The sequence below is a fragment of the Pasteurella skyensis genome (assembly GCF_013377295.1).
GTDB lineage: Bacteria > Pseudomonadota > Gammaproteobacteria > Enterobacterales > Pasteurellaceae > Phocoenobacter > Phocoenobacter skyensis.
This window is the reverse complement of the sequence record NZ_CP016180.1, coordinates 2018504-2076174: the sequence shown is the minus strand read 5'-3', so window position 1 is coordinate 2076174 and position 57671 is coordinate 2018504. Positions and strand designations below refer to the sequence as shown.

Below are 57671 nucleotides of genomic sequence, written 5' to 3'. Positions count from 1 at the left end.
TTGACAGCATCGCTGTTAAACGTAAAGGTGATGTACGTCAAGCGAAGATCTACTACTTACGTGAGCGTAGTGGTCGTTCTGCTCGTATTAAAGAGCGTTTGGGTAAAAAATAATTTTTGCTTAATGCGAAATATAAAAAGGCTTGGGATTCCAAGCCTTTTTTGTTTTTTAGATCTCAATCCTCTCATATAAGCGGTCACATTATTTTAATTTTTTGCAAATTAAATAACTTACTAACTTATAAACAATTTTTGCTATAAAATTTATCAATCACATCATTTTTGTATAAAGATCATTAAATTATATTGAAATAATAATGATTTTGATTAAGAATACCGATTCTTTTTACTTTGTTATGGAAAACAAAAAATGCAGGGAAAATATTGGGTAAACAGTTACCTTATTGCTATTTTGGGTATTGGGCAGGTTGCATTGGCAGAACCTGCGGATGTTAGCACTTTAGGGGTTATTGTTGTAGAGGATCATCATAGTAAGTCCATTACAACAGAGATCAAAACTCGTCAAAATCTTAATGATGAGTTGGTTCATTCCAACAGAGATTTAGTCCGTTATTCTCTTGATTTAGGTTTGGCGGATAGTGGCCGTAATCAAAAAGGATTTTCAATGCGTGGGGTAGAAGCCAACCGTGTAGGTATTACCTTTGATGGTGTTGATATTCCTAGCTTTGAAGAAAACTCTCTTTATGCGCTTTATAGTAATTATAATAGCTCTCGCCTCTCTATTGATCCAGAGGTTGCGAGTAATATTGAGATTGTAAAAGGGGCAGATAGTTTTAACGGTGGCAGTGGTTCATTAGGTGGAAGTGTGAATTATCGCTCGCTGGAAGTGAATGATCTTGTTACCAAAGGAAAAACCGTTGGAGGGCTTGTTCGTACAGGCTATGCAAGTAAAAATGAAGAAACCTTTGCAACCTTAGGTTTAGGTTATATTGGTGAACATTTTGATGCAATGGGTGTACTTTCATATCGTCAAGGTCACGAACTGAAAAGTGCAGGAAAAGGAGATAAGCGTGTTTTTGGTGCATCTCGAGAGGTACCAAATCCTGCGGAGCATAATAACAATAATTATTTGTTTAAATTGAACTATCATCTTAATCCGTATCATCACATTGGTATTGCAATCACTCGTCAAAATAAAAATGTGCTAACTGAGGAAAAATCAGATTCTTACTCTTATTTACTTATAAAATATAGTATTGGTGCTAAGAAAAACGCAAGGGATTTAAATCAATTTGATACTCGTAATCTTTACTATGAATGGACACCTGACTCTGATTATTTATCCTCTGTCAAACTTGATTATAGCCATCATCGCAGTAACCTCATTGCAATTACATCAGAGTACAGTTACCTTTCTCCTACTTATCCAGACAGTAAGTCACTTGGGTGGGATCCAAACCCTTGGCAAATTAAAAACCGTTATTTCAATGGTGATTTGAAGCAATTATCGTTAAACCTTGATTCACAACCATTGACAACACATTGGGGTGAACATCAATTATCCTTTAAAACTGCCACAAGTAAGCGTTACTTTGAAGTATTAAACAATGATATGAATTGTTTTCCAAAAAATGGTGTTCGTAATTGCACACCATTATTAAGTACTATTCAATCGCCCACAAATACCAAAAAAATAACTGCTTCATTACAAGATATAGTAAGATGGAATGAGACGTTTTCGAGTAAATTTGGCGTACGTTATGATCAAACCACGATCTCTGTTAAAGCGCCAAATGCGCCTTGTGGTGGATTGTGTTTAAATCCAATCCCTGATGATCGAGTCTTTAAAAATTGGGGGGCTGTGATAGGGTTAAATGCACAACTAAATGATAACTGGGGACTAGGTTATCAAGTTGGTTCTGGTTTTCGTGTTCCAACTAATTCGGAAATGTATTTTAGCTGGCCCAGTGGCTTAGGCAATTGGGAACCTAATCCTAATTTAAAAGCAGAACATAGTATCAGTCAAACCCTCTCCTTAATGGGCAAAGGGCGTTTAGGTAGTACAAAAACCACTGTCTTTTATAACCATTATAAAGATTTTATTGATGAAGAACTGAGCTTTAAAGATGAAACTTTCGGGCAATTAGCATATCAAAAACCTGCTTATCAATCTGTTAATCATAATAAGGCTCGTATTTATGGGCTTGAATTAACCAAACAGTTAGATTTGGATCAGGTATTGCCTATTTCTGAAGGCTGGAAATTATTAGGGTCTTTAGGTTATACCAGAGGCAAAGTGAATAATGGTGCAAGTTTAATGTCAATTCAGCCACTTAAGGCAGTGATTGGGTTAGACTATGATCAACCAGCAGGTATTTGGGGGATTGCTAGTCGTTTAAGCTATTTAGGTGCTAAAAAAGCCAAAGATGCCCAAGTAAAGAAAGAACATTCACACTGTGTGAAAATGGGGATAGTCAGTGAATATGAGTGGGATAAAGACTGGAAACGCACTCTTGTACAAAAATCTGGTTGTGTTAAAAAAGAGTCTTATACTAAAAACCATACTTATAAGTATTTAAATAAATCTGCAGTAATGTTGGATATATTTGGTTATTATAAGCCAATACAAAACCTAACTTTAAGAGGTGGTATATACAACTTGTTTAATACTAAGTATCAACACTGGGACTCATTACGTGGTATCAATCCATTAGGTTCAAGAAGTAATTCGGTAGACTTTAGTGGTAAAGGATTAGAGCGTTATTATGCACCTGGTAGAAATATGTCGGTATCAGTAGAATATAAGTTTTAATGGTGAACTTATTTTAATAACATCTTAATTTAAGGCTAGAGTATCAAAAGGTTAATTTCATACATTGGAATTAGCCTTTTTTGTTTTCTATGGTTTAATACTCCCATACAAGCGGTAACATTCTGATCAAAATTTACAAATTAGTGTGAAACCTAAAAGATTCATACATATGGATAGATTTTATATCAATCTTACCGCTTAGGCGTTTACATACGCAATACGCTTATCAAGCCAGCGATCAATCAGTTTTTGTGAAGTATCAGGATAGTTTAAAATTAACTGTTTAGCATAGTTTTGTACTAAAGGTATCATTTTTCTATCTCGCATTAAGTTGGCAATTTTAAATTCTGCCATTCCAGTTTGTTTTGTCCCTAATACTTCTCCTGCTCCTCTAATTTCAAGATCTTTTTCTGCAATCACAAAACCGTCTTGACTGTCTCTTAAAATTTGTAAACGTTTTTGAGAAATTTTACCCAAAGGTGGTTTATACATTAAAACACAGTGAGAAGCCGTTGCTCCACGTCCTACCCTACCTCGTAATTGATGCAACTGTGCCAAACCTAAACGCTCTGAGTTTTCAATAATCATTAAACTTGCGTTAGGTACATCAACTCCTACTTCTATTACCGTTGTGGCAACAAGTAAATCTAAATTTGCTTGCTTAAACTCCATCATAATCACTTGTTTTTCTTGAGGTTTCATTCGTCCGTGTACTAAACCAACACGGAGATCAGGTAATGCACGACATAAATCTTCAGCAATAGATTCCGCCGCTTGAGCTTCTAATACTTCTGATTCATCAATTAAGGTGCAAACCCAATAGGCTTGACGCTTTTCATTTTTACAGGCTTGATACACACGTTTTACCACTTCATCTCGACGATCTTCTGAAATAGCAACAGTAGTAATAGGTGTTCGACCAGGGGGAAGTTCATCAATAATTGAGGTGTCCAAATCAGCATATACCGTCATCGCAAGAGTGCGAGGAATAGGAGTAGCGGTCATAATCAATTGGTGTGGATAAACCTCTTGCCCATTGATTTCTTTTGTTCCTTTTTCGCGTAGTGTCAGACGCTGATGTACGCCAAAACGGTGCTGTTCATCAATAATGACTAGGCTAAGATCGGCAAACTCTACTTCATCTTGAAACAGTGCGTGAGTGCCAATAATCATTTGTACTTCGTTATTTTTAATCGCTTCTAGCTGTGCTTTACGAGCCTTTCCCTTTACCTTACCCGCAAGCCAGCCCACTTTAATTCCAAAAGGATTTAGCCAATTCGTAAAGTTCAAACTGTGTTGCTCTGCCAAAATTTCGGTTGGTGCCATCAATGCGACCTGCTTGCCGTTATCAATGGCGAGCAAAGCGGTTAAGACTGCGATTAAGGTTTTACCTGATCCTACATCCCCTTGCACCAATCGCATCATTGGTTGTGGCTTAGCAAGATCTTGTTCAATATCTTGCATTACACGATTTTGGGCATTGGTAGGTGTGAATGGTAAAGCGGCAAGAAAGAGTGCTTTTAAATCAGTTTGATAAATCAATGTTTCAGCTAAATGCTGTTGCATACCGATTCTGCACTGTTGCATCGCCAAATTATGGGCCAGTAATTCTTCAAAAATTAAGCGTTTTTGAGCGGGATGATTCCCTTGCTCCAATATATCTGCTGAAATGTCAGGAGGAGGACGATGTAATAATTTCAATGCCTCTTTTAAGCTATACTTATGAGGATTAAATTCATCAGGTAACAATTCGTTCACTGTAACACGATCTAATAAAACTAAAGCTTGATCTGTTAGTTTTCGCAGTGAATTTTGCTTTAATCCTTCAGTTGTAGAGTACACAGGGGTTAAGCTTTCTGCAAGGGTAAGCGTTTGATTATTATGAATAACTTGATATTCAGGATGATGAATTTCTGCCATAAAACGCCCTCGTTTTACTTCTCCAAAGGCTTTAACCCTTGCTCCAACAGATAAGCTGTTTTTCATTCCTGCATTAAAATTAAAAAATTTTAATGTTATTTTACTTGTACTATCGGAAATCACCACATTCAACATTCTACGTCGTCCAAATTGAATTTCAGACAACTGAACATAGCCTTCGATTGTTACATAACTTTCAGGGCGAGCATCACAAATAGGGGTAATTCGAGTACGATCTTCATAACGAAAGGGTAAGTGAAACAGGAGATCTTGTACGTTGTTTATTCCGATTTTACTTAGCTTTTCTGCAATCACAACTCCTACACCAGAAAGTGCAGTTAAAGGTACGCCATCTAATAATTCATCACTCATTTCAATTCATCTAAATTGGTTTAAAAAAAAGATAACAGATTTTGATAAAAATTTGCAAATTTTTCATCACATCTACCCGCTTGTTTGAAGTAATAACACTTTTATAAATAAAAAAACCGCCAAATAGCGGTTTCTTATTATTTTTTTCAATGTGAGTGGGTTATTTTTATAACTTTGAAAAAAACTTATAGGTTGGAATAACCAATAAACCTGCTAGAACAGCTTTAATGATACCACCTAAAATAAATGGATAAAATCCAAGTTGTAATAGTTTATCTGCTGGTACAAAGAACGACAATTGAGCCAGTCCAAAAGCGAAAGTAACAGCACTTGCAACTAGTGCTACTAAAATACTTTTTGTGAATGAATTTAAAATACCTTTGTCACTAAAATAACCTAATAAATAAGCACTAGGTACAAAACCGATCAGATAACCACCTGATGGACCTAATAAAGAGGTCAGTCCAGTTCCACCATTTGCAAACACAGGAAGCCCCATTACACCTTCTAATAGGTATAATAAAACTGCTGTCGTTCCTGCCTTACGTCCTAATCCTAATCCAACAACACTAATGGCAAGGGTTTGCCCTGTAATCGGTACTGGATACATTGGTACTGATATTTGTGCAAAAAGTGCAATTAAGGCTGAACCAATAAAGCTTTTTATCCAAAATGCAGTGTTTTGATTAACCGCCAACCATCTCTTGGTTTGTGTAAGTTGCGAAATCATAAATTGTCTTTCCTTTTATTTAAAATATTTCAAAATTGAAAATATACATTATTTTACACTAAACGCAATACAATTAAATCATCTTTTAAACAACGATGTGTTTATGCGACGATGAAAGAGATTTGCTCTGATTTAAGCGGTAAGATGTTGAATGATTTTTACACATTTTAATAAAAATATCTATTTCTTAACTCATTATTTCAAAACCGTAATTACGGATATGTTGTTTTAAATACTCTAAGTATTCCAACGCAAGATAAGACAAGTGAGATTGTCGATGTTTCAAGTAACCAATAATCATTGTTTCATTTACCTTTAATGGAATGGAAATAATATTCTCGTCATTTAATTTACGACTTAGTACACCACTGCTAATCGTGTAGCCATCAACACCAACCATTAAATTAAAAATAGTTGCTCTATCGCTGACTTTAATACTTTTTTTATGGAAATGAGTACTTAAAATCTCCTCTGAAAAATAAAAAGAGTTGGTTGTCCCTTGTTCAAAAGAAAGATAAGGATAAGGCTCTAAATCTTCTAAAGTTAACATATCTCTATTCGCAAGGGGATGATGTTTACTGGTAAAAATATGTGGTTGCGCTTCAAATAATGGAGTGAATTTTAGGTGTTTTTCTTTAAATATTTTATGCATTACATCGCGATTAAATGCGTTAATATAAATAATACCTAACTCACTGCGTAATGTACTCACATCATTTAAAATATTAAAGGTGTCTGTTTCTCTTAAGGTAAATTCATATTCTTCCTCAGTATAATTTTTAATTAATTTGGCAAAAGCGTGAACTGCAAAGGCATAGTGTTGCCCTGAAACGGAAAGGTGCTGACGAGAGCGTGTTGATTTTTGATATTTCGTTTCCATCAGTGTTACCTGATCAATGATTTGACGTGCATAGGCTAAAAACTCAACACCCTCATCAGTCAGAGTCACCCCTTTAGCAGAGCGTTGAAAAATGGTGATATTTAATTCTTCTTCGACTCCTTTTAGTGCATTTGAAAGACTTGGTTGGGAAACAAATAACTGTTTTGATGCTTCACTGATAGAACCTAATTCCACTATTTTAATAACATATTTAAGTTGTTTAATTGTTGGCATAAATTCCACTATATAGCTTAAAACTATAACTTAGCATAAAAATAAAGATTTATCTATAAAGTAACTTTAGTGATAGAGTGACCTTAATATAAAAATACAGATGGAGAAAACACAATGTCAAACATACTTACACAACGCTTAGATAAAGGTCCTGTTATTTGTGCAGAAGGCTTTTTATTTGAATTAGAACGTCGTGGTTATTTAACCGCAGGAGAATTTGTACCAGAGGTTGCTTTAGAGTACCCTGAAGCTCTGGAAGCACTACATCGAGATTTTCAACGGGCAGGTTCTGATATTGTTGAAGCATTTACTTACAATGGACACCGTGAAAAAATGCGAGTGATTGGTAAAGAAGATTTGCTGGAACCATTAAACCGTATTGCGTTACAAATTGCCAAAAAGATTGCCCTTGCTAAGCCTGATAATTTAATGGCAGGTAATATTTCCAATACCAATATTTGGCATCCAACAGATAAAATTAAACAAAAAGAAGTGCGTAGTATGTTTGATGAAATGGTCGGTTGGGCTGTTGAAGAGGGGGCTGATCTGATTATAGGTGAAACCTTTTATTATGCAGAAGAAGCCTTTCAAGCGTTAGAAGCAGCAAAAGCCACAGGGTTACCTGTTGTTCTTACTTTAGCACCAATGGCAAGTAATCAAATGAGTGATGGCTGGAGTATTGTTGATGCTTGTAAAGAATTAGAACAACGAGGCTCTGACGTTGTTGGTTTAAATTGTTTTCGAGGTCCTGAAACAATGTTGCCATACCTAAAAGAAATTCGTGAAGCGGTCTCTTGTCACGTAGGTGGATTACCCATTCCTTATCGTACTACCAAAGCTGAACCTACTTTCTTTAACTTATCGGATCATAATAATTGTACTTGTCCTGCACCACACGGACGAACTTTTCCAACAGCATTAGATCCTCTGTTTTGTAATCGTTATGAAATTGGAGAATTTGCAAAAAACGCCTATGAACTAGGAGTGAATTATTTAGGAGTATGCTGTGGCGCATCACCAATGCACATTCGTCAAGTTGCAGAAGCCGTTGGATTAACCACTGAAGCCAGTCGTTTCTCTGAAAATATGGCAAATCACTTTATGTATGGTAACAATGAACGTTTACCTGAAAACATTAAAGCACTAGGTACAAAAGCCTAGACAGAAAGAGCTAATTTTTAGAAAAAATGAAGCGGTACGATTTTGATCAAAATTTGCAAATTTTTAATAGAATCGTACCGCTTGTTTTTAAAAATACGATAAGTCTATAAAATATAACGACTTAAATCTTCATTTTCGATAATGTATGATACAAATAATAATGTGACAAAAACTTATTCTGAATTAATGTTCACCTTAATAGAATAAGAAAGCGGAATGACGTATTAATTTTTCATTTAAATATTATATTTTAACCAAGTTCAGCAATTATTCTTTTAACTGTTATTTCTCCCCAATTTCTTGGGTACTTAATTTGAACTCGTCGACCATTGCCAATTTTTTCTGCTATTTTAGAAAGTTCTTTTGCATGATGATCTGACCATGAACGCTCAATTGCCAATGAATAAACTTCATCCACTTTAAGAGGAACTCCATATTTATATAAAGCTTTAAATAGTTCCTTTGCTTTAGATTCATCAAGTGGATGAGCTAAGCCTGTTGAAACATTCACTACTGAAGAAAGAATATCAAGTGATTTTTCTAAAATTAAGTTCATTTTATAAAACTCCATCAAAGATACAATATTGGATTTTATTACTATTTTACATACTAGCAGATAAATAACGAATTCCTAATTATCAATAGATTCACATTCAATATATACTATAGATTCTTTTCTCTCAACTCTTTGGTATTTTCTTTAACTATAAGTGGACAACTATCCTTTGATATCCTGTCTTGGGCTTCTCGAAGTACCGTATATTTAGAGTTAGGAAAAAATAAAGAGCTATCTCTTATATTTAAATATACACTAAAAAATTAAACCTAACAAGGCGATCATCAGAATAATCATAAGAATATAGCTAAGTATTATAGATGGATATTTCTTATACCATCCTAGCTGAACCATTATAGAACTTAACTCTTGATTATTTATAATTATTTGTGGCTCACCAAATTCATCTAATCTATCTAATTCAGGAAAAAATGAAAGCCTTAATGATTCAGAAGGATCTAGCCTTGTAATAAGTAACTCTAGATTATCTTTATTAGATAAAATCAACCTTTCCATACCGCTTATTAGTCCTAACTATAGGTGAATATTTTAAAGGTGATGTTAGATTAATTCGTATATTTTCTAAAACTTTCTTGGATAAATTTTCTATCCATAGCTGGGAAATATAGATATCACCATTTATCTTTTGACCTATTTCTTCTGGTAAAAGATTTAGTGAAGGCTCTTCAAATTGAATATTTATTGGAGGAGCATCTTTATGCAGTGTATACAACAAACTCAATATAGAAAATGGGTTGAACATTTAAACAAACCTCTATTAAATTTATAACCATTCTATCCTACAACTCATATATTGATATTTGTCATCCTATCCTAGATACAAATAAAATCAATATATAAATATTTATTATTTCACTGTTTATGGAAGCAGTAACATTCTAATCAAAATTTGCAAATTTCTGATCAAATATTACCGCTTAAATTTTATAAAAATTATAAAACATAATGACTTAAATCTTCGTTCTCAACCACATCATCAAGCTCTTTGGCAACGAAATCTTGGTCGATCACTATTTTCTCGCCAGAGCGTTTACTCATATCCATAAGCACTCTAATTACGCTTTTATAATGGATTAAAAATAAAGTTAATAAACACAATTTTAGGTAGCTAAACTTATAATGAATTACCAATAAGAGCAGGAGGATTGCACAACCATACAATTATGAAAATAGCAATTGCTCCTGTTGCTCTTATAGAAAGTTTCTTATATCTTGACTCAACATTTAATAAACCAGGAATGATTGCAGAAATTGCGGAAAGTGAAATAGAAAAAACTCCTCTAAAAATAAAAAATTGAGTCTTAGTTGGCTCTGGGATAACAACAGCCAACAAAATAATTAAAATAGTAAATGATACACCAATAACTAATCCTACTATAGTTTTCCAATGTGGTTTTTTATTCAAATCATTTACTCCTTCATATTCAAATCCAGAAATTGGTAGTGATTTTTCTCTATATAAAGACTCAATTTGTTTCCATTGAGATTTTGGAAGGTACTCTTTTACCATTCTTTGCATATTTGCATATGCTGTTAAATCAGGCTGAGCTAAAGCACCTGAAAATACATCAGAGTGACTTCTTAAAAAATTAATATGTACCTCAAAGGCGTTTAATACACTTAAACAAGTTTCTGCAAATCCTGTAACCCACTTTCCATTTGCATGAGCTCCTAATAATCCACTGTCACCAACAAACTTTTCAATAAAATTAAAATACTTTGCCCCTAATTCTTGGCACTTTAATAAATCCTGAAGAGATGGTTCTTCTCCATGTTGCTCTTTTCTTACTACAATTGGATTTAAGTGATTCATGTAGTCTTGCTTAAGATCTTCTATTTTCTTCTCTGCTTGAATTACTGCTTGTTCATTCGTCATTATTTTCCTGTAGTCTTAGTTGCTAGTTTAAGTAAAGTTGTCAAATCAGAATTATCGACTCCCTCCATTGTCATGCTTTCATATGAACCAACAATATCATAAACGATCTTTGCAATATCGGTCTTTGATACATTTTGATTCAGTTGATTGATTCGTCGAGAAATCTCTAGAAGTTCACTTTCTGTTGGAGACCAGTTAGTAATAAATAATATTTCTTCAAGTTGCTTTTTAAAATGTTCTATACTCATATAAATATCCTATTTTTTAGTTGCTAGTTGCATTAAAGTAATTAAATCTGATGTATCTGCTCCATAGTAAGCATAACGCCCTGAATTAGGACAGTGTTTTTTAACAATTCTTGCCCAATCTGATTCTGAGGGTATAACTCCTTTTTGAACAATTTCTTGTATATCTTGTTTTATTTTTTCCAGTTGCAAAGGGGTTGGCTCGTTTGGAGCTATACCAAATTTAATTTTTAATCTATATATTAATTCCTGATCATTATTCATTTTAAACTCCTTAGTTTATTGAATTGTTAGTATTTGCAAATAACTCTATTCAATACTCTTATTATATCCTAGCTACCATATAAAATTTTATTTATGAGAAAACTAATCTCTTTTGGAAGCTGATACTCAAACCAAATAAAAAAATTTCCTGAGACCAAATAATAAGAGATACACAATAAAATAGATATGATAATTATATTACGCCAAAAATAGGCGTATTTTCTTGTACGCTTAGCAAACCATGACTTCGGTTCATCTTCTGACAGAATGTTGCTCATCACAGCAAAATAAGTTGCAGATAAGCTCAGAATAATCATGGAAAAGAAAAGTAATATAACACCCAAAAAGTGGAACATGAACCACCTAAGATCCAAAAAAGAAAAATGTTCTCTAAGTCCTATAAGCCCATTTTGATTTATTAATCTCGAAATCAAATTAAAGTTTTTCGGTGAAAAATTTGGTGTTATTGCTTTATTAACTATATATAGAGTTGCGATAAAAAATACACCATAAAAAACTAAATTTGCAAACCAATGCCATCCATAAAACTTACCATTAAATAAATTATAAAGAATTTTACCAGACCAAAGAGAGATGATGAATACTGTTATATAGTAAAAAAGATTAAGAATCTCTAATCGATTAAATAAATATATAATTCCTGTTACAAATAAGATAACACCAATAATCAACCTTAACCCTTCATCATTGGAAGACGAATTAATTTGGTTACTTTGAATTTCCACAATGTTAGTCACTGTTACTGATGTTATATGACTGTGAATACTCTGCCTTGTTTTTTCTTGTGTTTTATCCTTAACGAAGTCAACAATTAGCCCTAAAATAAGCCCCAAAAACATTGTAAATAATGCAATGTATATATCAACTTGTTTTAACTTAATTACTTCTAAAAATTCCATCATAAAATCCTAATTTTTCTAACAGTTAAATACAATATAAGCTAAATATATTACTTTAAAAACTTACAGTCAGTGTGAAAACTTTCACTCCTTAAGTGATTAAAAGTAGTAAAACTTCAACCAAAATTTACAAAACTCTGATCAAATCATACCGCTTGTTTCTTATAAAAAATTATAAAATATAACGACTTAAATCTTCGTTCTCAACCACATCATCTAACTCTTTGGCAACGAAATCTTGGTCGATTACAATTTTTTCGCCTGAGCGTTCGCTTGCATTGAAAGAAATGTTATCCATTAAGCGTTCTAGTACAGTATGTAAACGTCTTGCACCGATGTTTTCAGTTTTTTCATTTACGTGGAATGCAGATTTTGCAATTCTACTAATTCCATCTTCTGTAAACTCAATTTCAACGCCTTCTGTTTTCATTAACTCTCTGTATTGTAAGGTTAATGAGGCATTTGGTTCGGTTAAAATACGTTCAAAATCGTGTTCTGTTAGGGATTTTAATTCAACACGAATTGGTAAACGTCCTTGTAATTCAGGTAATAAATCCGATGGGCGAGCCACTTGGAATGCACCTGAACAGATAAATAAAATGTGATCCGTTTTTACAATGCCGTGTTTGGTGTTTACTGAACTACCTTCAATGATTGGCAGTAAATCACGTTGTACCCCTTCACGAGATACATCGCCACCGCTATGCTCTGATTTTTTACAAATCTTATCGATCTCGTCGATAAACACGATACCGTGTTGTTCCACCGCTTCAATCGCTTGCTGTTTTAACTCTTCTGGATTCACTAATTTTGCGGCTTCTTCATCAATTAACACCTTAAACGCATCTTTGATTTTCATTTTGCGTTTTTTCTTTTTGTTTGGGGATACACCTTCAAAAAGGGATTGTAATTGTGAGGTCATCTCTTCCATTCCTGGTGGTGTCATAATTTCTACACTCACTTGGGCGGCGATATCAATTTCAATCTCTTTATCATCTAATTGACCTTCACGTAATTTTTTACGGAAGATTTGACGAGTAGAATTACTGCTATTACTTTCTTCGCTGTTGCCCCATTGATCTTTGGCTGGTGGCAGTAATACATCTAAAATACGCTCTTCCGCTGCTTCTTCGGCACGGAAACGATTTTTTTCGATCGCTTGTTCACGCACTAATTTCATTGAAACATCGGCTAAATCACGAATAATTGCGTCAACTTCCTTACCCACATACCCCACTTCGGTAAATTTTGTTGCTTCCACTTTTACAAACGGGGCATTGGCTAATTTTGCTAAACGACGTGCAATTTCCGTTTTACCCACACCAGTAGGACCTATCATTAATATATTTTTTGGGGTTACTTCTTGGCGTAGCTCTTCTGGTAATTGCATACGACGCCAGCGGTTACGTAGTGCAATCGCTACGGCACGTTTAGCTTCTTTTTGCCCGATAATATGGGCATCTAATTCTGATACAATCTCACGAGGTGTCATTGACATAATTTGTTCCTATTTTTCAATTTCTTCAATAATATGGTTACTGTTGCTGTAAATATCTATTTCACCTGCCACTTTTAATGACTCTGCAACAATCTCTTTGGCACTCAATTTGCTGTTTCGTAATAAGGCTAATGCGGCGGATTTTGCAAAATTACCGCCTGATCCAATCGCTAAAACATCACTTTCTGGCTCAATCACATCACCACTACCTGAAACTAATAAAAATTCGCTTTCATTGGCAACGATCATCATCGCTTCTAAACGGCGTAATGCACGATCGGAACGCCACTCTTTGGCTAATTCAACGGCGGATTTCACTAAATGCCCTTGATGAAGTTCTAATTTTCGTTCAAACAATTCACGTAAAATAAATGCGTCAGCTGTTGAACCTGCAAAACCTGTGATTACTTTATCTTGATACATTTTACGCACTTTTCTTACTGTGCCTTTTTCCACACAGTTACCGAGCGTGGCTTGACCATCGCCCCCCATTGCTACTTTGCCATCACGACGTACACATACAATAGTTGTCATTGTTATTCCTTATTTTTCAAAAAACTGTTTATTAGATTGTGATTAAATTGAAGATTTCAAGGGTAAGAATCAATTTTGTAAATTTTAATGAGAAAGTGACCGCTATTCTATCTCAATTAAGTTTAATTGACCTGAAAATCGTTCGGTAATGGCTTGTTGAATATCATCAAATTCAGTAGGATTAATGCCTAATTCAATCATAACTTTGTCACTGAACTGTTGGTCATAAATTTCAATATCTATGGTGCTAAGCAGGTTTTGTAGTGAGTTAAATTGATCGTATTCGCAGTATAAGCGGTATGATTTTCTTAAAACTTTGCGAATTTTTTCTACTTGCTTTAAGGCTTGTTGCACCCCGTTTCCATAGGCTCGAACTAATCCACCTGTGCCTAATTTAATGCCCCCAAAATAACGTACTACCACAACACTAATTTCACCCATTCCACTGCCTAACAGGTGATTTAGCATTGGTTTTCCAGCTGTGCCTTGAGGCTCTCCATCATCAGTAAAACCATATTGTTGGCTATCATTAGGTGAACCAGCCACCGCCGCCCAACAGTGGTGGCGTGCATCAGGGTATTTTTTTCGTAATTCAGCTAAAAAAGCTTTAGCTTCTTCAATACCTTCTGTATGACGAATATAGGTAATAAAACGACTTTTTTTAATTTCTTCTTCAAAAATAACATCAGCTTTAGGAATATAGAATTCTACCATCTTTAATCTACTCATTTTTTGTGACTAGTATCTAATTTCTTCAAATTAGTAGGGCGTTTTCCCCCTATTTTAATGATATTACTTGCAAAAGAAATATATTTTTAGTATATATTAATAAATGTTATTTTTTTGTGACATGACACAACATTATTTTAAAACAACGTTTACAGAGGGTAAATTTGATGAAAAAATTTCTTAAAATTTCTTTGATTACAGGGCTTGCAATGGGAGCGATGTCTGCTCAAGCAGATGAAAAATTTGTGACTATTGGAACTGGCGGTCAAACAGGTGTTTACTATGTTGTTGGTCAGTCAGTGTGTAAATTAGTTAATCGCACTACTGCTAAAACACATATTAAATGTAATGCTCCATCAACAGGTGGTTCTGTTGCTAACTTAAATTCTATTGCAGGAAAACAGATGCAAATGGGTATTGCTCAATCAGATTGGCAATTCCATGCTTATAATGGTACAAGTTCTTTCAAAGGTAAAAAGAACGATAAGTTACGTGCTGTATTTTCTATCCACCCAGAACCATTTACGGTAATGGCTCGTGATGATTCTGGTGTTAAATCTTTTGATGATTTAAAAGGCAAACGTGTTAATGTGGGTGACCCAGGTAGTGGTACTCGTGCAACAATGAAAGTTGTTTTGGATGCGAAAGGTTGGACTGAAAAAGCATTTAAAGTGGCATCTGAGCTTAAAGCAGCAGAAATGGCTTCTGCAATGTGTGATAATAATTTAGATGCAATTTCTTATAATGTAGGACATCCAAATGGTGCGTTAAAAGAAGCCGCAGCATCTTGTGATGCACATTTAGTACCTGTAACGGGTGAAGCTATTGATAAATTAATTGCAGATAATGCATTTTATGCAAAAGCAACGATTCCAGGCGGGTTATATAAAGGGTCTGACAAACCAGTAAATACCTTTGGTGTATATGCAACTTTAGTGACTTCAACAGATGTTGATGCAGACAGTGTTTATGCTGTAGTTAAAGCGGTGTTTGATAACTTTGATCGCTTTAAACGTTTACATCCTGCGTTTGCAAACTTAAAAGAACAGGATATGATTAAAAATGCACTTTCAGCACCTCTTCACGAAGGGGCAGTACGTTACTACAAAGAGCGTGGCTGGTTAAAATAATTTAATTATTTACTTTATTAAATAATAATTGAGAGATAAAATTCTCATTATCTGAAAATTTCACAAATTTTCTTTTGCCCTCAATCTGTATCTGGATTGAGGGTAGTTCATTTTCCTTATAACTTAATTTTTTTACGAGAAAGCATATTATGTCTGAAAAAAACAGTGTGGATTATGATGATCTCCAAGATATGGTTGCATCAAACGACTCGGGCGGTCGTAATCCTTATGGACTCACTAAAAAACTTATTGTTGTTACTGCAATTTTATGGTCTATTTTCCAACTCTATTATAGTTCTCCTCTTGCTTTTTGGTTGCAAGGTATTGTAAGAAGTGTTGGACTTGATATAAATGTTGTAATTGATGATACGAAAGCACGTTCGATTCATCTTTCTTTTGCTTTGTTTCTTGCTTTTCTTACCTTTCCTGCTTTTTCAATATCACCTAAGCATAAAATACCTATAATAGATTGGTGTTTTGCAATAGTAGGTGCTTTTTTGGCGTCTTATTATCTTTTCTTTTATGAGGAGTTAGTGACACGCTTTGGTGCGCCTAATTTACAAGATATTATTGCAGGTTGTATTGGTATTGTTCTGCTTTTAGAAGCAACTCGCCGAACGCTGGGTTTACCCTTAGTGATTATTGCGAGCGCATTTTTGTTGTATAACTATTTTGGACAATTTTTTCCAACAAGCTGGATTGTTAGCCATCGAACAGGTACATTGTCTCATATTATCAATCAACAATGGGTAACTCCTGAGGGCGTATTTGGTGTTGCTTTAGGGGTTTCAACAAAATATGTTTTCTTATTTGTATTATTTGGAGCGCTACTAGATAAAGCAGGTGCAGGAAACTATTTTATTAAAACGGCTTTTGCTTATTTAGGGCATTTAAGAGGAGGCCCTGCGAAGGCGGCTGTCGTTTCTTCTGGTTTAACAGGATTAATATCAGGCTCTTCTATCGCTAATGTAGTAACAACAGGTACTTTTACTATTCCAATGATGAAACGTGTTGGTTTTTCATCAGAAAAAGCGGGAGCGGTGGAAGTTGCTTCTTCCGTTAATGGTCAAATTATGCCCCCAGTAATGGGTGCGGCGGCATTTTTAATGATTGAATATGTCAATATGCCTTATAGCCAATTGATTACTCACGCTTTTTTACCTGCATTAATTTCGTATATTGCTTTGGTGTATATTGTACATTTAGAAGCTTGTAAACTTGGTTTAGCAGGGCTTCGTAGAACTGATCCTGCAAGACCTGCCTTAGTGTTTATTTTGCGAATTTTAGCGACTTTCTTAACGATTTGCCTCCTTTATTTTATGGTTAAGTTTGGGTTAGGTTGGATAAAAAATATTGCACCAGACTCTGCCTTTATGATAATTATGGTTCTGCTTGCAATGGTTTATCTAGGCTTAATTTATCGAGTTGCGCAGTTCCCAGAATTAGAAATTGATGATCCTAATGCACCTATTGTGAAACTCCCATCGGTCAAGCCAACAATAAATTCAGGGTTACATTTTCTATTACCTGTTGTGGTATTAATTTGGTGTTTAATGATCGAGCGTTTATCCCCTGGATTATCTGCATTTTGGGGAACCGTTGTACTAAGTTGTATTTTGGTCACACAACGCCCTTTACTTAATTTTTTCAGAAAAGATTCATCGACCAATAGTATTGCACTGTTCAAGTTAGGGATTAAAGATCTCATTGATGGATTAGAGACTGGTGCTAGAAATATGATTGGTATCGGTATTGCAACGGCAACTGCGGGTATCATTGTTGGTGTAGTGTCATTAACAGGTTTTGGTGTACAGCTTTCAGGCATAATTGAAGCACTTTCAATGGGTAATGTATTAATAATGCTTATCCTTGTTTCTGTATTTAGCTTAATTTTAGGAATGGGATTACCAACAACGGCAAATTATGTGGTGGTTTCATCATTAATGGCAACAGTTATCGTGGAAGTTGGTCGACAAAATGGTTTAATTGTACCTTTAATTGCGGTGCATTTATTTGTGTTCTATTTTGGTATTATGGCAGATGTTACACCTCCTGTTGGGCTGGCTTCTTTCGCCGCCGCCGCTGTTTCAGGGGGCGATCCAATCAAAACGGGGCTAGTGGCGTTCTTCTATAGTTTAAGAACAGCGATTTTACCTTTCTTGTTTATCTTTAATACGGATTTACTTTTAATCGATGTGGGTTGGGCGAAAGGTATATTGGTCTTTATTATATCCACAACCGCAATTTTACTCTTTACCGCTGCATCAATGGGCTTTTTCTTAGCAAAAAATAAAAAATGGGAAACTTTATTATTAATACTTTCCGCTTTTATATTATTCCGTCCAGCATTCTTTATGGAGAGAATTTCGCCAAGTTCCTATGAAGTGCCAGCAACAGAGTTTGTGCAACATTTAGAAAATGCACCTGTAGGGGATAAAATAACTTTGTATATTGAAGGGGTGAATCCTTATGGTAGTAAAATTAAGTTTTTCTCAGAACTTGAAGTGCCAAATGTAGCGGGACAGAAGCGTTTAAAAGCACTTGGTTTAGAATTATTGCAACAAGATGATAAAACCATAGTGGATTTAGTGGACGTTGGTTCACCTGCGGAAAAAGCAGGGCTAAGTTGGGATCAGGTTATTTTAAATGTAAAATTACCACAAGCTTCACTGTCAAAAGAGCTAATGTTTATTCCTGCATTGTTAATAGCATTTTTTGTAGGTTGGAATCAACGACGTAGAGCGAAGCCTAGAATAAGTAGAGCAACTATAAAGGATTAAATATGTATAAAAAAATCTTAATTGTGATCGATTTAAATAATGAGCAAAAAGCAGCTGAAATGGTAAAAGTTGCACAGGAGCTGACAGGGCATAATCCTAATGCAGTTTATCGAGTTGCGATGGTGATCGAGCCATTTGATGGTAGCTTTGTTGCTTCTTTTTTACCACAAGGGTTTGATAAATCTGTGATTTCGGAAGCAAACAAAATGCTACACGAATTTACAAAAGAACATTTTCCTAAAGGATCAAAAGTACAACATATTGTGGCACACGGCACTGTTCATGAGGAAATTACTCGAATTGCTCACGATAAAAGCATCGATTTAATTATAATGTTGGCAAAGACGAAGAAAACCTCATTGGGGCTAGACTCTAGTACAGTGAAAGTGGCGCGTCATAGTGATAAGCCAATGTTGTTATTGCGGTAATATATTGCTCTTAACTAGCGGTACGATCTTCATTAAAATTTGCAAATTTTGAAGAAGATCGTACCGCTTGTAAAAATATTATCAGTATATTTTGCTTTTAAGGCAATAATTTTATGAAAGTAGTATCATTTTTTTAGATATTTTGGCTGCTTGATTAAAATTTGTGATTTTCTTCACATTATTTAAAGTAAACACTTCTCATTATTAGTATATTAGCGATATAATTGAAGTATATTTAAAAAAATTAGATATATAAATATATTTTCATAAAATAATAAGCGTAGGATTAAATAATGAAAAATAGTCACAACCCTATTTCCATAGATAAACTTGATCGACAAATTTTACGTACTCTCACTTTAGATGCTCGTACGCCTTATGCAGAAATGGCTAAAAAGTTTGATGTGAGTGCTGGAACAATTCATGTTCGAGTTGAAAAAATGCGTCAATCTGGTGTCATTAAAGGCACTCAAATTCGTATTGATGAACAAAAACTGGGTTATGATGTTTGTTGTTTTGTAGGTGTTATTTTAAAAAGTGCTAAAGATTGCAATACGGTTATTCAAAAACTCCATCAGTTTGATGAAGTAATTGAAGCTTATTATACAACGGGGAACTATTCCATTTTCTTGAAAGTGATGACCCATACTATCGAAGAGCTTCATTCATTACTTTCAACTAAGATACAGTCTCTTGATGAAATTCAGTCAACAGAGACGATTGTGTCACTACAAAATCCGATCAAAAGAAATATTAATCCATCTTAAAACCAATTTATAATTATACAAAAAATAAGGAGAAATAAAATGTCTGAAGTTTTCCATTTAGGCTTAACTAGAGCAATGTTAGAAGGTGCGGAGTACGCTATTGTTCCAGGAGATCCTGCACGAAGCGAACGTATTGCAAAACATATGGATAACCCAAAATTTTTACAGTCAACACGTGAATACACTTCTTGGCTTGGTTATATAAATGGCAAGCCTGTTGTGGTTTGTTCAACAGGGATTGGTGGTCCATCTGTTTCAATTTGTGTTGAAGAATTGGCACAGCTTGGTATTCGCAACTTTATCCGAATTGGTACAACTGGCGCAATTCAGCCACATATCAATATTGGTGACGTATTAGTGACAACAGGCGCAGTTCGTCTTGATGGTGCAAGTTTACATTTTGCTCCAATGTGTTACCCAGCTGTAGCTGATTTTGGATTAACTCAAGTGATGTATGACGCTGCGAAAGAGTGTGAATATCCAACTCATATTGGTATTACCGCATCATCAGATACGTTCTATCCAGGTCAAGAGCGTTACGATACTTACACAGGTAAAGTGTGGAAAGATTATCAAGGTCGTCTTGAACAATGGCAAGATCTGAATGTAATGAACTTTGAAATGGAATCAGCGACGCTTTATACAATGTGTAGTGCAATGGGATTAAAAGCGGCAATGGTTTCAGGTGTAATTGTGAACCGTACACAAAAAGAAATTCCAAACGAAGAAGATGCAAAAACAGTGGAAGTTCGCAGTGTAACAGCAACCATTGAAGGGTTGAAAAAACTGTTATAATTTAAAATGTTATAAAAACACCTCAACACTAAATTTAGTATTGAGGTGTTTTTTTATGATAAGATTTGCAATAAATAATTTTACTTAACTCTTTATTGGGAAGAAGAGTTATTGCCCGTAATACGCATTTGCACCGTGTTTACGTAGATAATGTTTATCGAGTAATTCTTGTTGCATTGATTGTATATTTGGACGAATTTGGCTTGTTACGAAATTCATATAGGCTAATTCTTCTAGCACCACTGAATTATGCACTGCATCATTAGCATCTTTACCCCATACAAATGGTCCGTGTGAATGCACGATTACCGCAGGAACTTGATCGGCTTGAATGTTACGTTTTTCAAAAGTTTCAACGATCACTTTTCCTGTTTCTAACTCATATTCCCCCGCAATTTCAGCAGGAGTCATTTTACGAGTACAAGGGATTGTACCGTAAAAATAATCACCGTGTGTTGTACCTAATGCAAGTAAATCCTCACCTGCTTGTGCCCACGCAGTCGCGTGGCGAGAATGAGTATGTACAATTCCACCGATATTAGGGAATTGGCGGTAAAGTTCTAAGTGGGTTGGTGTATCTGAAGAAGGTTTTAATTTTCCTTCTACAACTTCTCCTGTGAAAAGATCGACGACGACCATATCATCAGCGGTCATTTCATCATATTCTACACCTGACGGTTTGATAACCACTAAATTTTTTTCACGATCAATTTCGCTCACATTTCCCCACGTGAAGGTGACTAATTTATGTTTTGGTAATTCAAGGTTTGCTTTTAATACTTTTTCTTTTAATGCTTCTAACATTGGAAGCCCCCTTCTTTCATTTTTTGTTCTATCCAACGGCGAGCTTTGATAATCTCTGCGATTGGCTCTTCGGCCTTTTCTGTCCACATTTCAATTAAAAAAGCACCACGATAATTTAATTTATTGAGAATATTAAAGAATTTTGCAAAATCAACACAGCCGTCACCAAATGGTACATCTCTAAACTGTCCCTTGCAAGTTTCTGTTACTTTGTAAGTATCTTTTAAATGTAATGCTGAAATTTTATTGATACCTAAAGTTAACTCTTCTTCTATATTATCATTCCACGCTGAAAGGTTGCCGATGTCAGGATAAACGGTAAACCAAGGAGAGTTTATGATGTCATCCCATTTTTTCCAACGAGAAATTGAACTCATAAATTTAGTATCCATAATTTCAACAGCAATAGTGACTTGATTACTTGCTGCTAATTCAACAGCCCATTCAAGTCCTTCTTGGAAACGCTGGATTGTGCCTTCATCTTGCTCTTCGTAATAGACATCATAACCTGCTAATTGAATAGTACGAATACCTAAATCAACGGCTAATTGAATCGCTTTTTCCATCATTGTGTAGGCTTCTTTGCGAGTGGCTTCATCTCGGCTACCAAATGGGAAGCGGCGATGTCCAGATAAACACATTGATGGAATAGTTACACCTGTAGTTATAATCGCTTTTACAAGCTCTAAGCGTTGCTCTTTTGTCCAATCTAAACGAGCTAAACGCTCATCAGTTTCATCAATAGAAATTTCTACAAAATCAAAGCCACAAGTTTTAGCAATGGACAATCTATCTTGCCAACTAATATCTTTAGGTAGGGCTTTCTCATAAATTCCTAATTTATGTTTTCTCATTCTTTTATCCTGTCAAATCTTTATGGTTAAGCAAGAATAATTTGTAACCCTTGCGCTGTTAACTCTTTAATAATAGTTGGATCGGCTTCTTTCCCTGTAATTAAAATATCAATATTTTTTAATTCAGCAAAAAGCATTCCCACACGTTTTCCCAGTTTGGTACTATCTAGTAGGACAACTAATTTTTCTACTTTATCCAGCATTTTTTGTTCAGAATTAGCAATCAACATATCATTTTTATATAAGCCTTCTTGTGAAAGCCCTTTACCACTGGTAAAAAGAATATCTGCAGCATAATCATCTGAACTTGTGTTTAAAGACAGTGTAATTGCCTGACTTTTTGTATATTGCCCACCCATAATAACCACATTATTGTGCTCATTATTAATAAGTGTATTTGCTAGCGGTAAGTAATTAGTAATAATTTGCAAATTTTTACCACATAAACTTTCCCCTAACATCAACATTGTTGAACCGCAAGTAAGAATCACGCTCGTATCTTCTTTGCATAATTTATTTGCGGCAATGGCAATACGTTTTTTTTCTGCAAGGTTATTGATGTTTTGTTTGATAGTCAGTGAACCAGTTGAATAATAAGTTGTATTTAGAGATTCTGCGCCATTACGCACTTTTTTCAATTTGCCTTGTTGATCTAACTTTGTAATATCTCGACGAGCAGTAGCAGGAGAAATATCAAGCAGATCAATGATTTCAGACGTGGCTAAATATTTTCGTTCATTAACTAATTTAAGTAGCTGCTGTTGTCTATAATTTTCGTTCATATTTATATCTCTGATGAAAAAATGATGCTAATTATAATGAACAATAAAAGGAGAAACCACCCCAATTAAGGGGTGGTAAAGTATATTAAAGAATGCTTTTAAATGGTACATTTGGTTCTTGTTCAAAACAATCATCAAATCCACGAGGGTGGTGGTACTCAATTAAATCTTTATCACGAGGATACACATATTTACCACCTACTTCCCAAATAAATGGATGGAACTTATATTGTAAACGATCCTTACGCATTCTATATAATGCTAAGATTTCATCTGTACTTGCTTGGAAGTTTGACCATACATCGTGGTGTACTGGAATAATAACTTTTGCTCTTAATGCTTCCGCCATACGAAGTAGGTCAATAGAAGTCATTTTATCCATAATTCCAACTGGATTATCACCATAGTTATTTAATACTACATCAATATCGTGTTCTTTACCGTGTTTAGCAAATTGAACAGAGTAGTGTGAATCTGCACCGTGATAAATGTTACCACCCGGTGTTTTGAAAATGTAGTTTACACATTTTTTACCCATTTCTTCATCACTTGGGCAAAGACCGTGTAATTCGCCACCATTTTCCTCTGCACCTTGAACTGGAAGTGTGACTAAACACGTTCTATCAAAACCGTCTAATGCAAGAATTTCCATATCTTTGATTTTCACTGTATCGCCCGGTTTAACCGTAATACAACGATCTGCTGGTACACCCCATTTTTGCCAAATATCAGTACAGTATTCTGGACCAATAAATTTAACGTGATCTAATTTTGGGTTATTGATAACTGCTGCGGCAACATTGATATCAATATGATCACTATGGTAGTGTGAGGCTAATAAGAAATCTAATTCTTCAATTGCAAATGGGTCAATAACAACAGGACTTGTACGTAAGTTTGGTTGTAATTTACGCACACCTGACATATTCGCCATTTGGTGTCCACGTACCATATCTTTTACTTTTTTAGTATTTTTTCCACGGAAACACCATAGATCCATACATACGTTTGCCCCAGCGGGTGTTTTGATCCAAATTGAGCAGTTACCTAACCACCACATCGCAAAACTTTTTTCTGGCACTACCTCTGCGGCAATTTCTTCATTTAACCACGTTCCCCACTCTGGAAAAGTTGAAAGAATCCAGCTTTCTCTTGTTATTTCTTGTACTTTTGACATTTTAATTTACTCCTGATAAAAAACGATAATAAGAAATCAAAAATAATCATACATAATCATTTTGATTTATTCAATCTTTTTTTCCTAAACTGTGATTTAGGTCAAATTTTATATTTTTTTCATTTTTCAAAGGAATAAAAGCGATTTATTTATGATTTTCTCTGAATAACCATCTTTTTTTATCAAAAATATTTAAATATAAAATGTGATCTTGTTCACAAATAATCAAATTTAATCTTTTTTAATCGTCTATTAAGGCGTATTATAGTGATGATTACGCAAATTTTGATTTTCTATATCATAATAGTGATTGTTGAAAATCGCTAATCGTTTCAACTACTATTTTTTACTCACAAAAAGGAAATGACTTATGGAGTTTATTACAGAAATCCTGATTTTCCTAAAAGATCAAGTGCTATCTAAAGCACCGCTCTTATTAGGTATCGTTGCTTGTATTGGTTATATTTTATTGAAAAAAGATACCACTACAATTCTTAAAGGAACTATTAAAACTATAGCTGGTTTTATGCTTGTACAAGTAGGTGCTGGCACACTTGTTAAAGGCTTTAAACCAATTATTTTAAAACTTAATGAAGTACATGGTTTAACAGGGGCAATTGTTGACCCATACACTGCTATGCAAGCGACCATTACCACAATGGCAGATAATTATGCTTGGGTAGGTTATGCAGTACTTGGAGCATTAGCATTAAATATTCTTTTAGTTGCATTTAGACGTTTCACTGGTATTCGTACTATTATGCTTACTGGACACATTATGTTCCAGCAAGCAGGTTTAGTGGCGGTATTTTATATGATTATTGGTGCAACAATGTGGGAAACCATCATTTATACTAGTGTATTAATGGCACTTTATTGGGGTATCTCTTCTAATATTATGTATCAACCAACACAGGCTGTTACAGGTGGAGCAGGGTTCTCAATTGGTCACCAACAACAAATTGCATCTTGGATCGCGGTTAAAGTTGCACCTAAATTAGGTGATAAAGATGACAGTGTTGAACATATGAAATTACCAAACTGGTTGCATATTTTCCACGATAGCGTATCAGCAACAGCGATTGTAATGACCGTATTCTTCGGTATTATTTTACTGTCATTTGGTTTAGATAACTTACAAGTAATGGCGGGTAAAACACACTGGACAATCTATATTCTTGAAACAGGGCTTAAATTTGCGGTCGCTATTCAAATTATCGTAACAGGTGTACGTATGTTCGTCGCAGAACTTTCAGAAGCTTTCAAAGGTATTTCTGAGCGTTTAATTCCAAATGCAGTATTAGCGATTGACTGTGCGGCAATTTACGCATTCTCTCCAAATGCAATGGTATTCGGCTTTATGTGGGGTGCTATCGGTCAGTTTGTTGCTGTTGGCATTCTTCTTGGTATGGATGCAAGTGTTCTTATCATTCCAGGCTTTATCCCAATGTTCTTCTCTAACGCAACAATCGGGGTATTTGCAAACCGCTTTGGTGGTTGGAAAGCTGTTATGAAAGTTTGTTTTGTAATGGGTATGATCGAAATCTTAGGTTCTGCTTGGGTAATCCAAATGCTTGCTGATCAAGGTACAATCTTTAATGGTTGGATGGGAATGGCTGACTGGGCATTATTCTGGCCACCAATCTTACAAGGTATCATCTCTATCCCATTCTTCTTCTTTGTTATTGTTGCCGCAGCATTAGTTTATATGTTCTTTGCATCAAAACAATTACGTACAGATGAAGCAGCAGCACAAGCTCAAGGTAAAACATTAGATCAATATTATGGATTTGGTATTGAAGAAGATGAAGCGGTCACTTCTGAGGAAGTTTTTACAAATTCTCAAAGTAGTGCAAAAGCTGTTCGTATCTTAGCAGTATGTGGTTCTGGTCAAGGTTCATCAATGATGATGAAAATGAAAATCAAAAACTACCTTGATAAACGTGGTATTCCAAATGAAATGGATTCTTGTGCGGTTACCGATTATAAAGGTAAACTAGCAAACGTAGATATCGTCGTTTCTTCACAGCATCTTGCGAATGAAATTGATGGTGGCGACAAAGTATCTGTATTAGGTGTTAAAAATATGCTTAACCCGAACTCATTTGGTGATGAATTGGTTGAATTAATCAATAAACACAACGCAAGTTAATCATCAACTGCGATTAATTTTAGAGAGAATCTAAAATAGTTAAAACAGCCCCTAGAGAATAATTTCTAGGGGCTCTGTTCTTAAAATTGAAAAAATATTAAAAAGGTATTTAAAATGAATTTAAAACAATCTCTGATTGAGAATAACTCAATTAAATTAAACCAAACCGCCACTAGCTGGGAAGAGGCAATTAAAATTGGTACCGATATGTTAGTTGATTCTGGTGCGATTGAACCTCGTTACTATGACAACATTATCAATAAAGTAAAAGAAATGGGGCCTTACATCATCTTAGCACCGGGACTAGCAATGCCTCACGCTCGCCCAGAAGAAGGCGTAATTAAAACCGCTTTTGCATTAGTCACATTGACTGACCCCGTTTTCTTTGATGGTGAAGATGAAGGTGTAAAAGTACTGATTACTTTGTCAGGTAGCTCATCTGACGAACATATGCAAGGCATTATGGAAATTACCCAAGTGCTAGAAGATGAGGATCCTGAAAGTGAAACAGGGGTTGATTTAGCAAAAATCTTGGCGTGTCAAACAAATGAAGAAATTTACGCTGTTATAGATGCAGCATTAAACAAATAATAAAAGGAATATAAAATGTCAAAACCATTATTACAAATTGCATTAGATTCATTAAGTCTTGAAAAAGCAGTAGCAGATGCAAAAGTGGCGGAAAAAACCGTAGATATTATTGAAGTCGGAACAATTTTAGCTTGTGCCGAAGGAATGAAAGCGGTAAAAACCTTACGTGCATTACACCCAGATCACATTTTGGTGTGCGACTTAAAAACTACCGATGGTGGAGCAATATTAGCGAAAATGGCATTTGAATCAGGTGCAGACTGGTTAACCGTATCAGCAGCAGCCCACCCTGCAACAAAAGCAGCGTGTAAAAAAGTGGCTGATGATTTCAACGCAGCAAATCCAGATTTAAAAGTGAAAAAAGAAATTCAAATTGAAATCTACGGCAACTGGACATTTGAAGATGCACAAGAATGGGTTGATTTAGGCGTAAAACAAGCAATTTATCACCGCTCTCGTGATGCTGAACTAGCTGGAAAAGGTTGGACAGCAGAAGATATTGAAAAAATGCAAAAACTTGCTGATCTTGGCTTAGAGCTGTCAATTACAGGCGGTATCGTGCCACAAGAGATTCACTTATTTAAAGAAATTACTAATGCGAAAGTCTTTATTGCAGGACGTGCATTAGTAGGTGAAAAAGGTGAGGAAACTGCACTGGCTATCCGTGCAGAGATCGATAAATACTGGGCTTAAATCATTATTTGATGTCTATATAATAAGTCGCCTTTTTATTATTAAAAAAGGCGGCTTTATTTTTTTATGTTTAAGATAACACTCTTTTAGGTATAATCAGGTATTAACAAACAAAATAAGCGGTGAGATGTTATGAATTATTTACAAAAAAACCAGCAGAGGCTGGGTTTTAAATTTTGATATATAAAGCAAATTATTTAATTTTTGCTTCTTTATACATAACGTGTTTACACACAACAGGATCATATTTTTTGATCTCCATTTTACCTGGCATATTACGTTTGTTTTTATCTGTAGTGTAGAAGTGACCTGTTTCAGCACTAGACACTAATTTAATTTTTTCACGATTACCTTTAGCTGCCATTGTTTAGCTCCTTAGATTTTTTCGCCACGAGCACGAATATCAGCTAAAACTACATCGATGCCTTTTTTATCAATAATACGCATTCCTTTCGCTGTTAAGCGTAAAGTAATGGAGGAACGCATATGTCTTTTGAAGATATAGGGACTATTCGTGGCTTGCTAGTGCAAATGTTCTTGAAATTACCGATGGTACAATGATGAAAAACATTATCAATCAATTAGTTGATTTAGGTGGTTTTTATTGGGTTCGCACCATTCGTAAAAATGCAGTTAAAATTTACCAAGATGATGAAACTTTTACTATTGGTAAAGCAAAAGTGCTACGAGAAAGTAAAGATGCAAACAGTATTATGGTTGCCGAAGCATTTAAAGTGGCTGAAATACTAACACAGCAAGGTATTCAAGTAAGCGTTATTGATATGTTCACTCTCAAACCGATTGATAAAGAATGTATTATTAAATACGCTCAATTAACTGTTAAAGTCGTAACCTGCGAAAATCACAGTATTGAAAATGGACTTGGCAGTGCTTTCGCAGAAGAGCTATCAGAACATTGCCCAACCCCTCTGCGTCGTATCAGCATTAAAAACTGCTACGGACAAGTTGGCACACTTGATTTCTTAATAAAAGAATATGAGCTAACTGCTGAGAATATTGTGAAACAGGTGGTTTCGTTTTAAATTTGTAATCTAAACCAATCAATAAGGCAAAGAAATTTGCCTTATTTTTTATTATGTAAACAATTTAACGGCACGCTCTACACCCGCTCTGATTAGTCACCGTCTTAGTGCTTGTCATTCTATAACCAAATTTATTTTCTAATTCTTGTGCTGTTTTTACTTGCTTACCACATTATGTGGAAGCTTAATTATTCCAGACATTGCTAATCTCCATTACACAAATAATATTAAATTTCGCCACGCTCTTTTAAAACAGAATATGCCATAGTTTTTTCTTTTCTAGTTGAACCAAAAAAACCTTCATCCTTAATAATTTCTCGTAACTCAGAACTTGATTTACTTTGCATTTTTTCTTTTAACACTTGCATTTCAGCATTATATTCTGCTGCTGAATTTGCAACCGATTTAAGAACAGAACTAGCACTATCAAAAAATCCCATTTCTTTCTCCTATAAATTTATTAAACTAATAGTATTGTTACTTAGTATGTCAATACTAAGTAACAATACTATTAGTTCTTGGATGGAGTTTTTAAGATTTAAGAAAAATGATGTAAATTTAAGATAAAAAATAACCGCTTATTATAGTTAATTAAATTAAAAAATAAGATAGTGTAATTGATTTTTAATTTAGTATAAATTTATAAGCGGTTAGATTGATTAAGAATTCTGCAAATAAAAAAAGACCTAATACATTGTACTAGGTCTTTTATAAGAAACTAAATTTTAACTATAAAACAAATTATTTAATTTTTGCTTCTTTATACATAACGTGTTTACGCACAACAGGATCATATTTTTTGATCTCCATTTTACCCGGCATATTACGTTTGTTTTTATCAGTAGTGTAGAAGTGACCTGTTTCAGCACTAGACACTAATTTAATTTTTTCACGATTACCTTTAGCTGCCATTGTTTAGCTCCTTAGATTTTTTCGCCACGAGCACGAATATCAGCTAAAACTGCATCGATGCCTTTTTTATCAATAATACGCATACCTTTCGCTGTTAAGCGTAAAGTTACGAAACGTTTTTCACTTTCAACCCAAAAACGGTGAGAGTGAAGATTAGGTAAGAAACGACGGCGAGTCGCATTCATTGCGTGTGAGCGGTTATTCCCCACTACAGGACGCTTGCCTGTGACTTGACAGACTCTAGACATTGTTATTCTCCAATAATTTACTTAAGCTTAAGTTAAGTGGTTCGGGTATTAAAAGCGTAAATAATGCTTTTAGCTACCTCGTCAGGTATAAACCCAATCCACGGGGTTACTATAAAGACTGGCGATTATACTGTTTTTATTTATTGCATTCAAGGGTTGTTAGTATTTTAAATTGATTTTTCCTCTGCAAAGGAAAAATAATCCCCTTTTCCAACAATAATATGGTCAACAAAGCGAATATCAACTAAATTACACGCCATTTTAATTTGTTTTGTTAAATGGTGATCGGATGTACTAGGAGTACAGTTTCCTGATGGGTGGTTATGTGCCACAATAATAGCCGCCGCATTGCACTTTAATGCTTCTTTGATGATTTCTCTTGGATGTACGGTTGCTTGATTGATTGTGCCATAAAACATTTTTTGCGTTTTAATGAGTTGATGTTGATTATCTAAAAAAATCACCATAAAAATTTCTCTTTCTGTATCTTCTAGTTCTGATTGAAAATACATTACTGCTAGATGAGGTTCATTGATAATTTCTGATAGTTGAATTTTTTGATTAAGGTAGCGTTTTGTCATTTCTTTTGTTGCTTGTAACTGAATAAATTGAGTTTTCCCGAGTCCTTTAATTGCACAAAAAGAATCTACATTGGCAGTTAATAAAGCTCGTAATGAACCAAAGGTGTTGAGTACCTCTTCAGATAATTGCGTTACAGGTAAGCCTTTTATTCCAGTACGTAAAAAAATAGCAACTAATTCAATATCAGTTAAGGATTCTACTCCAAATTTAAGTAATTTTTCTCGAGGCATTAGGAATTTTGTAGATTCAGTCATTATGGCTACCTTTTATTTAAAGAAGTAATAGCATAATGTTGATTAGAAAGGTGTGTAAAGGTAGTTTTTTTATTTTTCGATCTTTGTCGCAAAATAAAGAATAAGACAAAATACTGTAAGGTGATTTTGTCTTATTTTATGTATTAAAGTGCTGTTTTTCGCTGTTTATATAAAACAAAACCTAGCAATATTATACCTAAAGGGGTAAAAAAACCGCCAAAGGTTGTGGTGTTTATTCCTCCAAGACTTAAAACAAAGAAAGCCAAAATAGGAGAAAAAGACATATAACAAAAACCTAAAACACCTGATGCGATAGATGAATGATTTTGGTGATTTGCTAATGCAAATGCAATAGAGGGTCCTAGTGCTAGAGCAAATCCAATACTACCTAAAATGATGAAAGCCCAAAATGTAATAATATTTATCGTAGTTATAAATAATCCAAATGAGGCAAAGCTTAGTAATAATAAACCAGCTAATACACATTTCATTGCTCCAACTTTATCAATGATTTTTTTCAATGAGAAAGAAACAATGGAGATAACGGCAGCATTTACTCCAAAGCATACTGAAAAGGTAAAAATGGTTGTTCCAAATGTATCCATCATTAAAATAGGAGCTATATTTAGATAGGTCATAATAAAGCCTAGACAATAAACACAAATTAAGGAAAACAGAATAAACTGTCGATCAAACATAAGTTTTTTCATTATATCCATATAATTCCTTTTGACAGGATTATCTTGGTAATTAAATTGGGTATGAAATTGCCATAGAATCATTACTCCGTAGATGACAAAAAAGATAAAAATTAATTGCCAGCTCCAAATGGTTAATAGCATTGCACCTATTACGGGAGCAACTGCAGGGATAATATTTAGGAAGCCACTTTGAGTAGAAAAAATGATTGCTGCTTCCTCCTCTTGATAGTTTTCATTTACTGTGGCGTAGGCAATAACACTTAATGCAGAAGCACCTAAACCTTGTAAAATTCGGCAGAGTAATACAACATCGTAATTTTTGATTAATATTACTCCAATAGATCCTAAAATAAACAACCACGACCCTAAATATCCCATTTTTCGTTTACCAAAATATTCTGATAGAAAACCAAAAAGCAGTTCTCCAATACCCATTGAAAATACAAATACAAGAATGGACAATTGTGCGAGGCTATTATCTATATTGAAGTATTGTTTAATATCGATTAAAGCAGGTAAATGTAGATCGATTCCTAATGGGCTAGGAGTTACAAGTAAATATAAGATAAAAGGTGAACTTTTAGTTAAGATATTCATACAACCGCCTCTTTGAATAAACCTCTGCAATAGACTCTAGGGGAGTGGAGGTCATTCTTAAAAGATAATCTACCATGTGATATTATGTTATTTAAAAAAATAACGCCTTGGTGTTGCTTGAGTTTCACCATTTTTACATATGGACTATCAATACTATAAAATTGTTGGAATGCCAAAAAAGCTTCTTTTAAACCCTCAATTCTTTGAAAACCGTATTCCCAATCACTACTACTATCAACAGTAAATCGAGTCACCAATTTTCCATTAATATAAGCAAATGCAGGTCCAATATTTTCTATTGATCCTTGAGATTGTTCTTCACCATAATTATGACGTCGCAAGGCATCAGGTAATAAAAACAGTGTCGCTAATTTAGGGCTCTCTTTATAAAAAAGCTCAAAGGCTTTGGTTGCGTGAAAGAAAGTGGATTCTCCTCCTTGAGTTGCAGGATTGATACAACATAATATAGTTGTTCCTACTGATCCAATTTGTTCAAAAGTACCATCAACGTGAAGACCTTGCCCTGTTGTTCTATCAAATACAGAATGTTTAGATCTATGAGATGATGATCCAATATAATTTACATTTTGATTAAATGCAGAGTGATGAAATTTTTTATTTTGTGGTGAAATGAAAGGTTCTTTCAGACCTAAATCATTTGCTAATCCATTGATAATTTGAATATGCTCTATAGTAGAGTCAAATGAGAACAAACATAACCCATCTCGCTTTAGCATTTCTTTTATCATTAGAGTGTCTTGTATAGATACATTATCGTTACAAGCCTCCCAATTAAATCCATTTTGAAAAACTAAAGGGCACTTAATATAAAAATCAGTATTCATGATACAACTCCTTATGAAATCATGGCGTACATAATATATAAATTTTTAAAAAATTAATTGTTTGACAAATAGTTATAGTTTGTCAAGAGACAAAGTAACATAACAAATTCTATATTACAATATACAAATATTTAGTATAAAAAAATGATAAATATAGTTGTGAGTAATTACTTATTTACGTAAAATAGGCCATCTTTTTTAAACGAGTGAAATGGTATAATGTTAAAATCAAAAAAGATTGTAGTAGGGATTAGTGGTGGTATCGCAGCTTATAAAACAATAGAGCTTATCCGCTTGCTCAAAAAATCAGGCGCAGAAGTTAGAGTGGTATTAACAAAGGCTGGAGAGGCGTTTGTTACACCTTTAACGTTACAAGCTATTTCTGGTAATGCAGTAGCAACGTCTTTATTAGATCCTCAAGCAGAATTAGCAATGGGACATATTGAGTTAGCAAAATGGGCAGATGCTGTGGTGATTGCTCCTGCAACAGCAGATTTTATTGCACGTTTGAGACTTGGAATGGGAAATGATCTACTCTCAACATTATGTTTAGCAACAGTAGCCCCTATTTTTATTGCTCCAGCAATGAACCAACAAATGTATAAGCGGTCAGTTGTACAGCAAAATTTGCAAAATTTAGTTAAAGAGCAAGGCGTGTATGCAATAGGCCCTAATAAAGGGGTTCAAGCTTGTGGTGATGAGGGTGAAGGGCGAATGTCTGAACCGAGTGAAATCTACCAATATCTTGATCATTATTTTACTCGTAAGCAAGATTTACAGAATCTTAAAGTTACTATCACAGCCGGTCCAACTCAAGAAGCTATCGATCCAGTGCGTTATATTAGTAATCATAGTTCAGGAAAAATGGGATTTGCGATTGCAGAGGCATTTGCCAAACGAGGTGCAACAGTTAAATTAATTACTGGAGTGGTGAATTTGGATACTCCTGCACAGGTCGAACGAATAGATGTGGTTTCTGCTATTGAAATGGAGAAAGTGGCCATTGATTTAGCACCACAGAGTGATATTTTTATTGGTTGTGCGGCTGTTGCTGATTATCGAGTTGCCGAAGTTGCTACTCAAAAAATTAAGAAAACTAACAATCAAGATGAACTTACGCTAAAATTAGTGAAAAATCCTGATATTGTTGCGAATGTGGCTCATCTTCGCCGAAATCGCCCTTTTGTAGTAGGTTTTGCTGCAGAGACACAAGATCTTGCTAGCTATGCAAAAAATAAATTAGTGACTAAAAATTTAGATTTAATTTGTGCTAATGATGTGTCAAATGGACAAGTTTTTAACAGTGACAAAAATAGTTTACATTTATTTTCGCAAAAAAATGATAAAATCTTACCGCTTGCAACTAAAATAATATTAGCGGAAAATTTAGTTGATGAAATAGTGGCTTTATATAAGGAAAAATAATGAAACAGATTGATTTGAAAATTTTAGATAAACGCATTGGAACAGAATTTCCACTTCCAGCTTATGCAACAGAAGGTTCTGCAGGGCTAGATTTAAGAGCTTTAATTGAAGAATCAATGGTTGTCGAAGCTGGACAAACTGTATTAATCCCAACGGGTATTTCTATTTATGTAGAAGATCCTAACTTAGCAGCAGTGATTTTACCTCGTTCTGGCTTGGGACATAAAAATGGAATTGTATTAGGTAATTTAGTTGGACTGGTTGATTCTGATTATCAAGGGCCTTTGATGGTTTCACTGTGGAATAGAAGTAAGCAACCATTTACTATTGAGGTTGGTGATCGTATTGCTCAACTGGTTTTTGTACCAGTAGTACAAGCGAGTTTTAATATTGTAGAAGAGTTTAACCAAACTGAGCGTGGCGAGGGTGGATTTGGACATTCAGGAAAGCAATAAGGAAAATATAATGTTAGAGCCAATAATTAAAATGCCTAAAAAGTCAGTTAAAGAGCGACAACAGCAGGTATTAGAAGTATTACTCACGTTATTAAATTCAGAAGATGGTATGCAAAGGGTGACAACAGCACGACTTGCAGAAGCGGTTGGTGTCTCTGAGGGGGCGCTATATCGTTATTATCCGAGTAAAACTTCTATGTTTGAAGCATTATTAGATAACATTGAATCAGCATTAATTAGTCAAATAAAAGTGGTTAGCCATAGAGAGGATAATACTCTTTCTCGAATAAAGGCGATTCTTTATACTATCTTAGAGTTTGCACGAAAAAACCCAGGGGTTACTCGTATTTTAACTGGTCACGCGTTAATGTTTGAAGATGATATATTAAAAATGAGAGTTGCTAAGTTTTTTGATGGCTTAGAATTACAATTTGCGAATATTTTACAAATGAGAAAATTACGGGAAGGGCGTGCTTTTGATACAGATATCAGATTACTTTCTATATTTCTTATTAATTTTTGTGAGGGGCAATTCCTACGTTTAGTTCGATCGAATTTTCGTTACGATCAATTTCAAAACTTTGAAAAACAGTGGCGATTAATAAAACCAATTTTTGAGTAAATATGATTATTCCTTGGCAAAGTCTTTCAGAGGATACTCTTGATAACCTATTAAGCTCTTTTATTATGAGAGAGGGAACGGATTATGGAGAAATTGAGCTTTCAATGGAAGAAAAAAAATCACGGTTACTTTGTTTACTTCAATCAGAACAAGCCGTTATTGTTTGGTCTGAGTTGCATAATAGTTTTGATATTAAAGATCGAAAATCTTTTTTAGGATAACAGGGAAAGTTTGTGTTAGACTACATTTCCCTATTTTTCTTTCGTACAGTTAATTATTAATAGAGGCATCATTTATGCAGGATATTTCACTTGTTGTTCCACAATCAGCACCAGTAAAACCTTCAGATATTTCAACTGTAGATTGGTTTTTAACCTATTGTCATATTCATCGCTATCCCTCAAAAACAACGTTAATTCATGCAGGTGAAGCGGCAGATACATTGTATTATATTGTGAGCGGTTCAGTATCTGTGTTTGTGAAAGATGAAGAAGGTAAGGAGATGATTTTATCGAATCTTTGTGAAGGCGAGTTTGTTGGTGAAATCAGTCTATTTGAAGAAGATAAATGTAAACGAACAGCATCTGTTAAAACAAGAGGTGCTTGTGAAATAGCAGAAATTTCTTATGCAAAATTTAAACAACTTATTCATTTAAATCCAGATATTTTAATGTATCTTTCTGCTCAAATGGCTCGTCGTTTACGTCAAACTTCTATGCAAGCAAGTAATCTTGCATTTTTAGATGTAACAGGACGAATTGCTCAAACATTAATGAGTTTAACAAAACAACCTGATGCAATGACTCATCCTGATGGAATGCAAATAAAAATTACTCGTCAAGAAATTGGTCAGATGGTTGGTTGTTCTCGTGAAACAGTAGGGCGAATTCTTAAAATGTTAGAATCAGATGGTCTTATTTCTGCACATGGCAAAACAGTTGTAGTGTACGGTTCAAGATAACTCTGTCTTCATCATATTTGAAGCGGTACGATTGTGACAAATTTTTGCAAATAATCTAAACGAGAGGAAAAAATTAACATAGTTCATTTAGATTATTTGCGAATTTGGATGTATTAATTATAACTGGTATATGCTTTTATAATGAATTATAAAAAATTACTAAAATAATGACAGGAATCACAAATTTTACATAATTAAACCAAAGTTTAGTAAAGGTTTCTCCTGCATTCAGTTCTTTCTTTGCATCGTCTTTTAATACAAAGCCTACAAATATTGCACTACCTAATGCGGTCAATACAAATAAGATATTTCCACTCACATAGTCAAAGGTATCAAAGATGCTGCGACCTGCAATTGTAATGGAACTCCACACATTATCTGAAAGTGTCGATGGAATATTTCCTAGAATAAAAATACCACTAATGGTAATCATAATAGATTGCTTACGACTTAAGTTTGTTTTTTCTTGCATTGCGGTAACTAATACTTCATAAATAGTAAGCGAAGTGGTAAGTGCTGCAACCATTAATAAGCTAAAGAAGACAATTGCAAAAATGGTACCGCCTAGCATATGGCTAAATACTATTGGTAAGCTTTGGAATACCAGTGCAGGTCCAGAACTAGGAGCAATACCAAAGGTGAATAATGATGGGAAGATCATAAATCCAGCAGCAATGGCAATTAGCGTATTTATTATTGCTGTAATGCAAGCAGTTTGTACTAAATTTTCTTTTTTATCTAAATAACTTGAAAGTGTAATTAACACGCCAAAGCCTAAACTTAATGCAAAGAAAACTTGACCTAAAACTAAAATAAACAAGTCACTATTCACTTTTGAAAAATCTGGAATTAAGTAGAATTTAATTCCCTCCATTGCACCTGGTAAGGTGACATTACGAGCAACCATTACTAGCAAGCAAATAAAAAGAATTGGCATTAAGTATTTTACGGCTCGCTCAATACCATCCATAATGCCCTTTGCGAGAATGACATAATTGATAAGGGCAAAAACAAATGAAGAAGCTAAAATCGCAATAGGATCATTGGTAATATTGTCTGTGAAAAACTGTTTTGTTAAAACTGCTGTAACAGGTTGTGACAAATCTAAATTTCCAGATACTAAATTGGCAATAAAATTAATTACCCAGCCTCCCAGTACTGTATAATAAGCCATAATACCAAAAGATCCGATTAGTCCCATATAACCTAAAATTTTCCAACCAGAATGAATTTTTTTATTATTTACAGAACCACCAAAAGCATCGATAGAATTTACTTGCATTCTGCGTCCAATGACATTTTCAACCAAAATCATTGGGATACCGATTATAATCATTGCAATACAAAATAATAAAACATAAGCGCCTCCACCATTTTCACCCACTAAATAGGGAAAACGCCAAGTTGCACCAAAACCAACGGTAGCACCAGCAACCGTCATAATATAGGTCAATCGGCTCGACCAAGATTGACGCGGTTTATTATGTATATCTGACATTATTTACCTCTTTATTATCAATATTCAGGAGCATATCTTCTTACTCTTCATAAAATAAGAAGATATGTTTTAATTAACGTAGCGTAGATTATTTGAGATAATCGACATCAACAGGATATTACTGTAATGCGACCTCTGGAGAGGTATATGCTATACCAAAGGCATCACTGACACCTTTAAATGTACATTTACCATTATAGGTATTTAAACCTTCGAGAAGAGCAGAGTCAGATAAGCAAGCTTCTTTCACACCTAAGCGTGCAATTGTTAGACCATACTCTAAAGTTGAATCAGTTAAACCTAAAGTAGAAGTGCGAGCCACACAACCTGGCATATTTGCTACACAGTAGTGAATTATACCATCAACTTCATAGATTGGATCATTATGTGTTGTTGAACGAGAAGTTTCAAAACAACCACCTTGGTCAATCGCAACGTCAGTTAAGATCGCACCTTTTTTCATTAGTTTTAAGTCTTCACGACGTACTAAATGAGGTGCTTTTGCACCTGGAATTAATACCGCACCAATTACAACATCAGCTTCTTTTAAGCAACTCAATATATTACCACGTGAGCTGGTTAATGTTTTAATTTTCATATCAAAGATTTGATCAATATAAGCTAAGCGTGCTGCATTAATATCTAAAATTGTGACATCAGCACCGATACCCATTGCGATTTGTGCAGCATTCAAACCAACTACACCACCACCTAAAATAACTACTTTTGCTTTTGGTGTACCAGCTGTACCACTTAATAATACGCCTGCACCACCAAAAGTTTTTTGGATATATTTAGCAGATTCTAATGTTGCTAAGCGACCTGCAATCATACTCATTGGAGCTAAGCAAGGTAATCCCGTTGGTGTTTTGATTGTTTCATAAGCAATGGCTTGAATGTTTTTAGCAAGTAGCATATCCGTAAGAGGTTTATCAGCAGCTAAGTGTAGGTAGGTATAAAGAATTTGACCTTCTCTGAAATAATCATATTCACATTCAATTGGCTCTTTAACTTTAATGATCATTTCACTATTTTTAAAAAGAGTCGCTTTATCAGTTAGAATAGCACCCGCTTCTGCATATTCTGCATCAGGGAAACCAATTTCAGTCCCTGCATTATGTTCAATATAAACTGTGTGACCAGCTTCAACATAAGATCTTACATTGTCAGGTGTTAAACCAACACGATATTCTTGCACTTTAACTTCTTTGGGACAACCAATAATCATTCTATTTCTCCTTAATTTAGCCATACACTGAGATATTTCACTGATCTTTTAATAAGAACGGGACTATGAAATAACTCCTTAATTATAATCCAATATCACAAATTTATGCTATTCATTAATGTATTTAAAAGTATGTGATTGAGTCCACACATTAATACGTTATTTTAAATAAACTATTAAATTGCTTTATATAACATATATTTTACAGACTTATAAACAAAAATAAATATTTTAAACATTAAAATAAAGAATATTTTGGGCGTAAATTAATTTTTTATAAAAAATGTGTTTTACGTCACAAATTAAATAATTTTTTGTTGATCATTAAATAAAAAGGGAGTAATTATATACGTAGGTAGGGGAGCCGCCTTGATATTCAATTATCAGATTTACTATTTTTTGAATATTAGTATTTAGTATGGATGATATTTTAATTTTATATTTTAAAGGAAAAATATTATGGACATGAATATGTATCCAGCGGAACCATTCCGTATTAAAAGCGTTGAAACTGTAGCAATGATTGATCGTGCAGCTCGTGAAGAAGCTGCTAAAAAAGCGGGTTATAACACTTTCTTGTTAGATTCTAAAGATGTATTTATCGATTTATTAACAGATAGTGGTACTAACGCGATGAGTGACGCCCAATGGGGTGGAATCATGCAAGGTGATGAAGCTTATGCAGGAAGTCGCAACTTCTATCATTTACAAGAAACAGTTCAAGAATTATTTGGCTTTAAATACATAGTTCCTACTCACCAAGGTCGTGGTGCTGAAAATATCTTATCAACAATTGCTATTAAAGAAGGGCAATATGTACCAGGTAATATGTATTTCACGACAACTCGTTATCACCAAGAGAAAAATGGTGGTATCTTCGTAGATATTATTCGTGATGAAGCGCATGATGCTGGATTAGAAGTACCATTTAAAGGTGATATCGATCTTGCTAAACTTGAAAAAGTAATCAATGAGAAAGGTGCAGAAAATATCGCTTATGTATGTTTAGCGGTAACTGTAAACCTTGCTGGTGGTCAGCCAGTATCAATGAAAAATATGCGTGAAGTTAGAGAATTAACTGCAAAACACGGTATTAAAGTATTTATGGATGCAACTCGTTGTGTTGAAAATGCTTATTTCATTAAAGAGCAAGAAGATGGTTTCCAAGATAAAACAATCAAAGAAATCGTACACGAAATGTTCAGCTATGCTGATGGTTGTACAATGAGTGGTAAAAAAGACTGCTTGACAAATATCGGTGGTTTCTTATGTATGAATGATGAAGAGTTATTCTTAGCTGCAAAAGAAATCGTGGTTGTTTATGAAGGTATGCCTTCATACGGCGGTATGGCTGGTCGTGATATGGAAGCGATGGCTATCGGTCTTAAAGAAGCTATGCAGTTTGAATATATCCAACACCGTGTTCTACAAGTTCGTTACTTAGGTGAACGTCTAAAAGAAGCGGGTGTTCCAATTATTGAACCAGTTGGTGGACATGCAGTATTCCTTGATGCTCGTCGTTTCTGCCCACACTTAACACAAGATGAGTTCCCAGCACAAGCTCTTGCTGCAGAACTTTATATTGAGTCAGGTGTACGTTCAATGGAGCGTGGTATCATCTCTGCTGGTCGTGATATTAAAACTGGTGAAAACCACAGACCAAAACTAGAAACTGTTCGTTTAACTATTCCACGTCGTGTTTATACATATAAGCATATGGATGTAGTTGCTGACAGCGTTATTCGTCTGTATAAGAGAAAAGAAACAATTAAAGGCTTAAAATTTGTTTACGAGCCAAAACAACTTCGCTTCTTTACAGCACGTTTTGAACACATCTAATTATTAGTATTATAGAGTATTAAAATTAGGTAATAAGCAGGGTTGAAGGCTTTAATTAAATGGCTTTCGACCCTTTTTATTATGAGGTAGATATTCTCTAAGTATAAATTTCTAGAACTTTATTTTGTTACTAATAAAATAATTAATGTGTTTATTTGTTTTAACAAATAGTGATGATATAGCATATGCAAAGTTTATAGTTTCATATAGCTAAGGGAATGTTTGCCTATTTTAGTAGATTAAACTTAAGTATTTAATTGAAATTAAAATGGGGTTTATCATGAAAAAACAACCTTCAATTTTAGGTGGTGCAAGTATTGTTGCAAGTGTGTGTGTTGGTGCGGGTATGTTAGGTCTGCCAGCAGCTGGTGCGGGCGCTTGGACAATATGGACTTTTGTTATTCTTTTCGCAACAATGATAGTTTTAATTTGGGCTGGCTGGTTGTTATTAGAAGCCTATAAAAACTATGATTTAACCGCTTCTTATAATACAGTAACCAAAGATTTGCTGGGTGAAAAAGTTAATATTATTAATAACTTAGCTTTCTATTTCCTTGGTGGTATTTTACTTTATGCTTATACAACAGCGTTAGGTAATTTATTTAATGGAATTTTTGGGCAGTTTGTTGATTTTGGTGAATACGGTAGTCGTATTTGGTCTATTATTGCTGTTGCTGTTTTCTCTATGTTTGTATGGCACTCAACAAGACTAGTCGATAGATTCTCTACTTTCCTTGTTACTGTAATGGCACTTTCTTTCATTCTTGGTGTTTCAGGCTTAACATTAAAAATGGATTTAGGTGTATTGCTTAATACAATAGCTGGACCAGAAGAAAATACTAATTATGCTGTTTTCGCTATCTCTTTATTACCAGTAGCCTTTACTTCTTTTGGATATCAACACGCAGCTTCTTCTATTCGTGAATATTATGGTGAAGAGGCAAAAGCTGCTAAAGCAATGTTATGGGGTGCTGTAATCGCATTAGGTCTTTATATTTTCTGGTTAGTGAGTGTTTTTGGTAATTTACCAAGAATTGATTTCTTACCAGTTATTGCTAAAGGCGGAAGTGTTGAGGCCTTATTACAAGCAATGGGCGGAGTTATTGAGTCTGAAACCATTAAAAATGCTGTGAAAATATTCTCTATCGCAGCTATTTTATCTTCTTTCGTTGGTGTTGGTTTAGGGGTATTCCACTTCTTTACAGACTTCTTCCAATTTGACTCAACTAAGAAAGCAGATAGAACAAAAAGCTGGTTGATCACATTCATTCCACCATTAGTAATGTCTGTACTTGCTCCTATGGGGTTCGTTACAGCAATTGCTTATGCAGGTGCGGTATCTACGATTTGTGGTATTATTATGCCTGGTTTTATGGCTTGGAAAGTAAGACAGCGTGAGCGTGAAGCTCAAAATCCTGCGGATGTTTTCCCTGCTTACAAACCGAATGGGTATAAAGTATTTGGTGGTAATGTAGTGATAGCAATCTGTATTTTATGGGGTTTTGCTGTTGCAATTATCCACTTACTTGCTATGTTTGGTATGATCCCAACATTTGGGTAAATGAATTGTAGCGAAATAAAATAACTTTCTAAGCGGTACGATGTTATGCAAAATTTGCAAATTTTTATTAAAATCGTACCGCTTGTCACATTAGACTTGTAACCAGAAAGTGACAGGTCCATCGTTTTGGAGGCTGACTTGCATATCCCCGCCAAACTTTCCTGTCTGAGTGTTTATTTTGCTTTTCGCTTGTTGTGAAAAGTAGTCATACAAAGTTTCTGCATCACTTGGATTTGCACCTTTAGAAAAACTTGGTCGTAATCCTTTTTGAGTATCTGCCGCAAGCGTAAACTGTGAAACGACAAGTAAATGTCCGCCCGCTTGTTGTACGTTTAAATTCATTTTTCCCTGTTCATCTTCAAAGATACGGTATCCTAATACTTTATCTAATAACCGATCTGCTTTCGTTTGGTCATCCTCTTTTTCGACACCTAATAAAACTAATAAACCACTTTCAATTTGACCTACGGTTTGCTCGTTTATTTCGACTTTTGCCCATTTTACTCGTTGAATTAATGCAATCATTTTAATTCCTCATTATTTTCAATCTCTAAAACGCCCACGTTAATCAGCATTATATCTTTAAATACTGCTGAAACTTGAGCACCAATTAACACAACCAACCAACTTAAATGAATCCATACTATCATTATGGGTAATACAGCTAAAGCACCATAAATAGCTTGATAGGATGGAAAGGTGGTGATGTACCAAATAAAGACTTGTTTACCAAGAGTGAAAAAAATAGCGGCGAGTAATGCTCCGATAGCAGCGTGCCTAAACAACACGGTAGTATTAGGAACAATGGTATAAACTAATGTAAACAGCAACCAAGTTATAAAAAATGGAACCAGAGAAAGGAATGGGGTACTTACCGCAAGCATCCCTTCTGGATTTAAAATTTCTAAAGAAAGTATGTAAGTACTTACCGAAATACTTACACCAACAAGTAACGGTCCTAGTGTCAAAATCATCCAGTAAATAGCAAAAGAAATTAACCAACGACGTTTTTGAGTTTTGTGCCACATTGCATTCAAGGTATTATCAATATTTGAAATCAGTAGCAGTGCAATCGCAATTAATACCATTGTACCTACTGCACTCATTTTACGGGAATTATTGACAAAATTATCAAGATGGGTTTGTACTACATCTCCTATGCTTGGAGCAAAGTTATTGTAAATAAAGGCTTTTAATTCACCTGTCACTTCATTAAAAATAGGAAATGCGGCAAAAATAGAAAACATCACCATAATTAATGGCACAATCGCAAGCATGGTATTATAGGTCAAATGACCTGCTGCCATTGTTAATTTATTTTGAGTAAAACGTAGCCGTAAAACCTGTATAAATAATAAAAATTGTTGCATAAATTCTCCTATCACTTACATTATTATAACGCAAGCGGTACGATTAGTTTACTTTTTTGCAAATTAATTTATTAAATAGACTCTCTTAATATTAGCGTAGGTTCTAGTACAATATTTTTATAAGTAAGATGATGATTTTTAATTCTATCTAACAATGTTTCTACTGCTTTTTTAGCAAGAAATTCTTTGGGTTGTTGAATAGTCGTTAAAGGAGGAGAAAGAAATTGTGCAAGATGAATATCATCATAACCAATAACGGCAATATCTTTCATTGTTGCCATTAAACGTTAATCCTTAAATCGTAAAAATTTGTTTAAATATAACCGCTTGTATTATAATAAATTAATTTACACTGTTGCAGATAAATATACGATATTTTTCGGTTATGCACCAAACTTTATAAACAACCTAAATTTTGATTTAAGCACCTAATCCGCAATTGCGTAAAAACTTGTGTTGCCTGTCAGTACATTTTTTTAAGGTTTCGTTTTCTTTTTGTTCTAATTACCATTAATATCAAAGTTGCTTTTTAATTTCATCGCGTTAGAAATAACAAAAAATATAATACAAAGATACATTGATAAATAAATCAATAACATTTTAATACCTGAAACTTTCATAAAAAACAATAATCCTTGCGATATGAAACCTAAAACCCAGCCTATACCAATAATAAATGCTATTGATGTACCAAATACACCTAAATTTTTGTTAGGGTCGTATATTCCTATTTTCTTAAGTAACCATATAGGTATATGTAATAAAATAAAAACAAATCCGTGTAACGAAGCAAAAGCAACTAAATAAATAGGCTTTTCATCAATTATATTTAGTAGTTCAATTATATTAAAAGGTAACTCCATTATATTCTATTTCTTGTTCTGTTATGTTGAAAAATTCTTTTTTATTATACCCCATAGGTTTTGCTAAAAGTACATTAGGAAACTCAGCAATACCTATATTGTACATATTTACACTTTCATTATAAAGTTCTCTTCGGTCAGCAATAGCATCTTCTATTTGCGAAACACGATTTTGAAGCAATAAAAAATTTTCATTTGATTTTAAATCAGGATAGTTTTCAGAAACAGCAAAAAGGGTTTTTAGTTGTTTGTTCATTTCATTTGATATTTCTACTTTATCCTTTACGGTATTAGCCTTTAAAAAATCAGTTCTCAATTTTGTAAGTTTGGTAAGTAAGTTACTTTCGTGGTTTTGAAATTCTTTTACAACTTTTATAAGGTTAGGTATTTCATCTGCTCTTTGTTTTAATAAAATATCAATATTTTTAAAAGTCTTGTCGGTATTATTATTAAGCATTACAAGTTTATTATATGTTGAAACTACTATATTAATTAAACCTAATATTACTAATCCGATGGCTATGTAAGCGAAAAATGTTGTCATATTGTTTTGCCTTATTTATTATTTTTTTGTGTTTTGAAATGGAATTTTCCAATGATAGTCTCCAAATTTTATCATATTATTTTCTAAATTAGTTGGTGTAAGTAAAATTATTGCAACTATAATTATCCAAAAATATATAAAATACCCAGCAGACTTTATAAGAGGTCTTAATTTATTATAATTTCCTACTTTTTTTAAAGGTGCAATTCCAAAAACATTTTTAATTTCTTCTTTTTTGAAAACAGGTTCATTATTTTCTGTAATTCCCGCTTTACCAATAAGTAAAACTTCCATATTTTCTTTAAGTAAATATTCTGTATATCGTTTGTTTCCTGTTATTTTTTGATGACTTTCTTCAAAATCTAAAAACTCTAAATCATTAGGTAAAACTTTTATTTGCCCTGTTTTATCTTTTACAAAAAATGGATTACAAACAGTTTCGGAAAAATCCTTAAAATAAGAAACTCTTCCTTCTTTGTCTTTTCTAATATCTTCAACTAAATAGATATAACCAATACATTTTTTCTTTGTGATTTTAGAAATAACAGGCTCTATCATTTTTGCTTTTCCTGATATTTCTGCTAACCCCATTGCAACAGAACGGATAGTTGATGTAGGTAAGATCTCTTGAAGTTTATAAAAAGACTTTTTATTTGTTTTAGCAAAAATAGTCCCCAAAAATGGCAATATTATAAAAAAGATAATTGTAAAATAAGGAACGCCTCCACTAACCATAAATATTAAAAGTGCAATACTTACAGCAAAGCCGATTATCTTTTTCCAAAAAGAATTTGTTTTTTCTTCAACTTTTTCAGAAGATTTATTTTTTTTATTCATTATTTCATTTTTCAAGTATCGTCCACTCGTATTGCAGGCAACGGACTCGGTGTTTACGCTGTTGCGGATAAGTATACGATTTTTTCGGTTAAGCACCAAACTTTATTAAATAATCGACACTTTCAGCTAAGTGCTTGCTCTACTCTCTTATTTTACAATCATTGAGATTGTAAAAATTTCATCACTTCTTCTCGGCTAGGAATTGAAGATTGAGCCCCTTTTTTCGTCACTGAAAGGGCTGCGGCTGCGTGAGCAAAAGTAATCGCCTCTGGCATAGGTTTTTGTTCGAGTAATGCAGTTAATAATGCACCGTTAAAAGTATCCCCAGCGGCGGTGGTATCAATCGCATTCACTTTAAACCCTTTGATAATTTCGCCTTGATTTTGATGACTACAATAAACACCCTTAGAACCTAAGGTTATTAGCACATATTCAATGCCTTTTTGATGAAATACTTGAGCAGCTTGTTGAGCCGATTGTTCATCAGTAACCTTAATGCCTGTTAATAATTCCGCTTCTGTTTCATTTGGGGTAATCATAAAGAGGTGTTGTAATAATTCATCAGGTAATGTTCTTGCTGGAGCTGGGTTTAATATCACTTTCACACCATTTTGATGTGCTATTTGAGCAGCGTTAATAATTGTTTCTAAAGGGGTTTCAAGTTGCATTAATAACATTTCAGCTTGTGCAAATGTGTCTTTACAGCTAGCTAATTTTTCAGTCGTGAGGTGAGCATTTGCTCCTGCTGAGATCACAATACTATTTTCACCACTGTCGGTGACTTGGATCATTGCAACACCAGTGGTTTCTTGTGGGATCTCAAAAATATGTTGAGTATTGATGTTATCCTTTTCAAAAGCCGTTTTCATTTCGTGACCAATCGCATCATCACCAATACAACCGATAAAATCAACATTGGCACCTAAGCGAGCGGCTGCAACTGCTTGATTAGCACCTTTTCCTCCATAAGCCAGTTGATATTTTTTACCAAACAAGGTTTCCCCTGCTTGAGGAAAGCGTTCTGCATAAATAACGTGATCGACATTAATACTGCCTAAAACAACTAAATGAGGTTTTGACATAATTACTTCCTTCATATTTTCTTAAAATGGAACACCAGAATATAAAATTATATTGGCATAAGGTGAACATTCACCTGAACGCACAATACCCTTACTTTCATTCGCTTTTTGTTTGAATTGTTCGTGAGAAATATAGTCAATTTGAATTTGGTTACCCTGCTGTTTTTCTAATTCTGAGAGCTTCTCTAAAATCATTGAATGTATGTTTGGATTTATCTTTTTTATTTCTTCAGCTAATAAAACGCTTTCAACAAATAGTTCTGTAATGGTTGCTTCAAAGAGATCTAAAAAACTTGGAATGCCTTTGGTGATAGCAAGATCAATACGATTTATATTTTCAGGAATGGGTAATCCCGCATCACAAAGTGTTATTCCATCAGTATGTCCCATTTTTGCAATCAGTTGTGAAAGAGGGGCATTAAGTAGTGATGTTTTTTTCATTGGAACACTCCTATTGTCTATAAGCGGTAAGAATAAATGTAATAAAAAAATACTATATAAATTTATCGTAAATGTAAAAATCTATTTTAGTTATTTGCTATGGAGATCAAACTTTTACTGCAATTTGCAAAAAATTAAACAAATGTAACCGCTTATTTTTTATCTTAAGCTAATAAATTCTTTAAGGTTTTTAGTTTTAAGGATAGAATACAACCAATAAAAATACAAAGGACAAACAATGAAACTAGGCATTATTGGTGCAATGGCACAAGAAGTAGAGATTTTGAAAAATACCCTACAAGATTTAAAAATAACTGAAATTGCAGGCTGTAAAATTTTTGAAGGAAAAATCAATAATAAAGAGGTGGCATTATTACAATCAGGTATTGGAAAAACGGCAGCTGCGATGGGGACGGCTCTCTTTTTGCAATTAACTAAACCTGATTATGTGATCAATACAGGTTCAGCGGGTGGATTGGATAAAAACTTAAATGTGGGAGATATTGTTATCTCAACAGAAGCTCGCTATCACGATGTTGATGTAACAGCTTTTGGCTATGAAATAGGGCAACTTCCTGCCAATCCAGCTGGATTTGTGGCAGATAAAGAACTCGCTGAATTAGCTTTTTCTTTGACACAACAACTAGGTGAAAATGCTGTTTCAGGGTTGATTTGTAGTGGCGATTTATTTGTAAATAGCGGTGAGATGATTGCAAAAATTTGCAAAAATTTTCCGCAAGTGGTGGCGGTTGAAATGGAAGCAGCAGCAATTGCTCAAGTTTGTCACGCTTTTAGTGTGCCTTTTGTCGTTGTTCGTGCAATTTCAGATGTGGCGGATAAAGAATCCCATTTATCTTTTGATGAATTTTTACCTCTTGCTGCACAAAAATCCTCAGCAATTGTATTAAAGATGATTGAACACTTAGGTTAATTGATGAAAAACGTATTCAATAGTTTGCGATTACAATGGTTGAATATCAATATGCTTAATGTATTGGCGGTATTTATTTCAACCAATATTGCCGCTATTGTTATTTGGCAATTAGAGATTTCTCATCTTGCAATGCCGTTAGTTTTAGGCATTATTGCGACCGCATTATCAGAGCAAAGTAACCGTTTAATGGGGCGTTTCAAAGATCTTATTTTAATGCTGATAGCATTTGGCACCGTCTCTCTTATCTCACAATTCTTTTTGACAAAAGGATGGATTTTTGTTCCTTTACTAACCATTATTACTTTTATTGTGGTAATGCTTGGTGCAGTAGGCGGGCGTTATAGCAAGATTGCATTTTGTACTTTGCTGGTTGCTGTTTATACTGCACTGGTTTATACCCCTAATGTGGTGTGGTATATCAACACAACGTTAATTTTATTAGGTACCTTGATTTATAGCTTTATTTCATTATTGATTTATTTGTGTTTACCTAATCGAGCAACACAAGAGAGTTTAGCCTCTTATTTTGATAGCTTAGGAAATTATTTACAGCAAAAATCGACCTTCTTTGATTTTGATGATATTAATCGCTTGTCTGATAAAAAATTAGCGTTAGCACGAGCCAATACTGCAGTAATGCGTTCATTTGATGAAGTAAGAGAAGTGTTGTTTAGTCGTTTAGATCAACAACATCGTCATTTTCATACGCAAAAAATGTTACGTTACTATTTAACAGGGCAAGAAATTTGGGAAAGAACCAGTTCAAGCCATTCTCAATATCAAGATTTATTGGAAGAGTTTCAGCACACTGATTTGGTTTTTCGATTACGCCGTTTATTAGAATTACAAGCAATAGAGTGCCAATATATTGCAAAAGCATTACGCCATAATTTGGACTATAAACCCAATTTTAAGATGGAAAGAGTCTTAAAGGGATTACAAAACTCATTGCAGTATCATCAAAAAGAAACAAAAGCATCTTTTTATCAATTATCATCAATGGTTGAAAATTTAAAGAATATTACCTTGTTATTTGAAGCTTTATATGAAGAAAATATTTGTAATGATTTTGGTAAAAATAATCAACAAACCTACCGCTTGTTATCTGAAAATATTTCAGGCATAGGCAATATTTTTCATACAATAAAAAAACAGTGTTATTTAGGAGCTGAACTCTTTCGTCACGCTATTCGCCTTTCCATTGTGGTATTTGTATGTTGTTCGATTGTACAGATATTTCATCTGGAATTGGGTTATTGGATTTTATTAACGGCGATTTTAGTATGTAAACCAAATTATTCAGCGACCAAAAAACGATTGGTTCAGCGTATTTTAGGCACGCTTTTAGGGGTATTTGTTGGGCTATCATTAAGATATTTATCTCCAACGCTAGAGGCTCAATTGGGGATTATTGTTGCCACAAGTAGCTTATTTTTCTTTTTTATGGAAAGAAAATACAGTTATGCCAGTTTTTTTATTACCATTCAAGTATTAGTGAGTTTTGATGTCATTGGTTTGGGTAAAGAAATGGCGATATTACCTCGAATTTTAGATACCTTTATTGGAGCAGGCATTGCGTGGTTTGCGGTTTCTTTCCTTTGGGCGGATTGGCGATATCTTAATTTACGTCAAAATTTGGAAGAAACACTAAAAAGTAGCTCCTTATATTTACGTCATATAATGGCACAATTACAATTTGGTTATCGAGACCATTTTGGGTATCGTTTAGCTCGCCGAATGGCTTATCATAATGTTGCAAAATTGAGTACTACCGTTTCTGCAATGCAGGAAGAACCAAAGAAATATAAAAATAGCTTAGCGGTTGCACCACAATTATTAGAATTAAATTACACGTTATTAAGCTATATTTCTGCATTAGGGGTGTACCGTAAAGAGAGCGATACAATCAATCACCAATTTGAATATTCAACTGTTTTCTTTCAACAAGGAAAATTTATTTCACGATTATTGGATTCCACCTATTTAGAAACAAAACAGCGTAGCACACAGCTCAATGATTTAATCACACAGTTACAATATTTAGAGCAAGATTATTTAGACCACGAAAAAGATAAAGCAAGGTTACTAGTGCAACAATTATCTTTAATTGTGCAGTTATTGCCAGAACTTGATTGTTATGTGAATAAGCTGTGATTTTGTAATAAAATTTACTCCATAAGTTGAGCGCTATTTACATAATTCTTCTACGGACATTTTAGGATAAATCGGTTTACCACTAGATGTCACTAGTTGCTCTGCACCACACTTAGTCGTCATAATCTTAGCAACATAATCCCCTTTTTCATTAATATATCCATATTGCCCATTTTCTCTTACAACCGCTAATCCATTAGGATAAAACTCACTGGCTACCTCAAATTCTGGCTTTATTATCCATTGTCCTTTTTTATTTATAAAGCCATGTTTAGTGCTTCCTTTTGGATCCAGTAAAAATGTTATTGTTGATACGTAAGGCATTGCTCGGGCTAAACCATTTTTCTTGAAATTAGATAAATAGCCAAACTTTGCAGGCACGATAAATTTACCTTTTTCGTTGATATAACCATATTTCCCATCATAAACAACTTTGGCAAGACCATTGCTATCAAAAAAATGTGTTTCATCAAATTGTGGCTTAATTACCCATTCGCCTTTAGTATTAATATAGCCGTATTTAGTATTCTTTTTTGCTTCTGCTAAACCATTATTACTAAAGCTCTGAATCCACTCCAATGTTAGTGGAATAACTAATTTTCCTTTGCGATCAAACGCACCATATTTATCATTTTTTTCAACAATTACATAGCCATTATAACTATTATGAATATAATCAAACTCAGGTGGTATTACCCATTCACCTTTGGTGTTAAGCATACCCCATTTATCTTTTTTCCTTTCTGCTAAACCTTCATAAAATATGGTTTGAGAATCAAATAACGCTGTAACAATTTTTCCTTTTTTATTAATATAAGCAAACTTTCCATCTTTGGTATAAACTTCAGCTAAGCTTTCTTCATTAAAAGCCCCTATATATCGATATTGTGGTTGTACAACCCATTGCCCACGACGATCAATAAGTCCATATAATCCATTTTCTCGCTCTTTTGCAGGGGTCACATCATAATCACCAAAATCTTCAGCAAACCAAAACTGTGGTGGGATTACCCATTTACCTCGTTTATCAATAAAACCATATTTACCCTTTTCTTCCATTCTTGCTAGACCATTAGCAGAAAAATCGGATACTCGTTTAAAACGAGGAGGAATAACCCATTCTCCCTTTGTATTTATATAGCCATAAAGATCATTTTTGGTTGCAAATGCAAGTCCATTCTTAGCAAACTCACCGATTATCTCAAATTGTGGATTTATTACCCATTGTCCTTTGGTATTAATTATGCCTGATTTTCCATTCTTATGAGCTGTTGTAAAACCATTATCATCAAAGTATTCTTTATAGGCATATCTGTGTGGGATAAGAGGCATTTTCTTGCTAGGAAAGGGAGCAATGTAATCAAGTTCTGGTGCTACAACAAGGTTGGCTTTGTTATCCATAAGACCGCATTTCAGTTGTTGTGCTGTATCTTTAAGGCAAAATCCTAACAAGCCATTTATATTGGCGTTAGCATTATTAAGGAACCCTAAAATTGCCATCATAGAGAATGCAAGTTTTCTCATTGTTTTTACTCCCTTTAGAAAATATCTATGCTAGATTTTATCTTAAAAGGTATAATTTGTCATAGCATTTGATTGTTATTTATACTTTAAATCTATTCTCCCTGTAATCGTTGCAATAAACGATCCATTGCTCGATAACCTAAGGCTTCGGCAAGATGGGGTTGTTTAATTTGATCTTCTTCCGCTAAATCTGCAATGGTACGAGCCACTTTCAAAATACGATGATAAGCACGCACTGAAAGTCCTAATTTAGTCAGTGCATTTTCTAAAAAAATCGCATCTTGTTTTGAGATTTTACAATCTCGCTCGATCTCTTTGGTAGAAAGTTTGGCATTGATTTTTCCTGAGCGTGCAAGCTGAATTTTTCTGGCTTTTAACACTCGTTGTTTAACCTGTTCGGTGGTTTCTCCACGATTAACATTGGGATTTTGCAATGCGCCTTTGGGAAGTAATGGCACTTCAATGGATAAATCAAAGCGATCCAAAAAAGGACCAGACAAACGGTTTAAATATCGCATTACTTGTTGAGGAGAAGTGCGATTGTGTGTGCCTTGATAATGTCCTGTTGGGCTTGGGTTCATTGCTGCAATTAGTTGAAAACTTGCAGGAAATTGCACCTTTGCATTGGCTCTGGAAATCACAATTTCACCAGATTCTAACGGTTGTCGCAATGCGTCTAATACTTTTTTCTCAAATTCAGGCAGTTCATCTAAAAACAAAATACCGTTGTGGGAAAGGGATATTTCACCGGGTTTGGGGATCGAGCCACCACCCACTAACGCCACCATTGACGCCGAATGATGAGGCGAACGAAAAGGTCTTTGCTTCCAGTTATGGTAATTTAATTCATTTTGTACAAGGCTTGCCACTGCTGCCGTTTCAATGGCTTCTTCATCATTCATCTCAGGCAATAAATCCGCCAAGCGACTGGCAAGCATTGTTTTACCCGTTCCTGGAGGACCTAAAAATAATAAATTATGTTGCCCTGCTGCGGCAATCATTAAGGCTCTTTTGGCGTGTTGTTGTCCGATAATATCTGTTAAATCACGTGAAATAAGCGGTACGATTTTTTGTTCTTTTTGCAAAATTTGTTGGGCGATGGGTAACTGATCACGATTATTCAAAAAGTTAACCACTTGCAACAGCGAAGTTGCACAAAGGGTTTCGGTATTTGACACCAAAGAAACTTCATTGGCATTTTGTTTGGCAATAATCAAAGCTCGTTTCACTTTTTGAGCCGCAAGCGTGGCAGGGATTGCACCGTGTACACCACGCAAAAATCCCGTTAATGCAAGCTCACCCAAAAACTCAAATTGATTTAATTTATCGCTGTCAATCTGCCCTGATGCTGCTAAAATTCCTATCGCAATCGGTAAATCAAAGCGACCACCTTCTTTGGGTAAATCCGCAGGGGCAAGATTAACCGTAATTCTACGAGCAGGATAACTAAAATTGGCATTCAGCAATGCACTACGCACTCGATCACGAGATTCTTTCACTGTGGTTTCAGGCAATCCCACTAACGTTAAACCGGGTTTACCATTGCTAATATGCACCTCAATCGTCACTAAGGGGGCTTCAATACCGATTGAGGCTCGGCTATATACAATGGCTAACGACATAAAAAATCCTGTTTTATTTTCATCTTATCTGAAATTTTAAAGGAGAAAATAAAGCAAAATTATTTTTTCGATCTAGATCGCAAAATTTGCAAATTTTTATTCGCTCACATAAATATTGATTAAAAATAAATTTTTTGTAAATTTTTATAAAAATATAACCGCTTGTGGTGTAAAATTTTGGCGTATCTAAATTAAAAATGGTAATAAACAATGCAAGATGTAATCGTGATTGGTGGTGGAATGGTTGGGGCTGCCACAGCGTTGGGGTTGGCAAAGCAAGGGTTAAAGGTTGCTTTACTTGAAAAAAGAACCTTGCCAACATTCTCACAAGAACAACCCTACGATTTACGTATTTCTGCAATCAGCAAAGCGTCAGTTCAGTTATTGGAAGAGTTAGGGGCGTGGCAAGCCATTCAAACAATGCGAGTTTGCCCTTATGATGGTTTGGAAACGTGGGAAATTGACGGCTTTAACACGGTATTTTCCGCCCAAGATTTAGGGCTAAATGAACTGGGCTATATGGTTGAAAACAATGTGATTCAACTTGGTTTATGGCAATGTTTAAAAGATTATCCAAATTGTCAGCAAGCGGTCGGATTTGAACAACTTTCTGCAAAAAATGAACAGGGCATTTGGACGATAACCATTGATGATCAACAACAATTTTCCGCCCCTTTAATTGTCGCCGCTGACGGTGCAAATTCTCAGGTGCGTGGTTGGGCTGGGATTGGGCTAACCAGTTGGCAATATCGTCAGCACTGTTTATTAGCTGTCGTCAAAACCGAATTACCGCAACAAAGTGTCACTTGGCAACAATTTCATCACAGCGGACCTCGTGCCTTTTTACCTTTATTAGATCATCAAGGTTGTGTGGTTTGGTACGATTCACCACAACGTATCAAGGAATTACAAAACCTTTCATCACAAAAATTAACCGCTGAAATTCTGACACATTTCCCACAACGTTTAGGACAAATTGAAGTGGAAAACTGCGGTGCATTCCCACTTACCAGACAACACGCTCAACGCTATTTTAAAAATGGGATTGTTTTGGTGGGCGACTCTGCTCACACGATAAACCCATTAGCAGGGCAAGGGGTCAATTTAGGGTTTAAAGATGTCAAAGCTTTATTAAATGTATTAGAAAAAGCCCAACAAAAAGGCGAGACTTTGGCGAGTGATGAGGTGTTAAAACGCTATCAAAACAAGCGTAAACCCGATAATTTGTTAATGCAATCAGGAATGGATTTTTTCTATAAAACCTTTAAAACGGATTTATTGCCAGTAAAAGTTATACGAAATTTAGGCTTATTTACGGCGGATAAAATTACGCCTTTGAAAAAGAAAGCCTTGAAGTATGCGATTGGGTTGTAGGTAAAAAAACATAAGCGGTAAGATCTGTTTATGTTTTTGCAAATTCTTAGCGTTATAAAATAAATCGTAACAAAATGCCATTAATAATGTGGTGAGAATTGAATGTACTATACCCATAGTATAAAATTTATTTAATTTTTAACCCCAACGTTATTTTTTTATACAAAATAAAATGCTAATATTTAAACGGTTAAATTTTTTAACTCATTCCATATTTTTTTATTCTTGCTATAAGGAAAATTATTATGAATACTCTTAACAAACAAACAAACAAACAAACAAACAAACAAACAAACAAACAAACAAACAAACAAACAAACAAACAAAAAAGCCTAGTCTAAAACTTTCCTCTATTTCCTCTCTTATTCTTCTCTCTTTCAATCCTTTTTTATTCTCACAGGCTGTTGCTGAAACTTTACCAACTGTTGTTTCAAAAATAGATTTAGGCACATTAAGCTCAGATAATACTGGGGATTCAGGGGTTCAGGCTTTAAGTAGTGATGGTACTATTGCAGGTGGTCAGTCTAATAATGATAATATTAGAGCGACTATTTGGTCAGGGAAAAACTGGCAAAATAAAACGGATTTAGGCATATTAAGATCAGCGTATTCAGAGGTTATTGCTTTAAGTAGTGATGGTACTATTGCAGGTGGTAGGGATTATAAAGCAATAATTTGGTCAGGGAAAAACTGGCAAAATAAAACGGATTTAGGCACATTAAGATCAGATAACACTGGAAATTCAGAGGCTCAGGCTTTAAGTAGTGATGGTACTATTGCAGGTGGTTGGGGTTATGATGATAACGATGATAGGAGAGCAATAATTTGGTCAGGGAAAAACTGGCAAAATAAAACGGATTTAGGCACATTAAGCTCAGATAATACTGGGTATTCAGCGGTTCAGGCTTTAAGTAGTGATGGTACTATTGCAGGTGGTTGGAGTCATTATGATAACTATAATGGGATTAAGAGAGCAATAATTTGGTCAGGGAAAAACTGGCAAAATAAAACGGATTTAGGCACATTAAGATCAGATAATACTGGGGTGTCAAAGGCTCAGGCTTTAAGTAGTGATGGTACTATTGCAGGTGGTTGGAGTCATTATGATAACTATAATGGGATTAAGAGAGCAATAATTTGGTCAGGGAAAAACTGGCAAAATAAAACGGATTTAGGCACATTAAGATCAGATAATACTGGGAGCTCAATGGTTCTTGCTTTAAGTAGTGATGGAACTATTGCTGGTGGTAGGGCTTATAATGATAACCATGATGAGAGAGCGACTATTTGGTCAGGGAAAAACTGGCAAAATAAAACGGATTTAGGCACATTAAACTCAGATAATACTGGGTATTCAGAGGTTCAGGCTTTAAGTAGTGATGGTACTATTGCAGGTGGTTGGGCTAATGGTGGTGGAGCAGTTCTTTGGAAAATAAAATATCCTGAAAAGAAAGTTATTCCAGCAGCAAAAATTGAAGATATTGCTAAACGAACCATTCCTGCGGCGAAAATTGAGGATATCGCCAAACGCACTATCCCAGCCGCAAAAATTGAAGATATTGCTAAACGAACTATCCCTGCGGCAAAAATCCAAGATATTGCTAAACCGATAGCCAAGCCTGAAGTAGTTGCCAAAATTGATGTCGAAAATACCAAGTTAAGTATGGCACGTTTGGGTAATGATGCGATTGGGGTGATTTCATTACAAAGCCAAATCTTACAACGTTTACAACAAAGCCGTTATTTAAAACAAGGCAAAGTAGGTTATGGTGTTCGTCAAGATATGGCTAAACAACAAGGTGATACTACTGCCAGTGTTGGACTTGGCTTATCTTATGGTGTGGGATATGGCATTACCGCAGGGATTAACCTTGATAAAAGTTTATCTCGTCAATTACCTAAAAGTTATAAAACCGACGGCAACACAGGGCTAGGCATTTTTGCCAACTGGAAAGGTGAGAACTGGTTTGTGGAAACCACAGCGGCGTGGCAAAAAGATAAAGTGAAAGTGGCTCGTCCATTATTAGCAAATACCGAAGCGGGCAGTAACAAAACCACAATGAAAGGTTCAGCGGTTTCATTAACGACGGGTTATGATTTTGGCAATGTTTCTGTTTACAGTTCACTTCGTCATCGCCAAGTTTCTCGTGATGCCTATGTGGAAAAAAATGCCGAATTTGCGGCAAGTTTTGCAAAATTCAGTTATAAAGATACCGCTTTAGCCTTAGGTGTTAATACAACATTTCCATTAACAGAAAAACTAAATCTGTTAGCGAGTGCAGAAGTGGAGCAACAGTTAAACAATAACGCACCGACCTATGCCGTTTCAATGCCTGCGGTGGGAAGTTTTAGTAAAACGGCGAAAATTCGCAAAACACGTGGACGTGTTCAAGCAGGGTTAAGCTATGACTTTAGCCCTAAATTTATGGTAAGTTTTACACCTTATTATGAAAGTACCGCTTTTGGTTATAATGGTTGGGGTACATCATT

General features: G+C 34.5%; 57 protein-coding genes and 2 pseudogenes (2 of these 59 running past the window's edge). 23 read left to right on the top strand and 36 right to left on the bottom strand.

Translation table 11 applies throughout. The features are described 5' to 3' along the window. Positions 1-113: the 3' portion of a 50S ribosomal protein L19 gene (rplS, locus tag A6B44_RS10050; RefSeq protein WP_090921372.1), read on the top strand. 241 nt of this gene lie to the left of the window's left edge; the window shows 113 of its 354 coding nt (coding positions 242-354); its start codon lies beyond the left edge, outside the window; the stop codon is at positions 111-113. A 256-nt stretch (positions 114-369) separates the two neighbouring features. Then, positions 370-2772, top strand: coding sequence for a TonB-dependent hemoglobin/transferrin/lactoferrin family receptor (locus A6B44_RS10045; protein WP_090921373.1), 2403 nt, complete (start codon positions 370-372; stop codon positions 2770-2772). Positions 2773-2970: 198 nt separating this feature from the next. On the opposite strand, the gene recG is transcribed toward A6B44_RS10045, so the two are convergent. The 3 genes from recG to A6B44_RS10030 all read right to left on the bottom strand — a co-directional run bounded on the left by recG (position 2971) and on the right by A6B44_RS10030 (position 6908). Then, the gene (recG, locus tag A6B44_RS10040; protein WP_090921374.1) at positions 2971-5064 is read right to left on the bottom strand and encodes an ATP-dependent DNA helicase RecG; all 2094 of its coding nucleotides are present in this window, start codon (positions 5062-5064) and stop codon (positions 2971-2973) included. Between the two features lie 166 nt (positions 5065-5230). Beyond that, positions 5231-5794, bottom strand: coding sequence for a biotin transporter BioY (locus A6B44_RS10035; RefSeq protein WP_090921375.1), 564 nt, complete (start codon positions 5792-5794; stop codon positions 5231-5233). A gap of 187 nt (positions 5795-5981) precedes the next feature. Further along, positions 5982-6908: a LysR family transcriptional regulator gene (locus A6B44_RS10030; RefSeq protein ID WP_090921376.1), complete on the bottom strand. Its 927-nt coding sequence runs from the start codon at positions 6906-6908 to the stop codon at positions 5982-5984. A 114-nt stretch (positions 6909-7022) separates the two neighbouring features. On the opposite strand from A6B44_RS10030, the gene A6B44_RS10025 reads away from it, so the two are divergent. Then, a complete protein-coding gene (locus A6B44_RS10025) occupies positions 7023-8069 on the top strand; it encodes a homocysteine S-methyltransferase family protein (RefSeq protein ID WP_090921377.1) in 1047 nt (348 codons plus the stop codon). A gap of 250 nt (positions 8070-8319) precedes the next feature. Here the strand turns inward: A6B44_RS10025 and A6B44_RS10020 are convergent, their stop codons facing one another. The 9 genes from A6B44_RS10020 to A6B44_RS09980 form a co-directional block, all read right to left on the bottom strand. Then, positions 8320-8625: a DUF1889 family protein gene (locus A6B44_RS10020; RefSeq protein WP_090921378.1), complete on the bottom strand. Its 306-nt coding sequence runs from the start codon at positions 8623-8625 to the stop codon at positions 8320-8322. Positions 8626-9118: 493 nt separating this feature from the next. Then, positions 9119-9388 carry a hypothetical protein gene (locus tag A6B44_RS10015; RefSeq protein WP_090921380.1) on the bottom strand — a complete coding sequence of 90 codons (270 nt, stop codon included), beginning with the start codon at positions 9386-9388 and terminating at the stop codon, positions 9119-9121. 372 nt (positions 9389-9760) lie between these two features. Continuing rightward, on the bottom strand, positions 9761-10522 hold the full coding sequence (locus A6B44_RS10010; protein WP_090921381.1) for a hypothetical protein: 762 nt from the start codon (positions 10520-10522) through the stop codon (positions 9761-9763). Continuing rightward, positions 10522-10770: a hypothetical protein gene (locus A6B44_RS10005; protein ID WP_090921382.1), complete on the bottom strand. Its 249-nt coding sequence runs from the start codon at positions 10768-10770 to the stop codon at positions 10522-10524. Before A6B44_RS10005 ends, A6B44_RS10010 begins: the two co-directional genes overlap by 1 nt. A gap of 9 nt (positions 10771-10779) precedes the next feature. Continuing rightward, the gene (locus A6B44_RS10000) at positions 10780-11031 is read right to left on the bottom strand and encodes a hypothetical protein (RefSeq protein ID WP_090921383.1); all 252 of its coding nucleotides are present in this window, start codon (positions 11029-11031) and stop codon (positions 10780-10782) included. A gap of 68 nt (positions 11032-11099) precedes the next feature. Further along, the gene (locus A6B44_RS09995; RefSeq protein WP_090921384.1) at positions 11100-11951 is read right to left on the bottom strand and encodes a hypothetical protein; all 852 of its coding nucleotides are present in this window, start codon (positions 11949-11951) and stop codon (positions 11100-11102) included. Between the two features lie 172 nt (positions 11952-12123). Next, positions 12124-13452, bottom strand: a complete 1329-nt coding sequence (gene hslU, locus A6B44_RS09990) for an ATP-dependent protease ATPase subunit HslU (protein WP_176673536.1) — start codon at positions 13450-13452, stop codon at positions 12124-12126. Between the two features lie 6 nt (positions 13453-13458). Beyond that, a complete protein-coding gene (hslV, locus tag A6B44_RS09985; RefSeq protein ID WP_090921386.1) occupies positions 13459-13983 on the bottom strand; it encodes an ATP-dependent protease subunit HslV in 525 nt (174 codons plus the stop codon). A gap of 102 nt (positions 13984-14085) precedes the next feature. Continuing rightward, positions 14086-14697 carry a YigZ family protein gene (locus A6B44_RS09980; RefSeq protein ID WP_246253112.1) on the bottom strand — a complete coding sequence of 204 codons (612 nt, stop codon included), beginning with the start codon at positions 14695-14697 and terminating at the stop codon, positions 14086-14088. A 182-nt stretch (positions 14698-14879) separates the two neighbouring features. On the opposite strand from A6B44_RS09980, the gene A6B44_RS09975 reads away from it, so the two are divergent. From A6B44_RS09975 to udp, 5 genes are all read left to right on the top strand, one after another. Then, the gene (locus A6B44_RS09975) at positions 14880-15842 is read left to right on the top strand and encodes a TAXI family TRAP transporter solute-binding subunit (RefSeq protein ID WP_090921388.1); all 963 of its coding nucleotides are present in this window, start codon (positions 14880-14882) and stop codon (positions 15840-15842) included. A 149-nt stretch (positions 15843-15991) separates the two neighbouring features. After that, positions 15992-18622, top strand: coding sequence for a TRAP transporter permease (locus A6B44_RS09970; RefSeq protein ID WP_090921390.1), 2631 nt, complete (start codon positions 15992-15994; stop codon positions 18620-18622). A gap of 2 nt (positions 18623-18624) precedes the next feature. Then, complete coding sequence (locus tag A6B44_RS09965; protein WP_090921392.1) at positions 18625-19050, top strand: universal stress protein; 426 nt, start codon at positions 18625-18627, stop codon at positions 19048-19050. Between the two features lie 293 nt (positions 19051-19343). Next, the gene (asnC, locus tag A6B44_RS09960; protein ID WP_090921394.1) at positions 19344-19817 is read left to right on the top strand and encodes a transcriptional regulator AsnC; all 474 of its coding nucleotides are present in this window, start codon (positions 19344-19346) and stop codon (positions 19815-19817) included. A 39-nt stretch (positions 19818-19856) separates the two neighbouring features. After that, positions 19857-20612, top strand: coding sequence for a uridine phosphorylase (udp, locus tag A6B44_RS09955; protein ID WP_090921396.1), 756 nt, complete (start codon positions 19857-19859; stop codon positions 20610-20612). A gap of 108 nt (positions 20613-20720) precedes the next feature. Here the strand turns inward: udp and araD are convergent, their stop codons facing one another. The 4 genes from araD to ulaG form a co-directional block, all read right to left on the bottom strand. Further along, on the bottom strand, positions 20721-21416 hold the full coding sequence (araD, locus tag A6B44_RS09950) for an L-ribulose-5-phosphate 4-epimerase (protein ID WP_090921398.1): 696 nt from the start codon (positions 21414-21416) through the stop codon (positions 20721-20723). Further along, positions 21410-22270: an L-ribulose-5-phosphate 3-epimerase gene (locus A6B44_RS09945; protein WP_090921400.1), complete on the bottom strand. Its 861-nt coding sequence runs from the start codon at positions 22268-22270 to the stop codon at positions 21410-21412. The genes araD and A6B44_RS09945 overlap by 7 nt, the downstream gene beginning before the upstream one ends. Positions 22271-22296: 26 nt before the next feature. Next, the gene (gene ulaR / locus A6B44_RS09940; protein ID WP_090921403.1) at positions 22297-23052 is read right to left on the bottom strand and encodes an HTH-type transcriptional regulator UlaR; all 756 of its coding nucleotides are present in this window, start codon (positions 23050-23052) and stop codon (positions 22297-22299) included. An 85-nt stretch (positions 23053-23137) separates the two neighbouring features. Continuing rightward, a complete protein-coding gene (ulaG, locus tag A6B44_RS09935) occupies positions 23138-24229 on the bottom strand; it encodes an L-ascorbate 6-phosphate lactonase (RefSeq protein WP_090921405.1) in 1092 nt (363 codons plus the stop codon). 370 nt (positions 24230-24599) lie between these two features. Here ulaG and A6B44_RS09930 point away from each other — a divergent pair, with 370 nt between their 5' ends. The 3 genes from A6B44_RS09930 to A6B44_RS09920 all read left to right on the top strand — a co-directional run bounded on the left by A6B44_RS09930 (position 24600) and on the right by A6B44_RS09920 (position 27665). Then, positions 24600-26381, top strand: coding sequence for a PTS ascorbate-specific subunit IIBC (locus A6B44_RS09930; RefSeq protein WP_090921407.1), 1782 nt, complete (start codon positions 24600-24602; stop codon positions 26379-26381). Positions 26382-26495: 114 nt separating this feature from the next. Then, entirely contained in the window at positions 26496-26972 is a 477-nt protein-coding gene (locus A6B44_RS09925; RefSeq protein ID WP_090921409.1) for a PTS sugar transporter subunit IIA, read from the top strand. Positions 26973-26987: 15 nt separating this feature from the next. Beyond that, on the top strand, positions 26988-27665 hold the full coding sequence (locus tag A6B44_RS09920) for a 3-keto-L-gulonate-6-phosphate decarboxylase UlaD (protein ID WP_090921411.1): 678 nt from the start codon (positions 26988-26990) through the stop codon (positions 27663-27665). Between the two features lie 193 nt (positions 27666-27858). Here A6B44_RS09920 and rpmG (A6B44_RS09915) read toward each other — a convergent pair whose 3' ends face one another. Beyond that, positions 27859-28029, bottom strand: coding sequence for a 50S ribosomal protein L33 (gene rpmG / locus A6B44_RS09915; protein ID WP_090921413.1), 171 nt, complete (start codon positions 28027-28029; stop codon positions 27859-27861). An 11-nt stretch (positions 28030-28040) separates the two neighbouring features. Next, positions 28041-28139: pseudogene (gene rpmB, locus A6B44_RS09910) on the bottom strand (50S ribosomal protein L28); the annotation flags it as partial. 86 nt (positions 28140-28225) lie between these two features. Here rpmB (A6B44_RS09910) and A6B44_RS09905 point away from each other — a divergent pair. After that, complete coding sequence (locus A6B44_RS09905) at positions 28226-28708, top strand: transketolase C-terminal domain-containing protein (protein ID WP_246253111.1); 483 nt, start codon at positions 28226-28228, stop codon at positions 28706-28708. A gap of 227 nt (positions 28709-28935) precedes the next feature. Here the strand turns inward: A6B44_RS09905 and A6B44_RS09900 are convergent, their stop codons facing one another. The 6 genes from A6B44_RS09900 to A6B44_RS09875 all read right to left on the bottom strand — a co-directional run bounded on the left by A6B44_RS09900 (position 28936) and on the right by A6B44_RS09875 (position 32847). Further along, a complete protein-coding gene (locus A6B44_RS09900) occupies positions 28936-29148 on the bottom strand; it encodes a hypothetical protein (protein ID WP_090921415.1) in 213 nt (70 codons plus the stop codon). A gap of 301 nt (positions 29149-29449) precedes the next feature. Beyond that, entirely contained in the window at positions 29450-29620 is a 171-nt protein-coding gene (gene rpmG, locus A6B44_RS09895; RefSeq protein ID WP_090921417.1) for a 50S ribosomal protein L33, read from the bottom strand. A gap of 11 nt (positions 29621-29631) precedes the next feature. Further along, positions 29632-29868, bottom strand: a complete 237-nt coding sequence (gene rpmB, locus A6B44_RS09890; RefSeq protein ID WP_090921419.1) for a 50S ribosomal protein L28 — start codon at positions 29866-29868, stop codon at positions 29632-29634. A gap of 167 nt (positions 29869-30035) precedes the next feature. After that, entirely contained in the window at positions 30036-30704 is a 669-nt protein-coding gene (gene radC / locus A6B44_RS09885; RefSeq protein ID WP_090921421.1) for a RadC family protein, read from the bottom strand. Between the two features lie 143 nt (positions 30705-30847). Continuing rightward, entirely contained in the window at positions 30848-32002 is a 1155-nt protein-coding gene (locus A6B44_RS09880; RefSeq protein ID WP_090921423.1) for an MFS transporter, read from the bottom strand. Beyond that, positions 31999-32847, bottom strand: a complete 849-nt coding sequence (locus tag A6B44_RS09875; protein ID WP_090921424.1) for a TauD/TfdA family dioxygenase — start codon at positions 32845-32847, stop codon at positions 31999-32001. Before A6B44_RS09875 ends, A6B44_RS09880 begins: the two co-directional genes overlap by 4 nt. A 219-nt stretch (positions 32848-33066) precedes the next feature. Here A6B44_RS09875 and coaBC point away from each other — a divergent pair, with 219 nt between their 5' ends. The 5 genes from coaBC to crp all read left to right on the top strand — a co-directional run bounded on the left by coaBC (position 33067) and on the right by crp (position 36310). Further along, on the top strand, positions 33067-34272 hold the full coding sequence (coaBC, locus tag A6B44_RS09870; protein WP_090921425.1) for a bifunctional phosphopantothenoylcysteine decarboxylase/phosphopantothenate--cysteine ligase CoaBC: 1206 nt from the start codon (positions 33067-33069) through the stop codon (positions 34270-34272). Next, complete coding sequence (gene dut, locus A6B44_RS09865) at positions 34272-34727, top strand: dUTP diphosphatase (RefSeq protein ID WP_090921426.1); 456 nt, start codon at positions 34272-34274, stop codon at positions 34725-34727. The genes coaBC and dut overlap by 1 nt, the downstream gene beginning before the upstream one ends. A gap of 10 nt (positions 34728-34737) precedes the next feature. Beyond that, positions 34738-35349 (top strand): nucleoid occlusion factor SlmA, encoded by a 612-nt coding sequence (gene slmA / locus A6B44_RS09860; RefSeq protein WP_090921427.1) that lies wholly within the window; start codon positions 34738-34740, stop codon positions 35347-35349. A gap of 2 nt (positions 35350-35351) precedes the next feature. Continuing rightward, positions 35352-35570, top strand: a complete 219-nt coding sequence (locus A6B44_RS09855) for a YheU family protein (protein WP_090921428.1) — start codon at positions 35352-35354, stop codon at positions 35568-35570. A gap of 74 nt (positions 35571-35644) precedes the next feature. Next, positions 35645-36310: a cAMP-activated global transcriptional regulator CRP gene (gene crp / locus A6B44_RS09850; protein WP_090921429.1), complete on the top strand. Its 666-nt coding sequence runs from the start codon at positions 35645-35647 to the stop codon at positions 36308-36310. 136 nt (positions 36311-36446) lie between these two features. On the opposite strand, the gene A6B44_RS09845 is transcribed toward crp, so the two are convergent. Further along, positions 36447-37808: a sodium-dependent transporter gene (locus A6B44_RS09845; RefSeq protein ID WP_090921430.1), complete on the bottom strand. Its 1362-nt coding sequence runs from the start codon at positions 37806-37808 to the stop codon at positions 36447-36449. 118 nt (positions 37809-37926) lie between these two features. Continuing rightward, entirely contained in the window at positions 37927-39036 is a 1110-nt protein-coding gene (gene ald, locus A6B44_RS09840; RefSeq protein WP_090921431.1) for an alanine dehydrogenase, read from the bottom strand. A 465-nt stretch (positions 39037-39501) separates the two neighbouring features. Between ald and A6B44_RS09835 the strand changes: the two genes are divergently transcribed. Both A6B44_RS09835 and A6B44_RS09830 read left to right on the top strand, forming a co-directional pair. Next, positions 39502-40875 carry a tyrosine phenol-lyase gene (locus A6B44_RS09835; RefSeq protein WP_176673535.1) on the top strand — a complete coding sequence of 458 codons (1374 nt, stop codon included), beginning with the start codon at positions 39502-39504 and terminating at the stop codon, positions 40873-40875. Between the two features lie 280 nt (positions 40876-41155). Beyond that, on the top strand, positions 41156-42436 hold the full coding sequence (locus A6B44_RS09830; RefSeq protein WP_090921433.1) for an aromatic amino acid transporter: 1281 nt from the start codon (positions 41156-41158) through the stop codon (positions 42434-42436). A gap of 90 nt (positions 42437-42526) precedes the next feature. Here A6B44_RS09830 and dtd read toward each other — a convergent pair whose 3' ends face one another. The 8 genes and pseudogenes from dtd to rbsD form a co-directional block, all read right to left on the bottom strand. Next, complete coding sequence (dtd, locus tag A6B44_RS09825; RefSeq protein WP_090921434.1) at positions 42527-42961, bottom strand: D-aminoacyl-tRNA deacylase; 435 nt, start codon at positions 42959-42961, stop codon at positions 42527-42529. Then, positions 42958-43806 (bottom strand): virulence factor BrkB family protein, encoded by an 849-nt coding sequence (locus A6B44_RS09820; RefSeq protein WP_090921435.1) that lies wholly within the window; start codon positions 43804-43806, stop codon positions 42958-42960. Before A6B44_RS09820 ends, dtd begins: the two co-directional genes overlap by 4 nt. 71 nt (positions 43807-43877) lie before the next feature. Then, a pseudogene (locus A6B44_RS09815) lies at positions 43878-44063 on the bottom strand (substrate-binding domain-containing protein); the annotation flags it as partial. Between the two features lie 243 nt (positions 44064-44306). After that, positions 44307-44669, bottom strand: a complete 363-nt coding sequence (locus A6B44_RS09810; protein ID WP_090921437.1) for a hypothetical protein — start codon at positions 44667-44669, stop codon at positions 44307-44309. Continuing rightward, entirely contained in the window at positions 44653-45213 is a 561-nt protein-coding gene (locus A6B44_RS09805) for a LemA family protein (RefSeq protein WP_090921439.1), read from the bottom strand. The genes A6B44_RS09810 and A6B44_RS09805 overlap by 17 nt, the downstream gene beginning before the upstream one ends. Positions 45214-45231: 18 nt before the next feature. Then, positions 45232-46050, bottom strand: a complete 819-nt coding sequence (locus A6B44_RS09800; RefSeq protein WP_090921440.1) for a hypothetical protein — start codon at positions 46048-46050, stop codon at positions 45232-45234. 158 nt (positions 46051-46208) lie between these two features. Next, complete coding sequence (rbsK, locus tag A6B44_RS09795) at positions 46209-47132, bottom strand: ribokinase (RefSeq protein ID WP_090921441.1); 924 nt, start codon at positions 47130-47132, stop codon at positions 46209-46211. Positions 47133-47153: 21 nt separating this feature from the next. After that, positions 47154-47573, bottom strand: coding sequence for a D-ribose pyranase (gene rbsD / locus A6B44_RS09790; RefSeq protein WP_090921442.1), 420 nt, complete (start codon positions 47571-47573; stop codon positions 47154-47156). Between the two features lie 238 nt (positions 47574-47811). Between rbsD and mtnN the strand changes: the two genes are divergently transcribed. Then, positions 47812-48504, top strand: a complete 693-nt coding sequence (gene mtnN / locus A6B44_RS09785; protein WP_090921443.1) for a 5'-methylthioadenosine/S-adenosylhomocysteine nucleosidase — start codon at positions 47812-47814, stop codon at positions 48502-48504. Positions 48505-48507: 3 nt separating this feature from the next. Further along, positions 48508-50661, top strand: coding sequence for a YccS family putative transporter (gene yccS / locus A6B44_RS09780; protein ID WP_090921444.1), 2154 nt, complete (start codon positions 48508-48510; stop codon positions 50659-50661). 33 nt (positions 50662-50694) lie between these two features. Here yccS and A6B44_RS09775 read toward each other — a convergent pair whose 3' ends face one another. Both A6B44_RS09775 and A6B44_RS09770 read right to left on the bottom strand, forming a co-directional pair. Beyond that, positions 50695-52185, bottom strand: a complete 1491-nt coding sequence (locus A6B44_RS09775; RefSeq protein WP_090921445.1) for a WG repeat-containing protein — start codon at positions 52183-52185, stop codon at positions 50695-50697. 92 nt (positions 52186-52277) lie between these two features. Then, positions 52278-53807: a YifB family Mg chelatase-like AAA ATPase gene (locus tag A6B44_RS09770; protein ID WP_090921446.1), complete on the bottom strand. Its 1530-nt coding sequence runs from the start codon at positions 53805-53807 to the stop codon at positions 52278-52280. Positions 53808-54017: 210 nt separating this feature from the next. Here A6B44_RS09770 and A6B44_RS09765 point away from each other — a divergent pair, with 210 nt between their 5' ends. Together A6B44_RS09765 and A6B44_RS09760 are read left to right on the top strand one after the other, a co-directional pair. Next, positions 54018-55181, top strand: coding sequence for an FAD-dependent oxidoreductase (locus A6B44_RS09765; protein ID WP_090921447.1), 1164 nt, complete (start codon positions 54018-54020; stop codon positions 55179-55181). 1045 nt (positions 55182-56226) lie between these two features. After that, on the top strand, positions 56227-57671 hold the 5' portion of the coding sequence (locus A6B44_RS09760; protein WP_176673519.1) for a hypothetical protein. 22 nt of this gene lie beyond the right edge of the window; only the first 1445 of its 1467 coding nucleotides appear in the window; the start codon lies at positions 56227-56229; the stop codon falls past the right edge of the window.

What these genes read in the sequence shown, in the direction of transcription:
- rbsK (WP_090921441.1), bottom strand. Translation starts at nt 47,132, where the DNA reads ATGTCAAAACCTCATTTAGTTGTTTTAGGCAGTATTAATGTCGATCAC.
- A6B44_RS09770 (WP_090921446.1), bottom strand. Translation starts at nt 53,807, where the DNA reads ATGTCGTTAGCCATTGTATATAGCCGAGCCTCAATCGGTATTGAAGCC.
- recG (WP_090921374.1), bottom strand. Translation starts at nt 5,064, where the DNA reads ATGAGTGATGAATTATTAGATGGCGTACCTTTAACTGCACTTTCTGGT.
- rpmB (WP_090921419.1), bottom strand. Translation starts at nt 29,868, where the DNA reads ATGTCTAGAGTCTGTCAAGTCACAGGCAAGCGTCCTGTAGTGGGGAAT.
- A6B44_RS09945 (WP_090921400.1), bottom strand. Translation starts at nt 22,270, where the DNA reads ATGAGAAAACATAAATTAGGAATTTATGAGAAAGCCCTACCTAAAGAT.
- A6B44_RS09965 (WP_090921392.1), top strand. Translation starts at nt 18,625, where the DNA reads ATGTATAAAAAAATCTTAATTGTGATCGATTTAAATAATGAGCAAAAA.
- slmA (WP_090921427.1), top strand. Translation starts at nt 34,738, where the DNA reads ATGTTAGAGCCAATAATTAAAATGCCTAAAAAGTCAGTTAAAGAGCGA.
- A6B44_RS09925 (WP_090921409.1), top strand. Translation starts at nt 26,496, where the DNA reads ATGAATTTAAAACAATCTCTGATTGAGAATAACTCAATTAAATTAAAC.
- A6B44_RS10025 (WP_090921377.1), top strand. Translation starts at nt 7,023, where the DNA reads ATGTCAAACATACTTACACAACGCTTAGATAAAGGTCCTGTTATTTGT.
- mtnN (WP_090921443.1), top strand. Translation starts at nt 47,812, where the DNA reads ATGAAACTAGGCATTATTGGTGCAATGGCACAAGAAGTAGAGATTTTG.
- ulaR (WP_090921403.1), bottom strand. Translation starts at nt 23,052, where the DNA reads ATGAACGAAAATTATAGACAACAGCAGCTACTTAAATTAGTTAATGAA.
- A6B44_RS09920 (WP_090921411.1), top strand. Translation starts at nt 26,988, where the DNA reads ATGTCAAAACCATTATTACAAATTGCATTAGATTCATTAAGTCTTGAA.
- A6B44_RS09855 (WP_090921428.1), top strand. Translation starts at nt 35,352, where the DNA reads ATGATTATTCCTTGGCAAAGTCTTTCAGAGGATACTCTTGATAACCTA.
- A6B44_RS10045 (WP_090921373.1), top strand. Translation starts at nt 370, where the DNA reads ATGCAGGGAAAATATTGGGTAAACAGTTACCTTATTGCTATTTTGGGT.
- A6B44_RS09905 (WP_246253111.1), top strand. Translation starts at nt 28,226, where the DNA reads ATGAAAAACATTATCAATCAATTAGTTGATTTAGGTGGTTTTTATTGG.
- A6B44_RS09975 (WP_090921388.1), top strand. Translation starts at nt 14,880, where the DNA reads ATGAAAAAATTTCTTAAAATTTCTTTGATTACAGGGCTTGCAATGGGA.
- A6B44_RS10035 (WP_090921375.1), bottom strand. Translation starts at nt 5,794, where the DNA reads ATGATTTCGCAACTTACACAAACCAAGAGATGGTTGGCGGTTAATCAA.
- A6B44_RS09845 (WP_090921430.1), bottom strand. Translation starts at nt 37,808, where the DNA reads ATGTCAGATATACATAATAAACCGCGTCAATCTTGGTCGAGCCGATTG.
- dut (WP_090921426.1), top strand. Translation starts at nt 34,272, where the DNA reads ATGAAACAGATTGATTTGAAAATTTTAGATAAACGCATTGGAACAGAA.
- udp (WP_090921396.1), top strand. Translation starts at nt 19,857, where the DNA reads ATGTCTGAAGTTTTCCATTTAGGCTTAACTAGAGCAATGTTAGAAGGT.
- dtd (WP_090921434.1), bottom strand. Translation starts at nt 42,961, where the DNA reads ATGATTGCATTAATTCAACGAGTAAAATGGGCAAAAGTCGAAATAAAC.
- yccS (WP_090921444.1), top strand. Translation starts at nt 48,508, where the DNA reads ATGAAAAACGTATTCAATAGTTTGCGATTACAATGGTTGAATATCAAT.
- A6B44_RS09930 (WP_090921407.1), top strand. Translation starts at nt 24,600, where the DNA reads ATGGAGTTTATTACAGAAATCCTGATTTTCCTAAAAGATCAAGTGCTA.
- crp (WP_090921429.1), top strand. Translation starts at nt 35,645, where the DNA reads ATGCAGGATATTTCACTTGTTGTTCCACAATCAGCACCAGTAAAACCT.
- A6B44_RS09800 (WP_090921440.1), bottom strand. Translation starts at nt 46,050, where the DNA reads ATGAATAAAAAAAATAAATCTTCTGAAAAAGTTGAAGAAAAAACAAAT.
- A6B44_RS10015 (WP_090921380.1), bottom strand. Translation starts at nt 9,388, where the DNA reads ATGTTCAACCCATTTTCTATATTGAGTTTGTTGTATACACTGCATAAA.
- A6B44_RS10010 (WP_090921381.1), bottom strand. Translation starts at nt 10,522, where the DNA reads ATGACGAATGAACAAGCAGTAATTCAAGCAGAGAAGAAAATAGAAGAT.
- A6B44_RS09820 (WP_090921435.1), bottom strand. Translation starts at nt 43,806, where the DNA reads ATGCAACAATTTTTATTATTTATACAGGTTTTACGGCTACGTTTTACT.
- A6B44_RS10005 (WP_090921382.1), bottom strand. Translation starts at nt 10,770, where the DNA reads ATGAGTATAGAACATTTTAAAAAGCAACTTGAAGAAATATTATTTATT.
- rpmG (WP_090921417.1), bottom strand. Translation starts at nt 29,620, where the DNA reads ATGGCAGCTAAAGGTAATCGTGAAAAAATTAAATTAGTGTCTAGTGCT.
- rpmG (WP_090921413.1), bottom strand. Translation starts at nt 28,029, where the DNA reads ATGGCAGCTAAAGGTAATCGTGAAAAAATTAAATTAGTGTCTAGTGCT.
- A6B44_RS10020 (WP_090921378.1), bottom strand. Translation starts at nt 8,625, where the DNA reads ATGAACTTAATTTTAGAAAAATCACTTGATATTCTTTCTTCAGTAGTG.
- coaBC (WP_090921425.1), top strand. Translation starts at nt 33,067, where the DNA reads ATGTTAAAATCAAAAAAGATTGTAGTAGGGATTAGTGGTGGTATCGCA.
- A6B44_RS10000 (WP_090921383.1), bottom strand. Translation starts at nt 11,031, where the DNA reads ATGAATAATGATCAGGAATTAATATATAGATTAAAAATTAAATTTGGT.
- A6B44_RS09810 (WP_090921437.1), bottom strand. Translation starts at nt 44,669, where the DNA reads ATGGAGTTACCTTTTAATATAATTGAACTACTAAATATAATTGATGAA.
- A6B44_RS09900 (WP_090921415.1), bottom strand. Translation starts at nt 29,148, where the DNA reads ATGGGATTTTTTGATAGTGCTAGTTCTGTTCTTAAATCGGTTGCAAAT.
- A6B44_RS09980 (WP_246253112.1), bottom strand. Translation starts at nt 14,697, where the DNA reads ATGGTAGAATTCTATATTCCTAAAGCTGATGTTATTTTTGAAGAAGAA.
- A6B44_RS10030 (WP_090921376.1), bottom strand. Translation starts at nt 6,908, where the DNA reads ATGCCAACAATTAAACAACTTAAATATGTTATTAAAATAGTGGAATTA.
- A6B44_RS09995 (WP_090921384.1), bottom strand. Translation starts at nt 11,951, where the DNA reads ATGGAATTTTTAGAAGTAATTAAGTTAAAACAAGTTGATATATACATT.
- A6B44_RS09970 (WP_090921390.1), top strand. Translation starts at nt 15,992, where the DNA reads ATGTCTGAAAAAAACAGTGTGGATTATGATGATCTCCAAGATATGGTT.
- A6B44_RS09830 (WP_090921433.1), top strand. Translation starts at nt 41,156, where the DNA reads ATGAAAAAACAACCTTCAATTTTAGGTGGTGCAAGTATTGTTGCAAGT.
- hslV (WP_090921386.1), bottom strand. Translation starts at nt 13,983, where the DNA reads ATGACAACTATTGTATGTGTACGTCGTGATGGCAAAGTAGCAATGGGG.
- A6B44_RS09765 (WP_090921447.1), top strand. Translation starts at nt 54,018, where the DNA reads ATGCAAGATGTAATCGTGATTGGTGGTGGAATGGTTGGGGCTGCCACA.
- radC (WP_090921421.1), bottom strand. Translation starts at nt 30,704, where the DNA reads ATGACTGAATCTACAAAATTCCTAATGCCTCGAGAAAAATTACTTAAA.
- rbsD (WP_090921442.1), bottom strand. Translation starts at nt 47,573, where the DNA reads ATGAAAAAAACATCACTACTTAATGCCCCTCTTTCACAACTGATTGCA.
- asnC (WP_090921394.1), top strand. Translation starts at nt 19,344, where the DNA reads ATGAAAAATAGTCACAACCCTATTTCCATAGATAAACTTGATCGACAA.
- A6B44_RS09835 (WP_176673535.1), top strand. Translation starts at nt 39,502, where the DNA reads ATGAATATGTATCCAGCGGAACCATTCCGTATTAAAAGCGTTGAAACT.
- A6B44_RS09880 (WP_090921423.1), bottom strand. Translation starts at nt 32,002, where the DNA reads ATGAATATCTTAACTAAAAGTTCACCTTTTATCTTATATTTACTTGTA.
- A6B44_RS09805 (WP_090921439.1), bottom strand. Translation starts at nt 45,213, where the DNA reads ATGACAACATTTTTCGCTTACATAGCCATCGGATTAGTAATATTAGGT.
- ald (WP_090921431.1), bottom strand. Translation starts at nt 39,036, where the DNA reads ATGATTATTGGTTGTCCCAAAGAAGTTAAAGTGCAAGAATATCGTGTT.
- ulaG (WP_090921405.1), bottom strand. Translation starts at nt 24,229, where the DNA reads ATGTCAAAAGTACAAGAAATAACAAGAGAAAGCTGGATTCTTTCAACT.
- A6B44_RS09775 (WP_090921445.1), bottom strand. Translation starts at nt 52,185, where the DNA reads ATGAGAAAACTTGCATTCTCTATGATGGCAATTTTAGGGTTCCTTAAT.
- A6B44_RS09875 (WP_090921424.1), bottom strand. Translation starts at nt 32,847, where the DNA reads ATGAATACTGATTTTTATATTAAGTGCCCTTTAGTTTTTCAAAATGGA.
- araD (WP_090921398.1), bottom strand. Translation starts at nt 21,416, where the DNA reads ATGTTAGAAGCATTAAAAGAAAAAGTATTAAAAGCAAACCTTGAATTA.